The following is a 57671-nucleotide window of genomic DNA, read 5'->3' on the forward strand; positions in this document are numbered from 1 at the left end:
CGAAAAGGATCGCAGCAGAAGAGGCAAAGAAGCAGGCCGAACAGGAAAAAGCGTCCTTAAAAAATGCGAAGTTAGAAAAAGCGTCTTTAAAAAATGCGTCGGGGCATCCGGAAGGGTAGCATTGCGCGCACGACCGGCATCTTAAGCCGATCCAGATTCAAGGTTTCGTGCATCATCAAAACCTTTTCGCCTTCTAGCTCGCTCTCTAAAGCAGAACGCGCATAAAAAGGTGCATCCTCAAGCGTTTTAATCACGCGGGCAGGATCAGGCCCATCCGACCAAGCTTCGCGGTCAATCCCCCAAAAGGTTTTGTCTAAGTGCTTCTGCGGGGTCGGCGCTGTTTCCGAAACGCTGCCGTCATGGCTAACTTTCAAAAACGTCGCACGCCGTGGTCCAGATCGATTGGTGACATCATAGAAGAGCCGTAAGTCGTTCCCGCGATGCGCGCGCCCCCAATGCCAATCTTGAAAGGCCCGCTCCAAAGGCTCTTGCCCGGAATTGGTATCGAAATAGCCGTCACCCGACCAAGACAGACTTGGGCTATCGAAAGAAAGCTCTACCCGTGACCGGGGTGCTAAGGGTCGCCACTTGTGTCGACCATTCAAGTCGAGATCAAAACTAGCCCCTGTTTCTACCTCGGGGATCAGGCGGATGCGGCCTTTCAGACGAGAGGGAATCGGCACGCAGACTTCAAAGATATCCGCCACTAATTCACTTCCCGTATAATGCAGAGAACTCGGCCCAACCGCAAAATGGTGCGCACTGCGATCTAATTGATCTGCCCGCCGTTCGGTCATGGCCCATCGTCCACCCGCCCCGTCTAACCGGTAGAGGGCCACATTGATCGCGCAATGGTCGAACGGATTCTTCCAGCCAGACCAAGCATAATAAGGGGAAAACACGCTGCCGATGAAGGCAATCAGGGTTATCCCATACTTGCCATCGTCGCTTACCGCATCCAGATACCACCAAATATAGCCCCCATCGCCACCCACCGGGGCGGTGAAATTTGGACCTTTGAGGCTCTGATCGGAAGAAAGCTGCACCATTGAGACGTCAGTTCCATGCAAAACCGTTAAAAAGTCAATTGACCTAGACGCTAACATGTGTCCAAATCGTATGACAGATTGAGGTTGGAGAGCGAGATATGTCGCATACAGCACGGATTGAGCGGGCATTGGAAGCCGCTGTAGCCATGGCGCAAGCGGATGATGCAGCGCCCGGATTGGCTGCTGCTCTGCGGTATGCGGTCTTCCCGGGCGGGGCGCGGGTGCGCCCGCAACTCTGTTTAGCTGTCTCTGCCGCATGCGGTGGGGCCAATCCGGACTTGGCCGATGCGGCGGCTGCTTCGATTGAGCTTTTGCATTGCGCTTCTTTGGTTCACGACGACTTGCCGTGCTTCGACGATGCAGATCTGCGACGTGGTAAGCCAACGGTACATGCAAAGTTTGGTGTGCCTTTGGCGCTTCTAACCGGTGACGCCCTAATCGTGATGGCGTTTGAAGTATTAGCGCGGGCTGGGGCGCAAGACCCCGCTCGCTTGCCGGGCTTGATTTCCTGCATTGCACGCGGTGTAGGCGCGCCATATGGCATTGTCGCAGGCCAAGCCTGGGAGTGTGAGACTTCTGCCCCAGTGGATGCCTATCATCAGGCCAAAACAGGAGCGCTGTTTGTAGCGGCAACCACTGCAGGCGCTTTGGCTGCGGGCGCTGATCCCACACCTTGGCGTGCCTTGGGCGAAGGTTTGGGGGCGGCCTATCAAGTCGCTGACGATCTGTTGGATGCTTTGGGTGATTGCGAAGAATCCGGCAAGACCAGCGGCCGCGACCACGCGCTACAACGGCCAAGTGCGGTGACCTCACTCGGCGTGCAAGGTGCGGTTGCCCTGTTGGAATCGCATTTGGACCGCGCGGCGCAATCCATTCCAGACTGTGCCGGGGCCAAGGCCTTGCGCGAAACCGTGCGGGTTCAGGCGACGCGCCTTGTGCCAAAGCAACTTGCCCGCAGCGCTGCCTAGACATCCATGATACCGCGTTCCTGGCTGGATGCTTGGACAGCATGGCGCAATCGCTTGGTTTCTAGTCCAAGCTTTCAGCGTTGGGCTGCCGGCTTTTTTCTAACCCGACCGATAGCGCATCACAGCGCAGACCGCTTGTTCGGCCTTGTGGCTGGCTTTGTTTATTCTCAAGTTTTATTGGCCTGCGTACAATTGCGCTTGCCGGAACTTCTGGCAGACGGCCCCAAGACTACGCAAGCTTTGGCAGAAGCGATGGATCTGCCGCTGGAGTCTGCTGCGCGTCTTCTGACAGCGGCCCAATCCCTCGATCTGGTGGAGTTGGCGGGTGCAGATCGGTACGCACTGGGCATGCAGGGCGCAGCCCTTCTCGGCAATGCCGGGCTGGGCGATATGATCCGCCACCATTCGCTCTTCTATGCCGATCTCGCAGACCCAGTTGCACTCTTGAAGCACGGTGGCGGGCAGGGGCAATTGGCTTCCTTCTGGCCTTATGCCGCTTATGATCGGCCCGATCAGACTCAAGCCGAAGCCATCTCGCCCTATTCGGCCTTGATGGGCGCAACCCAGCCGATGATTGCCAGCGACATTCTCGATGCTTATTCGTTGGGCCAACATCGGGTCTTAATGGATGTTGGCGGTGGTGAAGGGGCGTTTGCCTCGGCGGCGGCAAACCATGCACCACACTTAAATGTGCGGGTTTTTGACCTGCCCGCGGTCGCTGACCGGGCCCGCGCAGCGTTTGCGGCTGGTCCTTTGGCGCAGAGGGCGCAAGCGCTAGGCGGTAATTTCCTCGATGGCGTGTTGCCGCCGGGGGCCGATATCATCTCGCTCGTCCGCATTCTGCACGATCATGATGATGCGACGGTGATGAAGCTGTTGCGCGCTGCCCACGCTGCCTTGCCTGCCAATGGCGTCTTGATGATTGCCGAACCTATGTCTGGATTCCCTGATCGCGACCCGATGGCCGAGGCCTATTTCGGCTTCTATTTGATGGCGATGGGCCGTGGCAGAGCCCGCACGCCAGCCGAAATTAGCGCCATGGCACAAGCAGCTGGCTTTAGCCGCATCGTGAACAAACCGACCAGAACACCCATGCTCGTCCGTGTCCTAATCGCCCATCCATAGGCGAATCCAGCCGAAAGCCCCGTTTTTACGGCTTTTTCGCCAAAAAACTTTCCCTCAGTGATCGTAACGATTTCGCGTCAGTTTCAATTGACATCTATAATCGTCCAATTAAGGTGACACTCTGGATGAGTGGGTGCGGATACTGCATTCACGAGGGAAATGTTGGCATGGAAACTTTGGCCGTTGTTCTGGAGGCACCTGAAAAACTCTCGCTGAAAACGCTTGAGCTTAAGGATGCTGGCCGTGACGACGTCATTGTGGATGTCGAGTTCAGCGGCATTAGTACGGGCACAGAACGCTTGTTGTGGAGTGGGCGGATGCCGCCATTTCCGGGCATGGGTTATCCGCTTGTGCCAGGTTATGAATCAGTTGGCCGCGTAGTGGACGCTGGCGAAGACGCAAAAGATCGCATTGGGCAGACGGTCTTCATTCCGGGCTCTACTGGCTTCATCGGCGCCCGCGGCCTGTTCGGGGGCGCAGCGCAACGCCTGATCGCGCCCAGCGCGCGGGTTATTCCTATTCAAGAATCCTTGGCCAGCCGTGGCGTCCTGATCGCTTTGGCGGCAACAGCCCGCCACGCCATTGCCGACGGCGCGCTGCCACCCGAATTGATCATCGGCCATGGCGTCTTGGGCCGACTATTGGCCCGCATCGTTGTGGCTGAGGGCTATCCCGCACCCGTGGTCTGGGAAACCAATCCGGATCGGCGCGATGGCGCTATTGGCTATGGCGTCTGTGACCCTTCTGACGATGACCGTCGCGACTATCGCGTCATTCTCGACGCCAGTGGTGCAGGCACCTTAATCGACAGCTGGATTGGGCGTTTGGCCCGCGGCGGCGAGATTGTTTTGGCGGGCTTTTATGACCAGCCAATCAGCTTTGCTTTCCCGCCCGCTTTCATGCGTGAGGCGCGTATTCGCATCGCTGCAGAATGGACCCCGGCCGACTTGGCCGCGACGCTAGAGCTCATTGATGATGGACGTCTCTCGCTCGACGGACTCATCACCCACGAAACCGAAGCCGAAGGTGCCGCCGGTGCCTACAGGACAGCATTTTCCGATGCTGCTTGTCTCAAAATGATCTTGGACTGGAGAGGTTGCGCATGACCGTTACGCTGTTGGATAGACGTGCTCTGGTAGAAGAGGCCTCGCAAGAGCCTGATCCCGTTCACACCGGGGAAGTTACCAAAGAAACCCAAGTTATCGCAATTTATGGCAAGGGCGGCAGTGGCAAGAGCTTTGCCCTGTCCAACCTCAGCTATATGATGGCGCAACAAGGTAAGCGCGTCCTTCTCATCGGATGCGATCCAAAATCGGACACCACATCGCTTTTGTTTGGCGGCAAGTCCTGCCCCACCATCATCGAAACCTCGGCGAAGAAAAAGCTCGCGGGTGAAGAAGTCCGCATCGAGGATGTCTGCTTTGTCCGCGATGGCGTGTTCGCCATGGAATTGGGCGGCCCCGAAGTTGGGCGCGGCTGTGGCGGTCGCGGCATTATCCATGGGTTTGAGTTGCTCGAGAAGCTCGGCTTCCATGATTGGGGCTTTGACTATGTCCTCCTCGACTTCTTGGGCGACGTGGTGTGTGGCGGCTTTGGCCTGCCGATCGCCCGCGACATGTGTCAGAAAGTGATCGTGGTTGGCTCGAACGACCTGCAGTCGCTCTACGTCGCCAATAACGTCTGCTCGGCGGTGGAGTATTTCCGCAAACTGGGTGGCAATGTCGGCGTAGCCGGCATGCTGATCAATAAGGATGACGGCACGGGTGAAGCGCAAGCCTTTGCTAAGGCCGTCGGCATTCCAGTTCTATCGGCTATTCCAGCTGATGAAGATATTCGCCGGAAATCCGCAAACTATCAGATCATTGGTACACCAGGTGACACATGGGGCCCTCTGTTTGAGGAGCTGGCCTTGAACGTGGCCTCGGCCCCGCCTGTCCGCCCAACACCTCTAACCCAAGATGGCCTGTTAGGCCTGTTTTCACCCGACCAGACTGGTGGCGACTTCGTGCTGCGCCCGGCTACCCAAGCCGACATGCGCGGTGGCGTGTTCGCTGAGAAGCCAACGCTGGAGGTGGTTTATGACACGGTGTAACCAGCGATGACCGACTATCACGCTCCCTTCCAACCGCCGCTGGATGATGTGCCTGCTTCCTCAGAACAAGCAGGGCAAGGATGCCATGCAGGTGCAGAAACTATGGCCGCGGCTGCTAAGGCAGCGGGTAAGTCTGAAATTCTGGATCTGTACGCCGTCGATTATCCAAAAGGTCCGCACGACCAACCACAAAGCATGTGTCCTGCATTCGGGTCCTTGCGCGTTGGTCTTCGCATGCGGCGTACGGCGACGGTCCTGTCGGGTTCGGCCTGTTGCGTCTATGGCCTGACCTTTACTTCGCACTTCTATGGCGCGCGCCGTAGCGTCGGTTATGTGCCATTCAGCTCAGAGACACTGGTCACGGGTAAGCTGTTTGAGGACATTCGCGATGCGGTGTTTGAGCTTGCTGACCCCGCACTCTACGACACCATTGTCGTGACCAATTTGTGCGTCCCGACCGCTTCAGGTGTACCGCTGCAGCTTTTACCAAAAGAGATCAATGGTGTTCGCATCATTGGCATTGATGTGCCAGGCTTTGGTATTCCAACCCACGCAGAGGCCAAGGACGTTCTGGCAGGGGCCATGTTGCGCTATGCCCGAACTGAAGCAGAGGCCGGACCCGTTCAGGCGCCACAAAACCTGTCGAAAGATCGGCCAACTATTACGCTTCTGGGCGAGATGTTCCCGGCAGATCCTGTTGGCATCGGCATGATGCTAGAGCCTTTGGGCTTGGCAGCTGGGCCGGTTGTACCAACGCGTGAGTGGCGAGAGCTTTATGCGGCACTCGATTGCGCGGCTGTTGCGGCGATCCACCCATTCTATACCGCAAGTGTCAGAGAGTTTCAGACGGCAGGTCGCAAGATCGTTGGCTCTGCCCCTGTTGGTCGCGACGGCACAGCTGCTTGGCTCGATGCTATCGGCGAAGCCTGCGGTATCGCGCAGGCCAAAGTCGACTTCGCTAAGAACCGCTTCCTACCAGCGATCAAGGCCGCCTTATTGACGGCCCCAATCAAGGGTCGCCTCACCGTATCGGGCTATGAAGGCTCCGAACTTTTGGTCGCTCGCCTCTTGATCGAGAGCGGGGCTGAAGTTGCCTATGTCGGCACGGCCTGCCCGCGCACACCTTGGTCAGAACCTGATCGGGAATGGCTCGAAAGCAAAGGCGTTCTGGTTCAATATCGCGCTTCGTTGGAGCAAGACATTGCGGCTGTTGACGCTATTCGGCCAGACTTGGCCATCGGCACAACACCTGTGGTGCAGCATGCCAAGCAATTATCGATCCCCGCACTTTACTTCACGAATCTGATTTCCGCTCGGCCTTTGATGGGGCCAGCTGGTGCCGGTTCACTGGCAACGGTCATCAATGCCGCTTTGGCCAATCGCGCTCGGTTTGAGAAGATGACTGCCTTCTTTGACGGCGTTGGCTCTCACGACACAGCAGGTGTCTGGGAAGATACCCCAGTCGAACGCCCAGAGTTCAAAGCCAAATACGCCAAAGCCTTAGCCGCTTCGCGCGCAGCAGAGGAGGCCGTGGGAACATGACCTTAGTGCTCGATCACGACCGTGCCGGTGGCTATTGGGGGGCCGTCTATGCCTTTACCGCCATCAAGGGCCTGCAAGTCATTATCGATGGACCGGTCGGGTGTGAAAACCTGCCCGTGACCTCGGTCTTGCATTACACCGACGCTTTGCCACCGCACGAACTACCCATCGTCGTAACGGGTTTGGGCGAGGAAGAGCTGGGCCAAACCGGCACTGAGGCCGCGATGAAGCGGGCTTGGAAAGCACTCGACCCGCATTTGCCGGCGGTGGTTGTGACGGGTTCCATCGCCGAAATGATCGGTGGCGGCGTGACGCCTGAAGGCACCAATATTCAGCGCTTCCTGCCGCGCACGATCGATGAAGATCAGTGGCAGAGTGCAGACCGTGCGTTGACCTGGCTCTGGACGAATTTTGGTACCAAGAAAGTGCCAAAGCTTAAGCCACGCAAAGAAGGCGCTAAGCCCAAGGTCAATATCATTGGTCCGGCCTATGGCATGTTCAATTTGCCGTCTGACCTCGCCGAGATCCGGCGTTTGATCGAAGGCATCGGTGCCGAAGTCGGTATGGTCTTCCCGCTAGGCTCGCATCTGGCCGATGTGAAGCGACTGGCAGAAGCCGAAGTCAATGTCTGCATGTACCGGGAATTTGGCCGCAATCTTTGTGAAACGCTCGAACGTCCCTACTTGCAGGCCCCGATTGGCCTTGAATCCACGACTTTATTCTTGCGCAAACTCGGCGAAATCACGGGCCTGGATCCAGAGCCATTCATCGCTAAGGAAAAGCACACCACGATCAAGCCAATTTGGGATTTGTGGCGCTCCGTCACGCAAGACTTTTTTGGCACGGCAAGCTTCGCCATCGTGGCAAACGAGACCTATGCCCGTGGCGTTCGCAACTTCCTTGAGACCGATATGGGTCTGCCTTGCACCTTTTCGTTCGGTAGACGCGCAGGCGTCAAGCCAGACAATCAAGCGGTTCTGGAGGCTTTAAAGACCAGTCCGCCCCTGATCTTGTTCGGCAGCGTGAATGAGCGGATGTACATGGCAGAGCTTGGCTCGCGGGCTTGCTTCATTCCAGCCAGCTTCCCCGGCGCCATTATTCGCCGCCACACCGGCACGCCTTTCATGGGCTATTCCGGCGCGACCTATCTGATCCAAGAAGTGTGTAATGCGTTGTTCGACGCTTTGTTCCACATCCTGCCCCTCGCCGGACAAATGGATAAGGTTGAGGCCACGCCAGTGCGGCGTCATGTCGAATTGTCATGGGATGATGATGCCAAGGCTGCCCTCGATGCCATTGTTGATAAGCAACCCGTTCTGGTCCGCATCTCTGCGGCCAAGCGCCTCCGCGATAGCGCAGAACGGGCAGCCCGGCTTGCGGGCGAAACCACCGTTATTCTGGAGCGCGTGAAGCGCACCCAGCAAGAGATGGCGTGAGGTCGGATCATGTATGCATCCATCTCCCCCTCTTCAGAAATTTTCTCCCGGGCTTCAGCTCGTGGGATAATCTTTTTGGCCCGCCTTGCGCGAGCCTTCCAAGCCGCCGCGTCGTTCCGCGACGCGACTGGCCCAGTTGTGGGGGCTCACCACAGCAATAGCCGTTCCAACATATGGAGGGTAATTAATGGCTAATGACTCAAACTCAGGCTCGTTGAGCGGTCTGACCAGCAATGAAGCGAAGGAATTCCATCGTATCTTCATGGGTGGTTTTGCTGCGTTCTTCGCGCTCTCATTTGTCGCCCACATCCTAATCTGGATGTGGCGTCCGTGGTTCTAGGAAGGGAGATAGATCATGTATCGCATTTGGCTTCTATTTGATCCACGTCGCCTGTTGGTGGCACTTATGACTGTTATGGCTACCATGGTTATGCTCATGCATTTCCTGATGCTCAGCACAACACGGTACAACTTCCTTGAAGTTAATGAGCCGCCTGCTGCAGCGGCACCGGCTGCCGACTTGCAGAACTCAGCTTCGTCTCACGGCTGAGCTGTCCAAAAATGCGCTTGCGGGCCTCGCCGTTCGCACGCGTTGGTAGGTGCAGACGACCGACAATCAAGGTCGTCTGCTCCCACTGTCACTTTATGCACGAATTCGCTGACGTGTTGATTTCAGCGAGCAAGGGAGGACGCAAATCATGGCCTTGCTGAGTTTTGAACGCAAATATCGTGTTCGAGGTGGGACGCTGGTTGGCGGCGACCTCTTCGACTTTTGGGTGGGGCCTTTCTACGTAGGGTTCTTCGGGGTGACCGCGATTTTCTTCTCGGCGCTGGGCACCGCTTTGATCCTTTATGGCGCAGCCATAGGCCCGACTTGGAATGTGTGGCTGATCGACATTCGACCGCCCGCTGAGAGTTATGGACTGGGCCTGGCACCGATGAAACAAGGTGGTCTGTGGCAAGTTATTACAATTTGCGCGGTTGGTGCATTTTCCTCTTGGGCATTGCGCGAAGTTGAAATCGCCCGAAAGCTTGGCATGGGGCTTCATGTACCATTTGCCTTTGGCTTTGCGATCCTCGCCTATGTCACCTTGCAGGTTATCCGCCCGGTTCTCATGGGATCCTGGAGCAATGCCTTCCCTTATGGCATCTTCACGCACTTGGATTGGGTTTCAAACACCGGATACAAATATATCAATTTCCACTACAATCCGGTCCACATGGTGGCGGTCACTTTCTTCTTTGTGAATACGTTCGCATTGGCGTTGCATGGCTCCCTCATCCTGTCCGCGACCAACCCTGGTCAAGGCGAGGTGGTTAAAACCCCGGAACATGAAGACACGTTCTTCCGCGATATTCTTGGCTACTCCATCGGTACCCTTGGAATCCACCGTCTTGGCCTGTTTTTGGCAATTTCGGCGGCCTTCTGGAGTGCGGTGTGTATCGTCATCAGCGGTCCTCTCTGGTCACTCGGTTGGCCTGAGTGGTGGGATATGTGGCTTAAACTCCCAATTTGGGGCTAATAGGCAGGAGCACGCAAAATGGCTGGCTATCAAAACATCTTTACACAAGTCCAGGTCCGAGGACCTGCAGAACTTGGCGTTCCTTTGCCAAAGGGCAGTTTGGAGCGCGACGGCGAAGGCTTTATCGGCATCTCGCGCTTGCTAGGCAAGATCGGCAACGCCCAATTGGGACCAATCTATTTGGGTTGGACAGGTACGGCATCGCTGAGCTTTGGTTTACTTGCCTTTTTCATCATCGGCATGAACATGTTCGCCTCGGTGGATTACAACATCGTGGAGTTCATTCGCCAATTGCCATGGCTTTCCTTGAACCCTCCGCCACCGGAACAGGGTTTCAATATTCTGCCACCGCTTGATCAAGGGGGCTGGTTCGTTATTACGGGCTTCTTCTTCACGGTGTCGGTGGTGCTATGGTGGGTTCGCACGTATAATCGTGCCAAGGCGCTCGGTCTGGGCACCCATGTTGCTTGGGCTTTTGCCTCCGCGATTTGGTTGTTCCTCGTGCTGGGCTTCATTCGTCCTATGCTCATGGGCAGCTGGAGTGAAGCGGTACCTTATGGGATCTTCTCCCATTTGGATTGGACCGGGGCTTTCTCCATCACCTATGGCAATCTGTTCTACAATCCGTTCCACTGCCTCTCGATCGTCTTCCTTTATGGGTCGGCTCTCTTGTTCGCGATGCATGGTGCGACCATTCTTGCCGTCAGCCGTTATGGTGGCGAGCGCGAGATTGAGCAGATCACCGATCGCGGTACGGCTTCTGAACGGGCAGCTTTGTTCTGGCGCTGGACCATGGGCTTCAATGCCTCCATGGAATCCATCCACCGCTGGGCCTGGTGGTTCGCTGTTCTGACCACCCTAACTGGTGGCATTGGCATCCTGTTGACCGGGACTGTCGTCAGCGACTGGTATGGCTGGGCTGAAGTCCATCATTACGCCCCACCTCGCTAAGCGAACACGTCTGATTGGGGTCAATGTTTGTGCATTGGCCCCAATTGCCTCTCATCCACAAGCGGGGCTCGCGACAAGGCCCTGACTTTTGGACCCAACCTATTTGGTTGCCCTCGCAAAACTTAAAACGCAACTCTCGCCTTAGAAGGAAGCAGGCCATGCGCGAAACCCCGCTCTTGGATAGAATCCACACCCCGGCAGATATGCGGTTCCTCGAGCGAGAACAGCTGACCCAATTGGCGGGTGAAGTACGCGACACCATGATTGATGCGGTGTCGGTCACTGGTGGTCACCTTGGCGCTGGCTTGGGCGTGGTAGAGCTGACAGTGGCTTTGCACCATGTTTTTGATACACCAAACGATATCTTGATCTGGGATGTGGGACATCAGGCCTATCCCCATAAGATTCTAACCGGTCGTCGCGACCGTATTCGCACACTGCGCCAAGCCAATGGCCTGTCCGGTTTTACCAAGCGCTCTGAAAGTGCTTACGACCCATTTGGCGCGGCCCATGCCGCGACATCCATTTCGGCCGCGCTTGGATTTTGTGTCGCGCGCGATCTGAAGGGTGACAACAACCATGTCATCGCGGTAATTGGCGACGGATCCATGACTGCTGGCATGGCCTATGAGGCGATGAATATTGCCGCGTCTTCCACGAAGCGTCTCATCGTCATTTTGAACGATAATGATATGTCGATCGCGCCGCCCGTTGGCGCGATGAGCAATTACTTTGCGCGCCTTCTCTCTGGCCGATCGTTTCTGTCGCTGCGCAAAGCTGCGAAAAAGATGATTGAAGTCTGGCCTTTGCCGCTGGCGGATGCGGCGCGTAAGGCCGATGAATACGCCCGTGGCATGGTTCAAGGTGGAACCTTCTTTGAAGAGCTGGGCTTCCACTACATTGGCGTCGTTGATGGTCACGATCTGGATACATTGGTGCCGATTTTACGCAATGCCAGCGACATCGACCATAAGCCGGTTTTAATTCATGTCCGTACTCAAAAGGGCAAAGGCTATGCGCCGGCTGAAAGTGCGGCTGATAAGTATCACGGTGTTTCGAAATTCAATGTCATCACCGGCGAACAGCAAAAGGCCCCAGTCGGTCCGCCAACCTATACCAAGGTATTTGGCGATTCCTTGGTGCATGAAGCGCGCAAGGATTCCCGTGTCGTAGCTATCACGGCCGCTATGCCAACTGGGACGGGCCTAGACGTGTTTGAAGCGGCTTTCCCGGATCGCATGTTCGATGTTGGAATTGCAGAACAGCACGCCGTCACCTTTGCTGCTGGCCTCGCTGCCGATGGTATGAAGCCATTTGCCGCAATCTATTCCACCTTTCTCCAGCGCGGCTATGATCAAGTGGTCCATGACGTGGCGATCCAGAAGTTGCCTGTCCGCTTTGCAATCGACCGCGCTGGCCTTGTCGGGGCGGATGGTGCGACCCATGCGGGCTCTTTTGATATCGGCTTTTTAGGTGCGCTCCCTGGCTTTGTGCTCATGGGTGCGGCAGATGAAGTTGAACTCGCGCGCATGGTTGCGACCTGTGCTGCTTATGACGAAGGCCCCAGCGGGGTTCGCTATCCCCGGGGCGAAGCTTTGGGTCTGGATATGCCGGCCGATCCTGCGCCATTGGAAATTGGCAAAGGCCGAATCTTGCGCGAAGGCACGAAGGTTGCGCTTCTATCTTTCGGGGCAAGGCTCGGGGACACGTTACGGGCGGCGGATCGCCTCAGTGCTATGGGACTGTCGACAACGGTGGCAGATGCCCGCTTTGCTAAGCCAATCGACGAAGATTTAGTCCGTCGTTTGGCGCGCGAGCATGAAGTTTTACTAACAATCGAAGAGGGCGCTGTGGGTGGCTTTGGTGCATTCGTGCTCCACTTCTTGGCAAAAGAAGGTGCGCTGGACGCTGGCTTGCGCATTCGCACCTTGACGCTGCCGGACAGGTTCCAAGATCAGGCTAGCCCCAATGCGATGATTGCTGAAGCTGGCCTCGATAGCCTCGGCATCCTTACCGCTGCCCTTTCGGCGCTAGGTCTCGATGAGGCAGAACTTCATGCGGCGTCAGACTTGGTGCGTGCTTAAAACGCACAGCGAATGTCGCCGCCTTTGGCAAATCGCTTGATCTTGATCGAGAATTTTGTCTAAGGCCTCGACGACCTGCTCACCTTTCTATAGAGAGGAAGGCTACAGCATGGGGAACGTGCGTGCCGGATATCTTCCTGTCCTATAACCGAGAGGACCAAGCCAAAGCGCGGCTATTTGCCGATGCTTTCGCGGCTGAGGGCTTTCAGGTTTGGTGGGATACCACGCTCCGCGCCGGCGAAGCGTATGATGAGGTCACGGAGCGAGCGCTGCGAGAGGCCGGTGCCGTCGTCGTTCTGTGGTCCAAGAAGTCAGCAGCATCCCGATGGGTCCGAGCCGAGGCCACGGTCGCGCATCGGCAGAAGACCTTGGTCCCCGCCATGATTGAGGCTTGCGAGCGGCCCATTATGTTTGAGCTGACCCAAACGGCTGAACTTAGCCATTGGGCAGGTGATCGAACCGATCCTCTTTGGCGGGTATTTTTGGCCGATGTACGGCAGCATTTGACCAACCGCTCGCATGAGGTCCAGGGCACCGCCTCTAATCCATCCCGAGAAGAGCCCGGCATCCAGGAAATCTATTTGGCCACGCAGTCCAAGCAGAGCCTTAATCGGCGAACGTTGATTGGGGGCGGCGCTGCTGGAATCAGCCTTTTAGGCACCGGGCTAATCTGGTGGTTGAACCGCAAGGACCAACAAGGAGGCGCGATGGGTTCTCAGGGAGCTGAAGACAATCGCGTCGCGGTCTTACCGTTCCTCAATCTTAGTGGGGACCCCAAACAAGACTATTTCGCTGATGGGCTTTCAGCGGAGGTACGTGCTGAACTTGCGCGCAATTCAGCGCTTCAAGTCGCCGCGCAAACCTCATCCGCGACCTTTAGGGAGCGGGCCCAAACCGCCAAGGAAATGGCAGACAAATTGGGCGTCGCCTATCTGCTCGATGGCAATGCCCGCAAGGCCGATTCGCTCGTCCGCGTGAATGCGGAATTGATCGATGGCAAAACGGGCTTTAGCCTTTGGACGCAGACGTTTGAGCGCCCGATTGACAATGTGTTTGCTGTGCAAAGCGAAATTGCCGCATCTGTTACAACAGCCTTGGTTGATCGCGTCGCGCGGCAGGCTTCCGAAAAAGCACCACCAACAAAGGCATCAGGAAGCAGCCCTGGTGGCACACAAAATGTAGCCGCGTTTGAGCACAAGCTAAAAGGGCGCGCCTTATTCGAATCAGCACTTGGTGGCCAAACCGATCTGGACGCCTTGTCTGAGTTTGACGCGGCCCTCGCCTTAGATCCGAACTACGCTGCCGCCCATGCTTGGCGATCGCGCACGCTCTCGGTCCTTTATGGCCAATCAGTCTCCCCAAATGCTGCTGAAAAAATGCGCTTGGATGCGATTGCAGCCGGCAGGAAGGCCGTCGCCCTCGCGCCCGACTTTGCTGATGGCTATTCCGCGCTCGGGTTTAGCCTGTTCAATGTGGGTCTTGACGTTAAAGCGGCGAAACCCATTTTCGAACAATCGATAAACTATGGCCGCGGCGATGGTGACGTCCTGACGGGCTTTGCCGTTTTCTGCGCCCGAACTGGCAGAGCTGACGAAGCCGCTTCAACCATTGCCCGCGCGACGACATTAGACCCGCTCAATCCGACAGTTTATCGCTCAGCTGGCACAATAGCGCTTTTGGCACGGCGTTATGGTGAGGCTTTGCCACTCTTTGAGCGCGCCTTGAGCATGAACCCAAAAATGAGTGTTGCGCACAGTTTTCGGGGGACTGCGCTCATGCTTCTGGATCGACAGGCTGAAGCGCGTACGGCGTTCGAGGCGGAGCCTAATCGGGTTTTCGCCTTGCCGGGCCTTGCCATCCTAGATCATCTGGCGGGCAAGAAGGCCGAGGCGCAAGCCCATCTTGAAAAGCTTGTTCGCGAGGCGGGGGATTCAGGTCTCTATCAGCAGGCGCAAGTCTTCGCGATGTGGGGCGAATTGGATCGAGCCGTCGCGCAGCTTGAACGCGCCTATCAAGTTAAGGACGCGGGTTTAGCGAACCTGTTTACGGACCCATTGTTGGACAAGCTCAAACTCAATGCGGCCTATCAGCGCTTGGTGAGCAATATTGGCTTTGTTTAAGGGTACGAACGGCGCTCGGCCGGTAAGCGCTTGGCAGATCGGATCCAATCAATATGCATGGCAACGCGCGTATAGACGCCTGGAAAGCCTCGAAATCCACACCCTCTGCCCCAACTGACAATCCCAACTTGTATCGGCGTGCCTTGGGCATTGACGATAGTCATGGGTCCGCCGCTATCGGCCTGACAGGCATCTTGGCTCTCTTCCCCGGGTCGATCATTCAGCATTTGCCGGTCTGGCTCGCGTGCGCAAAGAACAGTCGAATTGATACGGTCTGGGGTCTCCAATTTCTCTGCGCAGCTTTCAGTTGGCATCCGTTGTAATTGAACCTTTTGGAGTATGGGAGAGAAGCTATCCTTATCGCGATAGGTGGTGAGGCCCCAACCGGTGACGGTAAACAAGTGATTGGGTGTTAAGGATGGCCCAGATGCAACATCGCCGTGCAAGGCGATGGCCTCGATGCCATAGCGGCCTAGATCCCATTTCAAGAGTCGCTCATCAACAAAGTGCAATAAGGTGATATCATTGAGCTTTAACGTTGAATTATATCCCGAATGCCGAATGGCTTGATCGATCCGAAAGCTTACGCCTTCATCCTTGCTCAAATCGCGTACACCAAGTCGCACGCGGTACTCGCTTACAGGGAAATTCGCATTTTCGAAGCAATGCGCCGCGGTCAAGACCCAATTATTGCCGATATAAGAACCACCACATAGGACATGGTCCTTCCAGTCTTGGTTTGGATTTCTTCCGGCTTTTAGGTCATAGGCCCGGAAGATTTGAACCTGCCACGGAGCTTCGCCCGGGCCGACATTCTGGCCGCCGATGATGGTCTCTTGGCAAGGTTGCAGGCCCGCTTGGCCCGCCTGGCAAGGCAGTAACCCCTGCCCCACACCTTCTGGAACTGCTTCGGCATCAAGGTCGGCCCCGCCCAAAGCGCCCGCACCCGGCTCGGGCGCTGTCTGCGCGGTGGCGGTTAGAGGGACGGCCACCAGCAAGAGAGACCAAAGCGCGCTAGTTAATAAATTTTTGCCCCAACCAAGGCGCTTCAGATCCGCTGCATACATGGTCATGGAACCTGCTCCAAACGCGCTGACTTACCCGAGTTGGGCAACCCAAGCCGACCATCATATTTGCCTAATTTGGAGCGACTGCAACCAAAATCAGACCCTTGGGTAAAAATAATCGGGCAGTTTGGCGAAAATGACGCTCCCGACCATCCAAAGTCGCCATTTTCCTGATTGCAAAACCCTTGCGGGTCAGCTTAAGCTCGAGGTCCAAATTGTTTGGGAGGGTCTGAAATGTTGAAACTGAAACTCATCGCACTTGCTGCCGTCGCGGGCATCGCAGTTGCAGGCTGCAGCCAGCCGAAACCTGCTGAACCTGCAGCAGATGCGGCCGCCACCAATGAAGTTGCGCCAGCTGCTGATGCGGCTTCAGATGCTGCTATGAATGCGACCGATGCTGCCGCTGCCATGCCAGAAGAGAGCATGAATGCCGTCGACGCAGCTGCACCAGCAGAAATGCCGCCTGCTGAAGAAGATCGTGCAAACCCAGATCGTCGTGCACCGGAAGCACCGAAATAGGGCTTAATTTTCTTCTCTATCGTGAGCGGGCGGGTGCCGTTGCAGCCATGCAGGTACCCGCCTTAGCTTTGCTTGATTCACTGGGCGATACGCCAAACCTTTAGCGCATGACGGTCACGTCCCCGGGGGCCGCCATTGCCCGACGGATCCAGCTTAAATGCCGAGAAACGCGTGTGTAGACGCCGGGATTTCCGGGAACAGCACAGCCAATTCCCCAACTTACAATGCCAACTTGAACCGCAACGGTGCGACGGGAATCGTAATGGTAGACCGCTGCATTGAGAGGGCCGCCACTGTCGCCTTGGCAGGCGTCAATCCCCGGCCCGATAGCACAAATCACGCTCGCATCGATCCGCTCTGGTGCCTTCAGCGCTTGGGCACAAAACTCATTTGGCATGCGGTTGAGTCTAAAGCCTAAAAGATTCTTTGAATTACGACCGTCAGGTCCGGTAGAAGTCACACCCCATCCCATGGTTATCAATCGATGGTCTGGTGTAAGCCGAGGGCCTTCGCCCAGGTCCCCGTGGAGGAAGATGGGCTCTATGCCCAGTTCCGTCAGCGATTTGCGGTCGGTGCGCTCATCGACATAATGCAACAGGGCGATGTCGTTTAGTTTTGTCGTGGTGCTATAGTCTTGATGGACAATCGCGCGGTCAATCCTGAAGGCAACCCCTTCTGACTTTGATAGGTCGCCAACCCCTAAGCGAACAGTCAAGCCATAGCGGCGTATATCCTCCCGATTGACACAGTGCGCCGCCGTCAGGATCCAATTTGGTGCAATCAAAGACCCACCACAAACGTGATTAAGCTCCCATAATGGAAACTTCCGACGATCTGCGGCTGAATACTCCGAGGCCGGAACATTTCTTGAGATTTGCGCCTGCCAACGGGCTTCATTCGGGTCAAGAAGGAAGCCGCCAATGCCTTTGTGAATGCAAAATTTTTGACTGCCGTCGAGATTCATAACGCAGCCGTCAAAAATCTGGAGCCGCTCAAACGGTTCCACTTCATAGTCCTGATCCGCGCCACCCAGAATAGTCTCCGGCAGCATAGGAGGTGCATCGGGTGCCATGTCGTGGGCGGCTGAAGATGACCCGATACCCAGCATCGCCAAGAATGCGATAACTGCCAGATGCCCAGAAATACCGGCAGCTTGAAAAAGCATGTCAAAAACTCACGATGCAAAATCTGAGGATCGACTATCGAGGTAAATGGGGGAAAATCAAGATGTGAAAGACCCGAAAAGCCCCCTACTAAGGCCTCGACGAGATCATGCGGCTCCTGTAACGCTGGGACTTCGAATTTTAAGGCACGTTGGAAATCGGCGGGACGAGAATGAGGATTTCAAATGAGAGGCATAGCCACCTCACAGGCTCTAGAGCCCCCGAAATTCACGATTCGACTTGGCTGGGGATAGCTCGTGTCCATGGCTAAGCCCATATTGTTTTCAGTCCCCGCCGCTCCCGCAATCCGTTTGTGCTTGGGCGTGACGGGCCATCGTGAAGCTAACCCCGCCTTCTCGGTCAACCGGGCCGCGATCGAAGAGGCCTTGAGCCAAGTATTCGATATGTTTGATATGGCGGTTGCCCAAGAGCGCCTAACCCAGCCGCACAAGACAGTCGCGCCAACTCGCATGCACTCCCTCTTGGTCGATGGGCTCGATCAAATCGCTGCGCGCCAAGCCAAGAACCGGGATTGGGAATTGGTCGCGCCTTTGCCTTTTGGGCGCAAGCTGAATACCGCGATTAATGCCCATCCGGCAAATGCCGATGAAGCCCACTTTTTGTTAACGGGGACTGGAACCTGCTCCCCCCCAACCAAAGCACGGGCGGCTGTGATTGATGAGTTAGTTGATTCCGCTCGTCTGTTTGAGCTCGCAGACCGGGATGCGCTGATAGAGCGCCTCTATCTTGCCAAGCTGACCGCCCCAAAAGATGTCAATGCTGCCCAGGCCTATTCCTTTGCAGCTTCTGAACGTGTCGCCTTGGCTGCCCAAGTCATGATCGAGCAATCAGATCTCGTGGTCGGTGTTTGGGACGGGGCGAGTACTAGCTTTGTCGGTGGTACCGGCCATACCATCGCGCTCGCCCTGTCGATGGGCACACCGGTGCTTTGGATTGATGCGCGCAACCCTCGAAGCTGGCGCATTTTGAGTGTGCCGGAGCATTTGGCCGTTCTGCCTCATCTGGCGGGGGAACCAACGCAACCTCTTGCTGATTTGCGCACACTGGTTGAATCGGTTCTGCGCCCCACACCCGGCAAAGCCAAGGCCCAGAAGGTTGACCATGAGGAGGGATTAAAGGCGCTCGATACCGAAAAGTGGCGACCAAAGAGTCAGTTTTGGTGGCATGGTTATCGTCGGGTGGAGGCGCTTTTTGGTTCAGAGGGCATGGCTGATCGTTTCCGAAACCTCGGCGTCTCCTATGAAAGTCCAGAGGCGATTCTGACAGGTAGTGGGCGAGTGCAGATTGAGGCTGCCCGCAACTTGTTGAAGCAAGATCCGGGGTTTGTGGAGAAGATTTCTGCAGACATCCACAAACGCCTCGCTTGGGCGGATGGCATCTCGTCGCATTTATCTGACGCCTATCGCGGCGGCATGGTCCTCAACTTCTTGTTCGGTGCCTTTGCTGTGGTTGGCGGCATAGCTTATTTGCCGATTGCCTCGAGTGAGCAGAAGTGGATTTTCGCCGGGTTTGAACTTGTCTTGCTCGCCGGAATTCTGGCCATCACTTGGATTGGACAGAAGCGCCGTTGGCACCGTCGTTGGTTTGAGACACGGCGCGTAGCTGAGTATTTGCGACACGCGACGATCTTGCTGACACTCGGTGTGGCGCGCCCGGCTGGACGTTGGCCACGGGGCACACAGACGTCTTGGCCCGAATGGTATGTCCGCCATGGTTTGCGAGATGTGGGCCTTCCGCGCGTGACAATCACCTCATCCTACTTGCGCACCGCGCTTTCTGATCTCGTCCTTCGCCACGTCGCCGCACAAAGCGCCTATCATCGGCAAAAGGCCAAGCGCTTGCATAAGACACATCATCGCTTAGACCAATTGTCCGAAACGCTATTTACCCTCGCGGTCGTCTCGGTGTCACTCTATCTTGGGCTCAAGCTCGCAGGGACAACGCATTTGATCTCTAAAGAAGTGGCGAGCCATTTTTCAAAGCTCTTTACCTTTCTAGGAGTCTTTCTGCCAACCTTTGGCGGTGCGATCGCATCAATCCGCTATTTCGGTGATTTTGAGCGCTTCTCGGCAATCTCCGAAGTCACCGCGGAAAAGCTTGATGTGATTGCCGAGCGAGGCGCGATTTTGCTTGCGGGGCCCGATCAACTGATCTCCTATGCGAACGTAGCGGAATTAGTGCATGCTACTGATGACGTGGTTGTGAGCGAGATTGAAAATTGGCAGTCGGTCTTTGGCGGCAAGAATATCACAGTACCAGTTTAATTGCTTGTTGGTTGTGACTGATTTCAAGTGCATTATTTTTTATTGCATGCAGAATTTTGAATACATATCAATGCTTGATATGCACTCTATTTGATTGGATCTTATCGACCAATTTTACCTGATTTTTATTATTTAGCCCTAAACGTTATACCTGAGGAGAAAAGCAACTCGCTTAGTAGATGCCATCTCTCTCGCGCATGTCAGAAGGAAAAGTCCGTTGAAAAAGTTTCTGCAAAAGTTTCGTAAGGGCGAATCTGGTGCGACGGCCATTGAATATGGTCTGATCGCAGCGTTGATCGCTGTTGTGCTCATCACCTCCTTGGGTCGCCTTGGGAACAATATGAGCAACCGTTTCAATACGGTTGGAACGTCGATCGGCAGCCGTTAAATCCGGCTCGAGCAATCAGCGATCAAAAAAAACGGGGCCAAGTGGCCCCGTTTTCGTTTGCGTTGATGATAATTGGCCAGCAAGGCTTTAGAACTCATACTCCAAGCTAAGCGTAAATGCCCGGCCGCGCGGGTCTGCAACGCGTGGATCCCACGAGCTCCCGCTACCCAAGTCTGAATCGTAATTCAGGGTGAATGGTGGATCTTCATTCAGCAGGTTCTTGATCCCGCCAGTGATCACCATGTTCTTGATCCCGCGGTAGGTGACCGTGGTGTTATAAGTGGTGTAGCTCTTGACCCGTTGCTGGTAATTCGCGGGGACAACCACGCCCGATGCGATGCCCAGATAATTGGCATTATCCAGATAGCTTGGGCGATAGGATTGCGACAGAGTTGCGGCCCAATCACCACGACTTAGCGTCACAAAGGCATTGTGCCGCCAAGACAAGGTCAAGTCTTGGAAGCGGGTCCACTTATCAACTTCATTTGCGCCATAAGCCGCCGATGGTAACAACTTGGATTGACGGTTGATGATGTGAGTACCATCGAGCGCCGCACTCCATTTCGTACCCATGATCTCGCCGCTGTTCCGAAGGCTGATTTCCATGCCCTCCATCAAGCTCCCACCGGCATTCAAGATCCGGCGGTCGATGGTGATGATGCGGCCTGAGACGGGATCACGGACGAACTTGCTTTCGAAGTCGGTATAGTTCTGTTGCAACTGGGTGCGGGTTAGAGAGGCGATCGTGCCAGTCCGTTCAATCCGCCACCAGTCAACCGTGGCCGAGGCATTTTTCGCAAACTTCAAGACGAAGCCCAACGATAGGTTCTCTGCCTCTTCAGGGCCGAGGCCAAGGTTCCCGCCCGTTAATTCGCGCACAGGGCCAAGGTCGAGAATATTGCCGCAGCCGGGCAAGGTTGAGACGACCAAAGTTGCGCAGGTCTTTGGATCGACCACAGCCGAGCCCAAAGCCAAGTCAACCGCTGTAACGCCGTTGTAGATTTGGTTGAACGATGGCACGCGGAAGCCCGTGCTATAAGAACCGCGGAATGTCAGCATGTCCAATGGCGAATATCTGAACGAGTATTTTGGATTGGTTGTACGGCCAAACCCGTCATATTCGTCGACGCGACCAGCAATGGTGAATTCCAAATTGTCCAAAACGGGGAAGACCATTTCGGCAAAGACGGCTTTCACATCACGGCTGACATTGCTCAACGCATTGGCATCATCAAAGGGCGCGCCCAAGATGTTGGCCCGCTCCGCAGCAACCCGGCGGTCACCATTGAATGCATATTCCTCAGTCCGGAAATCGACGCCAATCGCCGCATAAGCCTTGCCGCCTGGCAACTCAAACAGAGGACCGGACATTGAGCCATCAAATTGGGTGACGGTGAACTTGCCACCAAACAAGGTGACACCGCGCGCCGAAGCCGTTTCAAGTGCAGTCAAAGCGGCGGCCGTTTGTTGTTGGCCGGGCAACAAGAAGGGATTGAGGACGCCAGAGTTAAAGACGTTCACGATGCCGTTGTTCTTTTGGACACCATTCACCGAGAACGCATTGCGGTAATAATAGCCGCTGCCCAAGGTCGATTCCGCTTCACTGGTGGCTTGGGACGCGCCCACGCGATAGTTCCAATCGCCGAAGGGCAATGGACCATCAGCACCTACAAAGTAGCGACTGGTTTTGGTGTTGGTGCTGACTTCGCGACGTCCGCACTCAATACAACGCCAGCGCATGGCGATTGGCAGGTTCAGCGCCCGACGAGCAGCCAGTGCCGTATCGGTTGGGAAAGCCGCGACCAAAGCATTTGCAATCCGGTCATAAACCGCGTCATTGACACCTGGAATGCGGAAATAAGCGAAGTTCAAAGAGGTTGAGTCAGGGCCGCCAATGGCTGTCGCATTGGGGGTCAACTGAATATGGGAAAAGCGGTTGTCGGCGGTCGCATCAGAAGCGGTGAATTCGCCAACGATCTCATGCTTGCCGACGCGATAAACAGCGCGCACGAGGCCGTTCAAGGTTTCTTGCTGCTGCTGGATACTAGCTTGTTCGCCTGAGTCCCACGAACAGGCTAAGCTGGCTGTGACGGAGTTCGTAGGCGAGAACCAGATTTGCTCGGCATAATCGTCCATATCTTTGATGGCAGAGCAACCAAGTCCGCCTGGCAAGGCCAAGGGGTTCACCCCGTTGGTGTAGCGAAGCGTCGTGGAGCCAGGAACCAGTGGCGCTGTCGCAGTCGTTCCCCACAACGTGCCATTCGGTGTGAAGGGTGAGGTGGCTGACGTTGTCAGCGGGAAGATGGTCCCGAACGGTGTGCCACGCGTATCGGGCGATAGACCACGATTGATCTGGAAGGTGTCGATAAAATCACGCTCGCTCGCCAGCAGTTCATCGTTCTTACGATAGCTTACCGTGGCCATGATGTTGAAGTTCTGGGTCGAAATATCGCCATAGCCGCCCATCAAGGAGGCTTGATAGATATTGCCGCCGCCCTCTTCGGTCACGTCCGTGAAGACGCGGGCGTTCAGGCCTTGATAGTCTGTTCGGGTGATAAAGTTCATCACGCCGCCGATTGCATCTGTACCATAGATGGCCGACGCGCCGTCTTTCAGCACATCAACGCGCTGCATGGCGGCAATTGGCAATTGGTTGATATCAACCGCGCCACCATTGATCCCGTGGGCCGCAACGCGGCGGCCGTTCAGCAAGATCAAAGTCCCGGCAGAGCCTTGACCACGCAAGTTGGCGAAAGACCCACCCCGTGCACCGCGGTTTTCCGTGACGTCCGCGTTAGACGCGAGGTTGTCGATCCCCGCGACGTTCGCCGTCAAATAGGCGACCAATTGCTCTGGGCTGGAAATGCCTTCGCGTTTCAGGTCTTCTCGGCTGACGATTTGCAGCGGCAGTGCGCTGTTCTCAACCTGACGACGAATGCTGGACCCCGTAACGATAATTGTTTCGACTGGTTTGGCTTCCGGCGCCGGCGTAGTTGCCGCAGTCTGTGCGAAAGCGGGCCCTGCCAAGCAGGTAATCAAACCTACCTGTGCCCAATTGCGAAGTTTCATGGCGTATTCTCCTAAAGCTCAACGCGAAAACATCAAAACGTAAGGGAATCGCGGCCATGACTGGTGTGCCAATAGTGCCGATGCCCCCATCAGAAAGGATATACTAATCTCGTGTTGCGCAGCCGCGCAAGCGCTTGGGGGACCGCGACGGAGCTATTCCGGTGCGCAATCGGCCAATCTTCAGTGATGTGGTGCTAAGCGATGCAAAATTCTTAAGCATGAGTGCTAAAATGACACACATCTCGCGCCTCAATTCTGGGCACCTATCCAGTTAAAGTCCTTGGGCCTTCTAGATCGACGCGCCGATAAAATGCCCGATCCCTGCGGTCAGAGCCATGGCTAAGGCTCCCCAGAACGTCACGCGTAGAACTGCTGGTAAAGGCTTTGCCCCGCCGGTTGTGGCCCCAAGTCCGCCCAGCAGCCCTAGGAACACCAGCGCACCAATTGATACGGTTGGAATGATCATTGACGATGGAACCAGAATGACGGTCGCCAAAGGCAGGGCAGCCCCGACGCTGAAGGTGGCAGCTGAGGTCAAGGCAGCCTGAATCGGCTTGGCTGTGGTGTGTTCGCTAATGCCCAATTCATCGCGTGTATGAGCGGCCAAAGCATCATGGGCTGTCATTTGGACGGCGACTTGTTGGGCAAGCTCTTTTTCCAGGCCGCGGGCCACATAAATCGCAGTCAGTTCTGCAAGTTCATGGTCGGGCGTATCAATCAGCTCCTGCCGCTCTTTAGAGATATCGGCGGCTTCGCTATCGGCTTGCGAGCTGACGGAGACATATTCGCCCGCCGCCATGGACATGGCACCCGCCACTAACCCTGCAGCGCCAGTCAGCAGGATCGAGTCCCGCGTTGCAGCAGCCGCTGCTACACCTACGATCAAGCTGGCGGTGGAGACAATGCCGTCATTTGCCCCCAGAACTGCCGCCCGCAGCCAGCTTATACGCGCAATAGCGTGGCGCTCGGTATGTCCATGGTAACGTGCCATTGGGCTCTCATCCTCGATCAAGAAATTGTGAATGGTCTGTTTGCGCTAATTTTTAGGTGCCGTCGAGCAATCGCCACCGTGAGAGGCGCGACAAAAAGTCCCAAGGAAGGCGCAAAAATTCTTCGGGGTTCATTCTCAACGCAAAGCCGCCTAAAACGATGCTGCAAAACAATAAGGGCGGCACAGCATGATACCCATTCATTTAGACCCGGCGCAGACTCGGATCGGCTTGGTTGGGCGGGGCACACTGACCGTTCGTCGATTGGCTTGGTTCCAAGGCTTAGGTACGACGCCCCTGATCTATTCGGATCGGCCTGAGCCAGAGCTTGTCGCGGCAGCCGGTTCAGACCTAATCGCGCGGCTGCCCAACGCCGATGATTTGGCTGCCTTGCAACTCATGTGGGTAGCGGACCTAGAGCCCGCTGAGGCAGAGCTGCTCGGCGCTGCCGCTCGCGCTGCGAAAGTCCTCCTCAATACCGAAGATGTGCTGCCGTTATGCGACTTTCATACCCCGGCAATCGTCCGTCGAGGGCGGTTGGTATTGAGTGCCGGAACCGGTGGGGGCAGCCCCGCTGCGGCTTCTTATGTGCGCGAGCGCCTGACCGCAGCCTTTCCAGAGGCTTGGGCAGAGATGCTGGAAACCCTAACCGCCGAGCGACTGGAGCAAAAGAGAGCCGGGGCCAGCATGGCTGAGATGCGGCAAGCGGCCTTCGAAAAGCTGGTCGCTACTTTCGGGCCGCCGGATCCGTCCGCGTCTAATCAAGGCAGGACTTCAAAGGCTTCGACGATCCCGCCATTGGGGGACTGGACCCAAGCTGTTTTCACCCGCCCGTAAGGGGCAAGGCGGCTAGGCTGACCTATTGTGCTTACCTCAATGCCTTTCGCGCGCACCTTGCTAACCCAAGCGTCTAAATTGGCCACTGGCAGCCTAAGGGCCACGATGCCACGATTTGTGAAGTTGGCGCGCGGGGCGTGGTCAACGCCTTCCAAACCGACAAAGCGCATGAGTTCAACCCGGCCATCTTCGCTCTGGCTCTCCCACAAAATCCCTGACCGACGCGGGATTTGGATGGAAAGATTGACGGGGAGGCCGAAATTGGTGGCCACCGGTATGGTGTCTTCATAATTGCCGATGAACCACGCGCCAAAGCCCAAGCCCTCTTGAAAAAAGGCGCGCTCGGCTTCGAAATCCTTGACCATGGTCATAACATTAAACACGCGGCTGATACCCTTAATGGTTTCCCAGCCCTCCAGCTTCGGTACCAAGCGCTCGTAGATTGACACATTGACGCCGTCTGGCCCGCGGATCACGACATTGCGCAATTGAACGCCGCCAAAGCTGAATTCTTGCGGGCTGCTATAGGCCGTCCAACCGCGTGCGATGGCCTTCTTGTAAACAGTGGTGGCATCTCGCGAACGGGTCATCAAAGAGAACCAGCCACCGGGGTCCCAAGCCTGTGCGGCTGGACGGATCGGCTCTGAAGCGATGCCTTTTAAGGTCACAAGGCGAATCCAGCCTTTGGAGTCGCCCTCATTCACCAAAAGAACCTCCGTGCCTGTAACAGTGGGCGCGAGATTCCAGGATTTGAGGATGGTGGGGTCGATGCGGCCGCGTGAGGCCACTTTCCAACTGGCATCCTCAGTAAAAAACGCCACCCACGGCGCTGGGTCGGCCACATGGACCACCGCTTCTTGCCAGCCCTTGCCGATTTCAGGCTGAACTGGCTTGGCCGTGACGGAAACTGGGGCAACCCAAAAGGTTACAAACGACAAGAGAGCAAAGATGATCGTACGCATGCGACCACTCTAGCGAGGCTTTTTGTGAAGTCGAGGGTGGATTTTGCCGTGATTGGTGCGCAGATTAGAGCGGCCGATTGATCAATAAAGTCGCCCGCGCCAGTGCGACGAAGTGCGACACCCCTTTCGGGGCGGCGAGATAGACGTCCTCCCACTCCGGATGGAACTTGTTTTTGAAGCGCCGTACACCTTGAAAATTATACAGTTTCTCGCCGTGCTCATACATTAGCTTGGCCAAATTGGTGACAAAAGGCGAACTGCTGCAGGGTTCCACCCCCGCCAGTGGCGAGGTATTCAAGTCAAACGCTTGATAGCCCTGCGCTTTGGCCCACAAGAACAGCTCAGCGAACAGATAGTCCATCACGCCGTTCGGCGCATCTTCGCCATAACGCATCAGATCAACGCCGATACGTGACTTGTCAGCGGTAGGCCATAGGCAGGCAAAAGCAGCGATGTGGCCATCGGCGGCCCGAACGGTCGCGAGGGGCAGACGGTCGATATAATGCACATCAAACCGACCGAGCCCAAAGCCTTTTTCGCCGCCAGCTTGGTGCACCAGCCATTGGTCAGAGATGGTCTGCAAGCGGGCCAGATTGGCGCGTACGGCACCAGGCCCTTCAATGCGAACGCTAAACTGGTTTTTGATATGGCGATTGCGATGGGTGCGAATGACTTGGCGCTGTTTGCCATCAAGTGAAAATGTCGTGAGGTCCAAAATGGCGCGTTCGCCCGTCTTGACTTTTTGTAAGTCCAACGCCTCAGCGATACCTTCAAAGCTGGGCCCAACGCCATAAAATGCAGGCTTTGCGCCGCGTTTGCGGGCAATGGTGATAAAGCGCTGTGCGAGGCCGATTGCTTCCTCAGCTTGCCCTACCGGTGCACCGAAGGCCAGCCACGTGCGCCCCTTGGGCGCATAGCTCAAAAAGCTGCGACCCGAGGGCGAAAACAATAGGCGCTTGTCACCAAGAAGCGCAGCATTGGATTGGGGATCACAATAAGTTGCGCGTGACAGGATCAGATCGGCGCGCGCTAAATCGCCTTCATGCACCTCCAACTTTGGTTTGTTCAAACCAAATCGGCGGGGAAGCAATCTTGGAGTGGCAAGTTCAGCTGTCATACTCATCCTAGTAGGTGTCGCAGAATGTGATTAATCAAAGACTGACACGAAACCCGAAAGACGCATCTGGCGTAAAAGATCCTGAGACCTATATCTAGGAAAGCTCTGGAGCGACTTACTATGCTATTTTCCAAACAGAAGAAATTACAATTCCCAGCGGCTCACGAAGCTTTGAAGGGACGGTCCACGCCGATAGATGTGCCTGCACGTCACTTTGTCAATGGTCGCCCCCTGAAAGGGCCGTGGCCCGAGAACCTCAAGACCATTACTCTTGGACTGGGTTGTTTCTGGGGGGCGGAGCGTAAGTTCTGGCAAACCCCCGGCGTTTACTCATCCGCAGTCGGCTATAGTGCTGGTCTAACACCTAATCCTACTTATGAAGAAGTCTGCACGGGCATGACGGGTCACAATGAAGTGGTCCTAGTGGTTTATGATCCCGGCGAGATCGCATTGGAAGGCTTGTTGAAGGTCTTCTTCGAGAATCACGATCCAACGCAGGGCATGCGGCAAGGTGGCGATATTGGCACCCAATATCGTTCTGGCATTTATGTGAACAATACGCAGGAGTTGCAGGTTGCCGAAGCTGTGCGCGCCCAGTATGCAACCGCCTTGGCGAAGTCGGGCTATGGGCCGATTACCACCGAAGTGATGCTGGCACCGGAATTCTATTATGCTGAGGACTATCACCAACAATATCTGGCCAAAAATCCTGGCGGCTATTGCGGCATTGGTGGAACCGGTGTGGCTTGCTCCATCGGCACAGGTGTTGAAGTCTAAGAGGAAAACAGCGCCGTGACCGATACAGACGTAATTGTAGTCGGTGCCGGCGTGGTTGGCCTTGCAGTCGGCCGTGCTTTGGCTAGCCGGGGTCAAAGCGTTATTGTGTTAGAGAAGAATAGCCGCTTCGGTGAAGAAACCTCCTCGCGCAATTCCGAGGTCATTCATGCAGGCATGTACTACCCGACTGGATCTCTAAAGGCGCGACTATGTGTTGCCGGTAAGCATGCCATGTATGCCTTTTGCGCGGAGCGGGGGATATCCGCACGCGCGCTCGGCAAGCTAATCGTTGCGCCTTCAGCTTCCGATGTTGCCGCCTTGCAGGTTATCCATGATCGCGGTCATGCCAATGATATCCCAGACTTGGAGATTATCGGCCCAGACCGGATCAAACAGATGGAGCCCGAGATTGTGGCGCAAGCAGCCATCTGGTCGCCCTCCAGCGGTATTGTCGATAGCCATTCCTACATGCTGGCGCTTTTGGGCGTGATTGAAGATCTTGGCGGTGCGCTAGCGCGCAATGCACCTTTCTTAGGTGCCACTCCAATTGCAGGTGGTTTTGAAGTCCGCGTTGGCGGCGAAGAGCCGATGACGCTGACCACGCGCCAGCTCATTTTGTCGGCAGGCCTTTGGTCCACACAAGCCGGCCGTGCGGTTGAGGGCCTTGATCCCGCCTTGGTACCCGAAACCAGGTTCGCGAAGGGCAATTACTTCACCTATGGCGGAAAGGCCCCCTTCACGCATTTGATCTATCCGATGCCATCTGCCGGTGGGCTTGGCATTCACGTAACGCCGGATATGAGTGGCCACGCCCGCTTCGGCCCAGATGTTCAGCCGGTCGACACCTTGGACTATCGTGTGGATGAAAGCCGGAAGGCGATGTTCGCGGAATCGATCCGCGCCTATTGGCCTGGTTTAGACGAAAGCCTGATGCAAGCCGACTATGCGGGCATCCGGCCTAAAGTCGGCAATGCGCTGACCCAGTTTGAGGATTTCCGCATCCTCGACCAGTCCAGCCACGGCTTGGAAGGTTTGGTTTGCTTGTTTGGGATCGACTCCCCCGGCCTAACCTCTTCCTTCGCGATTGGTGAAGAGGTCGCCAGTCGTTTGGCTTAGAGCGAGCAAAGTGGGAGAGCTGGCTTTGCCCTCCCGCTTGCTTGTTTGGATTAAAGGCCGAGGGCTTCTTTCACGGCTTGGTGCATGATTTGACCGCCGCGAACATTGAGGCCCAAAGCAAAACCTGGATCTTCCGCCAAAGCTTGGTCGACGCCCTTATTGGCCAGTGCCAGCATATAGGGAGCGGTCACGCCATTGAGGGCATAGGTCGAGGTCAAAGGTGCAGCACCTGGCATGTTGGCCACGCAATAATGCACCACGCCATCGACAACATAGGTCGGTTCAGCATGTGTCGTGGCGTGCGATGTCTCAAAGCACCCGCCTTGGTCAATCGAAATATCGACCAGGACAGAGCCGTCCTTCATACGCGACAGCATGTCTTTGGTCACAAGCTTTGGTGCCGAAGCGCCGGGGATCAACACTGCGCCAATCACCAGATCGGCTTCGATACAGGCTTCTTCAACGGCATCCGGGGTCGACATCAGGGTCGTGACCATGCCGCCAAATTGGCGGTCAATCGCAACCAGTGCGGCCTTCGAGCGGTCAAAAACCGTAACATCGGCGCGCATACCATGAGCGATCTCGCACGCGTTGAGGCCAGCGACGCCGCCGCCCAGAATGACGACTTTGGCAGGTGCAACGCCTGGCACGCCGCCCATTAACTTGCCTAGGCCACCTTGAGGCTTGAGAAGGCAATGTGCGCCAACCTGGGTCGCCATCCGGCCCGCCACTTCTGACATTGGGGCCAGAAGCGGAAGTCCACCATCGCGGCCCACAACGGTTTCATAGGCAATCGCAGTGCAACCAGACGCCATCAGCGCCTTGGCTTGTTCTGGATCTGGGGCCAAGTGGAGGTAGGTAAACAGGATATGGTGCGGTTTCAGGCGCGCGCATTCGATCGGCTGAGGCTCTTTCACCTTCACAATCATGGTCGCGGCTTCAAACACGGCATCCGCGTCTGGCAGAATTTTGGCGCCCACTTTTTCATAGGCTTCATTGGAAACGCCAATGCCAGCGCCAGCATTGGACTCAACGAACACCTCATGACCAGCGGCAACCAGCTGTGCGACGGTGCCCGGCGTTGCGCCGACGCGGTTTTCTTGAGGCTTAATTTCCTTAGGCACGCCAATTTTCATGTCTGTCTCCTGTGATGGATAACCTTAGCACGCTTTGAACGGCGGTTCCGCGCAAACTTGCCCTAGCCGTTCAGATTTAGTAGTGGAAAGCTCGATAAAAAGGATGTTTCGCAATGGAATCCGCTACGCTTGATGATAAGGACCGCGCTTTGCTTCGCTTGCTACAACGCGATGGCCGCGCAAGCATCGCTACTTTGGCCGATAAAATCGCTTTGTCGGAAAGCGCCTGCCGTCGGCGCCTCGATGTCTTGGAGAAGTCCGGTGTGCTGGAGGGCTATCGGGCGGAGCTGAATGCGGCGCGATTGGGCTTTAGTCTGACGGTGTTTGTCTCCATCGCTTTGGGTGCGCAAACCGACCGCGATCTGGCAGCGTTTGAAAGTGCAGTGCGGGCGGCACCCGAGGTGTTGGAATGTTGGTTGATGACCGGGGATTCGGATTATCTGCTCCGCGTCGCGGCCCGCGATGTGGCCGATCTTGAACGTATTCACCGTGAAGTACTGACACGGCTACCCAGTGTGGTTAGGGTCAATACGGCCATCGCGATGCGTGCAGTGTCGCCTTTACGAGGACTACCAATTCGATGAAGCCGATCACCCGATATCTCGCTTTGTTTGCCTTCGTAGCGCTTTCGGCCTGCGCGAGTGGTGCCCCACTCTCGTCGGGCAAGCCCTTTGATTTGACGCCTCCAAAAAACGTGGTGGCTGATGGCATTTCTTATAGCCAGAGGGCATGGCCCGGCGCTGTGCCGATGCAGGTCGCGATCATAGAGATCGATTTGAAAACCTCTGGCCTCTCGTTTGCCGTTTCAGGTGGCAGCGCATCGGACACATCTGAATATCGCTCGAAGACGACATCGACCTATCTGCGGGAGTCCGGTGCAGTGGTCGCGATCAATGGCGGTTATTTTGGCCCTGTGGTTGCTACAGAAGGTGTGGGTCAAGACGCGCAAGGTTTTGCAAGGTCTAATGGCCGCGTGGTTTCGCCTGCCTCCTCGCCCGAAAAAGCTGGTGTCGCGAAGGCGGTCGTTTGTTTTGACCGCAAACAGGTACAGATTTTGGCGGCTTTGGCTTGCCCTGAACGCTTTGCCAATGGCCTAGCAGCCGGGCCGCTATTGGTTCAGGCGGGTGCTCTCAAGGTTGATCCGAAGAATTTAACCCGCCATCCCCGCTCGGCCCTTGGCATAAACGCGACAGGTGACCGCCTATGGCTCGTAACCATTGACGGTCGTCAAACAGGCTATAGCGAAGGGGCTAGCTTTGCCGAAACGGCCTTGATTCTGCAGGCCTTAGGGGCGGCTGATGCGATCAATCTCGATGGTGGTGGGTCAACGGCGCTCGTATATCGAGATCCTGTTCGTGGTCCGCGTGTCCTGAATCGCCCCATTCAAGGGGGTATTCCGGGCACGGAGAGACCTGTCGCCACCCATATTGGCGTGTTCCTAAAATCTAGAACAAAGGGCTAAAGGGCCTTTTAGTGACCAGCCTTCAGACCGCGCTGGGTCACCAGATAGGTCGCGAATGTGCCCAACCAATGTCCGCCTTCATAATGTTCGCCCGTCACAGCGGGCAACGCAATGTCACGGTGGGCTTTAGCTGCCGCCAATAGGGCAAGCCTGCGTTTGTCATGCGCGGGCAGGCCAGCGGCCATGCCCTCCAGCATCCAAGCACGTGACAGGTTGAGGCCATCAGTATGGGCCAGTTTGCCATCGGTTCGATCCGTCACAATGCCAACAGGCAACCAGTCTGCGCTGGCGGTCTTGGGGATTGTGGGCAAAGCAATACTCAACCATTTGGCATAGGCCTGTGGTGCCAAAACGCGGCGCATCAGATCTGCTTCGCCCAAACAAGCCGAAACGAAATCCTCACCCCCGGGCTCAAACCGCAAGGGGCAGTCTCGGTCCTTGCCGAAGTAAGTCATGGCGCGCTCATCGATGAGCGCCAGAAAGGCCTTGTCTTGCACCTCGACCGCCCAGTCGCGGGCAAGGCCCAAAGCGAAGGCGGTCTGAGAATGCTCTCCCACGCGCATCGGAGTTCGAAGCTTTGGCAGCCAGCTTTTGAGTTGGCCTGCAGCCCGCTGTTCTAGCGGCGCAAAATCAGCGGCCCAATTCGCGACGCTTGGGTCTTGCTTGGCCCATTGTCGCAACTCAGCGCCCAATTGCAGCATCCAAGCTAAGCCATAAGGGCGCTCAAACCCCGCTCGACCGGGGGCATTCATATAAGCAAGTTCGGCTTCCAAATTCGCTTTGGTCAGGCTTTTGGCTAAGGCTTGGCGGGCAGCAGGTGTATAAGATGCCTGCGGATACAGTCTTGCAAGCCGCGCCAGCAACCAATGTCCGTGTACCGAAGAATGGTGGTCGAAGCAGCCGTAAAAGGCTGGCGTCAACTGGCTGGGCGTCCGCGCATCTTCGGCGGAATTCAGCACATGGGCGATTTTGTTCGGGTATTCGGTATGGATGCACGACAGAGCGAGGTTGGCGAACCGGCCTGTCGCCTCTTCAAAGCCCGAGGCTTCAGCATTGGGTGAGGTCATGGTGGCAAAGCACACGGCGAAGATAGAAAAAAGAGAAACGCGCATCCGCTTTGTGTGCAACAGCCCGTCAGGGTAGGCAAGGCTTTATTTTTCAGGCGCACTCATGACGGGGAGGGTCTTTGCCACTTGGAAATTCTCGGCTCTCTCATCGGGGTGCAGCGGCACCATGCCTCTGCCGCGTAGATAACCGCGCAGCCCCGCCGCATGGTCGGACAGAAGTTCCATCGCGAACTCCTGCAGCCCCGGCACGACGCCAACATTGGCTTTTTTCACATAGAAATAGAGCGACCGGGAGGCGGCATATTTTCCGTCAATGATGGCTTCCGCAGATGGCTCTACCCCATTCAAGGGCGCTGCCTGTAAGCGGTCCATATTTTCTTCAAACGACGAGAAGCCGAAAACGCCAAATTGTTCGGGTGAGCGCGACAGAGCCTGAACGATCAAGCTGTCGTTTTCCCCGGAATCCTTCCAAGCGCCATCCTCGCGAAGGGTCAGCGCCTTTTTCTGGAATTCCTTGTCGTCTTTTTCCTTCAGCGCCTTCATTTCAGGCACTTCTTGGGCACCCTTGGCCATAACGAGTTCAGCAAAGGCGTCGCGCGTGCCAGAAGTTGGCGGGGGACCCATCACGTCGATCTTGATGGCAGGCAAATTGGGATTGATTTCGTTCCACTTCGTATATGGATTAGGAACGAAGGCCTTTTTCGAAGGGTCGTAAATCTCTTTGGCTAAGGCCTGATAGACTTCTTGCTTGGTCAAAGTTACGGGCGTGGCTGACTTTGAGTTGGCAATGACAATTCCATCATAGCCAATCTTGATCTCGACGATCTCGGTAACGCCATTCTTCTGGCAGGTCTCAAACTCCCCCTTTTTGATCCGTCGCGAGGCGTTTGAGATATCGGGGAAGCCCGGGCCTAAGCCGCGACAAAAGATTGCAAAGCCACCGCCTGTGCCTGTTGATTCCACACGTGGTGTTTTGAAACGGCCGCGCGCCGAAAATTGCTCTGCAGCCGCCGCTGAAAATGGAAACAAAGTTGAAGAGCCCACCACAGCAACGCGGTCACGCCCGCCATTTTGATTGCAGCCTGACAAAACAAGTGTGCTTAACGCAAGAACAGTCAGGCTGAGGTGCTTGAAGCTCATATCAACAATCCAAAATAAGCGACCGCGCTAAAGGCGCGCTTTGAGGTTTCACGGTGCGTTAGTCTGCCGATATGACATCCACGCTTCAGTATTGTGACAAAATGACGACAAAGGCGCATTGCTGCGACTAGATCATCTTTTTCAGGGCATAGACAAAGTCCAAGGCTTCGCGTGGCGTTAGTTGATCGGGGTCTAAATCTAGTAGGGCTTGTTCCAGAGCAGTGGGTGTCGTTGAAATTTCTGGAGCAGGGCTTGTCGCCGCAAACAGCGGCAGGTCGTCCAGTGCGCCTGCACCCCCATTATTCTGGGTTTTCTCCAGTTTGTTCAAAACCGATTTCGCGCGCGCAACTGCACTGGGAGGCAGACCTGCGAGTTTGGCCACTTGTACGCCATAAGATCGGTCCGCAGCCCCATCGACCACTTCATGCAAAAAGACGAGATCGCCCTTCCATTCCTTGGCGCGCAAGCTGGCATTGCCGCAAGCCGGCAACCGCTCTGCTAAAGCGGTAAGTTCATGATAGTGCGTGGCAAATAGGGCGCGGCATTGATTGGAGTCGTGTAAGTGCTCTGCTACCGCCCAAGCAATTGCCAGTCCGTCATAGGTCGACGTGCCTCGCCCGATCTCATCGAGAATGACAAAAGCCCGAGGCCCAGCACGGTTCAAGATTGTCGCGGTCTCGACCATCTCCACCATAAAGGTCGACCGACCCTTTGATAAATCGTCAGATGCCCCAACGCGGGAGAAGATTCGGTCCACCAGCCCTAAGTGCAAGTATTCTGCTGGCACGAAACTGCCTGCTTGAGCCAGAATGGCCAATAGGGCGTTTTGCCGCAAATAGGTGGATTTACCGGCCATATTCGGCCCGGTAATCAAAGTTAGGCGTGGTGCAGCAGAGCCGCTGCCATCTAGCTGACAAGCGTTAGAGGTAAAGACTTCGCCTGATTTTCGAAGCGCTGCTTCGACAACCGGGTGACGACCGCCGCGCACCTCAAACCCTAGGCCGTCATCCAAAAGGGGTCGCGTCGCGTCCACCTCAACCGCCCATTCGGCAAGTCCAGCGGCCACGTCCAAAGTCGCGAGTGCGTCGCCGACCGCACGTAGCGCAGCGCTCTGGCCAACCACTCCAGCTAAGGCCTCGCTCCAAAGCTCAAGCTCACGCGCGAGTGCCCGTTCTGAAGCCCGCGCAATTTGGCCATCCAGCTCCATTAAGCGCTGATTGGTGAAGCGGATCGCGCTGGCTGTGGTCTGTCGGTGAATGAAAAGCGCGTTGAGCGGTGGGCTCATCAAGGCTTCCGCCTGCTTAGGCGTGGCCTCGATAAAGAAACCCAAAACTGCATTGTTGCGGATTTTAAGTGGAAGGCCCGCTTGTTCGGAGACTTCCGCTTGGAGATTGGCCACCACTTGCCGAGCATTGGTCGAAAGCAGACGGATTTCATCCAACACGGGATCAAATCCGGTCGCGACAAAGCCGCCATCACGGGTGAGAAGGCCTGGCTCTGGAATGATCATCGCAATCAATCGATGTGCCAATGCGGCCAAGGCGGGTTGATGGATCAGGCTGAGGTGGCTTTGCGCGGAGGCCAGCTCTGCGGGTAAGTCAAGCGGTAGGCGCGCGCTGATCTGGTCGCCTTCAATCAAGGCAATGGCTAACGCCCGCAAATCGCGCGGCCCTCCGCGGCCCAATTCCAGACGCGAAAGCGCGCGGCTCACATCAGGGATTTGGCCCAAGGTGTCGCGCACTTCGCGCCGCTGCTCGCTGGTGCCTATCAGATACTCAATGGCGTTGAGGCGATCCTTGATGACAGCAAGATCCAGCAAGGGTCGGCCAATCCGTTCGGCTAGCATTCGCCCGCCTGCTGCGGTGCGGGTGCGATCTATTGCGGCGAGCAGGGAACCTTCCCGACCACCCCGCTGCGAGCGTTCAAGCTCCAAACTCACCCGCGTCGTGGCATCAATTGCCATAAAGCCCGAGGTTTCAACCCGTTTGGGTGGCATCAGACGTGGGGCGAGGCCTGCTTGGGTCAGGCTGATATAGTCATAGACTAGCCCCAAGGCCGTCAGTTCTGCTTTTCCGAAGCTGCCAAACCCGTCCAGCGTCTGCACACCAAAGCCAAGCTCTAAGGTGCGCGCTGCAGACTTTGCATCCGCTGTTTTGCCAGGACGCGGCGTGACAGAGCCCGAGACAGCGGCAATAGCCTTGGTGCCTGCTTTATCAAAATCGCTATCAACAATTACCAATTCGCCAATCGACAAAGCGGAAGCTTCGTCGATCAGGCGCTGAATCGGTGCTTCCATCACAGCAAATTCACCCGTGGAAACATCTGCCCAAGCCAAGGCTGCTTCCAGCCCCCTTGCAGCGAAGGCCAGAGCGGCCAACCGATTGGCATGACGCGGGTCTAGCAGGGCGTCTTCGGTGATGGTGCCTGGCGTGATAATGCGGACGACATCCCGGCGCACGACGGATTTAGAGCCGCGCTTACGCGCCTCAGCGGCATCTTCGGTTTGGTCGCAAATCGCAATTTTGAAGCCTTTTTTGACCAATTTCGCAATGTAGGCGTCCGCAGCATGGGCTGGAACACCTGCCATCGCGATGTCTTCCCCTTGATGCTGGCCCCGTTTAGTCAGCGCAATATCAAGGGCACCGGCGGCTGTTTTGGCGTCTTCAAAGAAGAGCTCATAGAAATCACCCATGCGGAAGAAGAGCAAAGCATCGCGATGCTGTTCCTTGGCGGCCAGATATTGCGCCATTACGGGTGTGGTGCCTGGGGCTGTCATTAGACGGGTTTAGCTGCGGATTCTTCTGCTGGCAAAGTGTCAAACGCGGTTTTAAAAGTAGACATGCGTTGATCGAACGCTCGGCCCGGTCTAGCAAGGGTGAAATAGAACAGCGTAGGACGAAAAATATCTGATGAGCAGCGAGCGCAAGACTTTCACAGACCAAGAAGCCCTCGATTTTCACAGCCTGCCTACACCGGGGAAGATATCGGTTGTTGCCTCTAAACCGATGGCGACTCAGCGGGATTTGTCGCTTGCTTATTCTCCAGGCGTTGCGGTTCCTGTTCTTGCTATCTCAAAAGACCCGGACACCGCCTACGATTATACGTCCAAAGGTAATTTGGTCGCAGTGATTTCAAATGGTACGGCCATTTTGGGCCTCGGCAATTTGGGTGCATTGGCCTCTAAGCCTGTGATGGAAGGCAAGTCAGTCCTTTTCAAGCGCTTTGCAGACATCGATTCAATCGACATAGAATTGGATTCGATGGATTCCGAAGAAATCATCAGTACCGTTCGCAACATCTCCTGCACCTTTGGCGGTATCAATCTCGAAGATATTAAAAGCCCAGAATGCTTTATTATTGAAAGCCGACTGAAAGAATTGTGCGACATTCCGGTTTTCCATGATGATCAACATGGAACCGCCATCATCGCCGCAGCGGGCCTGATCAATGCCTGCGAAATCACCGGCCGTGATTTCAAAGATCTCAAAGTTGTCGTGTCCGGTGCCGGTGCGGCTGGCTTATCGTGTATTTCGTTGATCAAGACTTTGGGTGTCCCGCACCAGAATGTTATCGTCTGTGACCGCGACGGTGTGGTCTATCGTGGTCGTGAAAAGGGCATGGACCAATTCAAGTCCGCCCATGCGGTCGACACCCCGCTTCGGACGTTGGAAGAAGCGATGAAGGGTGCGGATTGCTTCTTGGGTCTTTCGGCCAAGGGTGCGGTAAGCCAAGCTATGGTTGCCAGTATGGCTCCAAACCCCATCATCTTCGCAATGGCCAATCCGGACCCGGAAATTCGCCCAGAAGAAATTTTGGAAGTGCGGACCGATGCGATTATCGCCACCGGCCGCTCGGACTATGCCAACCAAGTCAACAATGTTCTCGGCTTCCCCTATATTTTCCGAGGGGCGTTGGATGTTCGCGCGCGGACGATTAACGAGGAAATGAAACTTGCCGCCGCGCGTGCCTTGGCAGAACTTGCGCGCGAAGACGTGCCCGACGAAGTGATGGCGGCCTATCACGGCCGCCAATTGAAGTTTGGCCCCGGCTATATCATTCCAACACCATTCGACCCGCGTTTGATTGCCGCCATTCCGCCAGCCGTGGCGCAAGCCGCTATGGATACGGGTGTAGCCCGTAAGCCAATTGATGACATGGGTGCTTATCGGGATCGATTGGCCCAACGGCTCGACCCAACTGCCTCTCTTCTCCAAAGCTTGCAGGAATCGGTACGCGCCAATCCGAAAACCATTGTGTTTGCGGAAGGTGAAGATCCGGCGGTTATCCGCGCCGCTTATCAATTTGAGCAGTTGGAAATGGGTAAGGCCATTCTGATTGGTCGCGAAGAGCAGGTTCGCCGCAACAAGTCGTTGGTAGGTGTGCCCGAGGATTCGGGCCTACAGATTTTCAATGCGCGTCTATCTGACAGGAATGTCGATTATACGGACTATCTCTATCGCCGCTTGCAACGTCGCGGTTATTTGCTGCGCGACTGCCAGCGCATGATTAATCAGGATCGCAACGTGTTTGCCGCGACAATGGTGGCCATGGGCGATGCTGATGGCATGGTGACCGGTACAACCCGCACCACAGATCAAGCATTGAATGAAGTGATGTTGGCGATTGACGCGGCGGCTAAGAGCAAGCCGATCGGCCTTTCCGTCCTGATTTCCAAAGGCCGGACCATTTTTGTCGCCGACACCAATGTTACTGAAATGCCGAATGCTGAGGATCTGGCCCGCATCGCCATTCAGGCAGCAGGCGCTGCCAAGCGTCTCGGTTTTGTGCCCCGAGTTGCCTTTGTGGCTTACTCCACCTTTGGTCGTCCTATGGGCGAACGATCAGAGAAGTGCCGTGAAGCGACAGCGATCCTCGACCGTATGGAAGAGATTGATTTTGAATATGAAGGCGAAATGTCAGTTGGGGTTGCCCTCAGCGCAGATTCGCACAGGCTTTACCCATTCTCGCGATTGTCTGGACCAGCCAATGTGTTGGTGATGCCTGCCATCCACTCTGCACGCATTTCAACGGATCTTGTCGAGTTTTTGGGTGGGGCAACCGTATTGGGGCCGATGATGGTCGGCTTGCGTCATCCGGTTCAGATATGTTCGCTCTCCGCCCCAGTTTCCGAGATCGTGACTTTGGCCACCTTGGCCGCCTATGACGTCAATGCCGGAAGCCCAAACAAGCGGTAAAGCGTCAAATTACCAAGGCTGAGAATAGGATTGGCGGGGCGCAAGCCCCGTCTCAAACTCGCTCAAAATATCGCGGAATTCTTCCGAAGTCGGCAAGTTTGCGGCTCCGCCATTGAAGCGATAGCTCCAGAATGAAGAGATATGCGAAATCATGCCCATCGAATGGCCGAGGTCTAGGAAGAAAATAGGGGCCTCTAACAAAAACCTGCGGAAGGCTGCCGTATTGCCACGATGCACAAGATCGGCGAACGCATCGTCATAGAGCGCCAGAACTTGGCTGCAACTGCGGGCGGCTTCTCTAATCCGTTTGCGAATGGATGTTTTGAGCACACGGATTTCCTCGCGTGTTGCGACATCATTGCGGCCTGACGGCTTGATCTGATCCATCTCCTGCGTCACGCGGATCAGGCTTTGGATCATTTCCGAGAATTGCCATTTGTAGTAGATAAAGCCCTTCCAACTGAAGATGCCTTGGGTGAACTGATCGCCGTGCAAGCCCAACGTCTCTCGCAATGGGTCGAGGCGCGCATCGGCATTTGCAGACAACAGCGCGTCGGCCAGCTTGCCAACCATGCCAGCGCTGCCGCTACCGCTCGTGGTTCGAAAAGCCATACGGATGAGTGGGGCCATCTCAGCGCTGGTAAAGCTTTGCATCCGACTGGTGTCTGCGGGCGATATCGAGAAGTAGCATTCCGCAGGTTGGTGATGGTTCCGACGCAATTGTTCCCGCACCAAGAACGGGTCCAGAGAAGGCAAATCGTTCAACATGCCTAAGACCAAAAAGTCTCTCTCAAGTTCCAGTTCACGGTAGCCAACAAGATCGCAAATCGCTTGCCGGAAACCTTTTTGGTTCACAAAAATAGACCGCCCGCCTAATTCTAGATCGTCAAAATCAAGCGGGAAGATTATCTTCGTGGCGACGGCGGTGGAATTTGGGATAAGATAGGCCTCATCTCGCCGCAGCCGGTGCTTGACTAGGATTGAACGGTTTAACAGGTCATCCGTAAAAAGCGGTGCCTTTTTGCGCATTGGATCGTCAGGGTACCGTTTCGCGACCATATTCAGATTGAGCACCCGACTGGTCGAAGCCGAAGTCGCGAGAGCAGCTAAGTTACGTATCCCTGACATGGGCTGGCCTATTCAAAATGCGCGCGTCGGCGAAAACTCAAATATTCTCACTAGTAACAGTGGGTGAAAGATCGGCTAAACAATTCGATAAAATTTTGCGAGAACAGGCATTCTGTGGCGGATTGAGAGAATTTCTGCAGTTGGAAACAGGCAAAAAATCAATGTTTTGGTTAATGTTCAGGTCAAAAAGGCATTGTATCAGGTAATTGCCAGGTGTCGCTCAAAGCCCTTAATTGTGTTGGAGTGGATCCTCGCTTGCGTCTTCTTGCCTATTGCCTAAGCCGCGCACCTGACTGTTGTGGGCCAGTGTTATTGCCAGCTCCTACAGGAACAGGCACACCAGAGCCCGCATAATTGCTATTGATGACCAATCGGGAATTGCCGGACAAGTTAACATTTTGTGCGATTACGACACTCCACCTTGAATCCTCGGCTACCATGCCCGCGGTGTCGATATTGAGATTGGCATTCGATAGATAGATAGCCCCCAGTAGTTTGTTTACATTCGGGGATGAGATGACCATGTCGGATTGATTGGAAAAGTCGGCAGCAATTAGAAACCCAGCCCATGCGCCAGTGGTCCGCCCGGTCAGGTCCAACATTGCCTCATCCTCGGCGATTAAGGACCCGCGTTCAAACAACAAGGCGACATCTTCGCCCCGCAACGACCCCTCATCCTTAATCTCGAGGCCATCGCAGAAGAAGTGGTCGCCTCGACCTAAAGTCAACTTCGCCTGGTCTGCAACACTGACACGTTGTGTATGTACGCCAGCGGGAAGCGTCACATTTGAGGTGCCTGCATAAGTCACCTCATCCTCGCCTTGCTCCTTCTGACATTCGCTCTTTGCTATGATCTGGCGGCCTTGAAACGGGTTTTGAATTATCATTGCGCCTGTATTCACGGATGGTGAGAACCCTGTGCCGAAGGCGCGGACACGGGCCGAGATTGCGCCGGCTGTCACGCGCCCCAATTCTGTCGATCGGATTGTTCCATTTGCATGGACAAGACAATTGCTCGCCTGGATCTGACCGCTGCCACTCACCCAAATTGAAGATTGCTTGCTTCGGTCACGGAGTCCTAATACACATAGCGGCTGTTGGTTTAGCGCATCGGCCGTGGCACTGACACGAATTGTAAATCCGCCGGGCGGAACCAAATTGCCAAAGAATGAGTCACGATTGGCTGTGCCATTTACTTGTACAGTGTTGTTGACGCTTTGAGTGGCGGTAAATCTAATTCTCATTCGGGGAGCTAGGTCGACGACCTGTTGACTGGCAAAACTCACCGCATAGTTGGTAACACTCGCCGAGGCCACTGAAAGCGACGCCTGGCGCGCACCGGCCAAAGCCGCGGCGTCCACCGCTGACTGCATGCGCCCCCGTTCAGCTGTCAGAGCAGCCATTTCAACCGTGATGGCTACAATCATCGCAAGCGGCATAGCTGCCAAGCCTGTGATGACAGCCAACTGACCTCGCTGGCTTTTGTGTGAAATCCATGAGTGGTGAGTCAAACCCGATTGGCCCTTGATGAGCGTGCGAGAACTCACAAGTGCACAACGTGAATGTATTACCCTATGGTAATTAGATTGCCGATCAATTAATTTTTTTGTTTAAACTCGAAAGCTTATCGAAGCGCCACGTGATTGGAGCAGGCTTCCAAGCATCCAAATGATCGAATTCTGGCGTTCCCTTGTCTCTAAAATCAAGGGAGTTAAGAGGAAGCCGACAGCTTATTGTCTCAGTCGGGTTCCATTGGAATTAAGTTTCTTGTCGCCCACTCCGATTGGAACGGGGACGCCAGAGCCGGTGTAATCCGTGTTGATTACTAACCGGGCTTTCTTATCCAGAATAATGTCCTTAGCGACTACCACGCTCCATTTCGAGTCTTCAGCGACGGCACCGGCAGCATTGATCAGAAGTTCAGCGTTTGGCAAATAGATCGTGCCCAACAATCTGTCGACGAGACTGGAGGAAATCTCCATTTGCTCTTCATTGTCGCGCGATGTGACAATCACGAATCCTGACCAAGTACCTGTCGCTCGGCCCGTCAATGAAATCTTTGAGCTTTCGGTTGCGCGGAATGTCTGATTATCATGGAAAATCATCACCACATCAGTTCCCTGCAGAGTGCCGTTGCCTTTAACGGTGACAGCGTTGCAGAAATAATGATCTCCTGGTCCAAGCGTCACTGTCGCATTCCCGCTTACGATAAGCTCTTCTTGGTGAATCCCCGAATTAAGTGTGAACACGGTGCCCCCTGTGACTGTTCTCGGGGCGGGTGGGGTTGACAAGCAAACGCCATTGCGTCTGATAGCCCTGCCCTTGAACGGATCTGTGACCTTCAAGGCACCATTATTTGCGGCTGGCGAATAGCCAGTTCCTTTTGCGGTTCGGGAGGCCTGAATCGTGCCCGCAGACACTGTGGCGCTGTTCTGAGTGGTCATTGAGCCATTGGAATGCACCAAACAATTCGTTGCTTGCACACTGCTGGTCATTTGTGCGACCAATCCAGACGGTTCGTCCTCGTCGTCTTCGTTCTCCGGCAGAGCGAGCACACAAAGAGGCTGCTGATTGAGCGCTTCGGCAATTGCGCTAACGCGGATGGTAAACCCGCCCGGTGGAACCATATTGCCGAAGAAGGACCCTCGCACGCCGACGCCGGAAACTTGAAATCCGCCATTTGCGTTCTGACTGGCAGTGAAGTTCATCGCGACGCGCGGCGAAAGGTCTGAAACTTGGTTTAATGCGAATGTCTCTGCAAAGCCATTTGCGTCCCGGGCATTACTGCCAGCAACGGCCATTTCGCGAGCACCTGCAAGGGCCGCGGCGTCTACAGCGGCTTGCATGCGGGCCTTTTCACTGGAGAGAGACACCATCTCTATCGTGATCACTACGATCATCGCCAAAGGTACGGCAATTAAGCCGGTTATCACGACGAGATTGCCGCGTTCGCCGCGTCGCTTAGTTTTCTGTCCGGTCGAAAACAACACAGCTACCTATTACCCTTGTTCAGTAAGGGATAGATAAGCAGAAACTGGTGTATCAAACGTTTATAAAGTCACTAAAGACGACAAAAATCGCTGTTTTTGACCATAAAACACCTATTTTTGATAGCTCAATTTAACGACAACTCTTGAAATGGGTAATTTGCTTCTCATGCAGGTATCCTGCGCCCAATCTCGTCCTGAACCCCTATCTTCAAGACTGGGACGCAATTTCTGGAGAAGGTGACAATGCGATAGTTTTTCGCATGTGTGGTGATGGGAACGAATGTGACAAACGGTCATCTTCATCCTTAAACTGGAACTGTGCCGAGCATATGGCATAGGCCTGTCTCAAAGATATCAACTTGACAATGCAATCTTCCGATTCTCACTGGTGGCGCGGCGCGACCCTTTATCAAATCTACCCTCGGAGTTTCGCTGACTCCAATGGCGACGGGATTGGAGATTTGCGGGGCGTGACCTCAAGGCTCGACTATGTCGCAGAGCTTGGTGTGGACGGCATTTGGTTGTCCCCCTTCTTTGCTTCGCCTCAGCGCGATTTTGGCTATGACGTCAGCGACCATTGTTCCATTGATCCTATGTTTGGCACGATGTCAGACTTTGACGCGTTGATCGCCCGGTCGCATGAGCTGGGGCTCAAAGTCATTATCGATCAAGTTTGGTCTCACACGGCTTTGGAGCATGCGTGGTTCCAAGAAAGCCGTCAAAGCCGCACAAACCCGAAGGCGGACTGGTTTGTCTGGGCCGATCCCTTGCCAGATGGGTCGTGTCCGACCAATTGGCAAAGCTGGATGGGCGGCGGAACTTGGACATGGGAGCCTCGGCGCGGGCAATATTATCTGCACAACTTCCTGCCGCAGATGCCAGACCTCAATTTTCATTGCCCCGAGGTTCAAGAGGCAATCTTGGCTATCGGACGGTTCTGGCTAGACCGCGGTGTCGATGGCTTCCGACTCGATACCGTCAATTACTATTTCCACGACCAAGCGCTTCGGAATAATCCGCCAAAGCCAGGTGACAGTCCGGCGACAATGCAGCGGCATATCTACAACGTTTGTCAGCCAGAAAACCTTACTTTCTTGAGGCGGATCAGGGAGCTGCTTGACCTTTATCCAGGCAGCTTTGTTGTCGGAGAAATCGGTTCTGACGACAATTTAACCCGCATGATCGAATACACGGCTGGCACAGATCATCTGCATACAGCCTATTCGTTTCAATTATTGAGTGACCGGGCCGACCCTCAACATTTTCACGAGGCGATGCAACCTTGGACAACAGGGAAGGGGGCCTCCGCTTGGCCATCTTGGGCGCTCAGCAATCATGACTGCGCCCGCGTTGCGAGCAGATGGAAGCTTGACGCCCCAACAAGCCAAATCGCCAAGTTTGCGCTGGCGTTATTGGTAGCATTGCGCGGCACGATTTTCCTTTATCAAGGCGAAGAATTGGGCCTTACCCAAGCAGACTTGGCCTATGAAGACCTGCGCGATCCGTTGGGCGTTGCGAACTGGCCCGCGAATAAGGGTCGCGACGGGTGCCGTACGATCCAACCCTGGTCTCACGATCATACATTTCAGGGCTTTTCAACCGTCAAACCTTGGCTGCCGATTATAGAAGCGCACCGGGATCACAGCGTTGACCTACAAGCCCAAGATCCTGCATCGGTTTTGGCTTTTGCGCGGCACGCGATCTCTTTGCGCCAGTCGAACCCGGCCATGCGTCTTGGCGACTATAGCGTGCTCTATGAGGATGAATCCTGCCTGATATTCTCCCGCAAATTTGGGGCTGCTTCTTGCCTCGCGGGCTTCAATTTCTCGCCAAAAGCCAAAACGATTCCTGGTTTGGTCGACAGCCGTTTGAAGCCTGATCTGGCAGTAGGCAAGGTTCAGGTCGATGGCGATGACATCACGCTGGGGCCCGTTTCTGCCTTTCTGATTTCTAAAAACCCACTTTAAAACCAAGGATGCCAATCATGAGTCTTGTTCTTGATCCTGATCTCGATCGCCCCTTTGACCTCAAGCCAGAGCACCTACGCCAGTTTGACAGGGACGGCTTTATTCATCTGAAGTCCGTTCTCCCGCCAGATATTCTGGCTGATTACGGCCGCGAAATCACGCGACTTACGATTGCCCTCTCGACCCAGACCAAGCCCCTAGAGGAGCGCACCACCTATGACCGCGCTTTTCTGCAAGTCATGAATCTGTGGGAGCAAAGTGAGCGTGTAAAATCCTTCGTCATGGGTAAAACTTTAGGCCGGATCGCCGCCGCTTTGATGGCTGTACGCGGCGTGCGTCTTTATCATGACCAGTCACTCTATAAAGAGCCGGGCGGTGGCATCACCCCAGCCCATGCAGACCAATATTATTGGCCGCTTGCAACTGATCGTACCGTAACGGCTTGGATCCCTTTGCAACACGTCCCGACCGAGATGGGGCCGCTCAGCTTCTATGCGGGTAGCCAGCATGAAGCCTTTGGTCGGGACCTCGGTATCTCCGATGAAAGTGAGGCGGCGATTACAGCAATGATGGAGTCGCGCCGATTTCCGTTCGTCCAAAATCCGTTTGATCTAGGTGATGTCAGCTTCCATTTGGGCTGGACCTTTCATAAGGCTGGCCCGAACGTCTCCACTAAGCCTCGCAGCGTGATGACTGTCATCTACATGGATGTCGATATGGTCCTGCAACAACCGACTAATGACATACAAGCAGGGGATTGGGCGCAATGGTGCCCAGGTGCCCGCGTCGGAGAAATCATTCAAACGCCAAAGAACCCTGTCATTTTCGAGCATGCCGTATGAGCATAGGGGCTGCTACCCGCACTGGTCTTGCCGCCATTACGGATGGCCAGGGCGGCTTTGTCCTTGACAGGATATCAGTCCGCGCGCCCATCGGCGATGAAGTGCGCGTTGCTTTGGGCGCAGCAGGGGTTTGCCACACAGACTATGCCTCATTGTCTTGGGACGGGCCATTGGTTGCCGGACACGAGGGGGCAGGATGGGTTGAGGCCGTTGGCCCCGATGTCTGCGACTTGCCAATCGGCACCCCGGTTTTGCTCAACTGGGCAATTCCCTGCGGTCATTGCAAGCCATGTGAAACTGGCCATGCCAATATCTGTGAGCGCTCGCACGGCATTGATCCTGAGAATCTCGGCTCGAGCCGGGCGGCCCTAAATCATACCATTTGGCAAGGCCAATCGATCGAGCGCGCCTTTAACCTTGGCACGTTCTCTGAGTTTACTCTGGTAAGACGCTCTGCTGTGACGCCGCTTCTACCCGAGATCCCGGTGGCGCAAGCGTGCATCCTTGGCTGTGGCGTGATGACGGGCGTTGGGTCGGTCTTGAACATTGCGCAGCCTGCTCCAAGCGATACGCTGGCGATTGTTGGCTGCGGTGGCGTTGGCTTGTCGGTCGTGCAGGGTGCAAGGCTGGCCGGCGTTTCCAAAATAATTGCAATTGATTTGCGGCAGGATAGTCTGGACCGTGCCCAAAAAATGGGTGCCACAGATCTAATCCTAGTTAGTCCTTCGGACCCCAATCACGATCAACTAGCCGCACAAATCAAAGACTTGACGGGCGGACGCGGAGTCGATTTTGCGTTCGAAGCAACAGGTGTGGCTGCGTTGGCCTTTCTGCCTTTGCGGCTGGTTCGCAATGGTGGGATGGCTGTCCAAGTCAGTGGTGCGCATGGACCGGTTGAAGTGCCCATGCCCTGGTTCTGGTGGGATAAGCGATATGTGACGCCTCTCTATGGCGGGTGCGACCCAGACCGAGATTTCCCACGCTTGATGCGATGGGCCGTGGAGGGCACCCTTGATTTGCCGTCCATGATCTCAAAAACCTACCGCCTAGACACTTTGAATACGGCAATCGACGACATGTTGGCGGGGCGTACCGCTAAAGGCGTCATCATCTTTGAAAATGGTAGGGCCAATGTTTAGGACCTTTGAACGAGCTAACCTAACCGTTGATCCTAGTGGGCTGTCCCACATTACGGTGAAGAGCAAAGCCTTGGGTCGGCGGGCGGATGTGACGGCTTTTGTGCCAGACGATGTGGCAGCAGGTGTCACGCTGCCAATCGTCACACTGTTACACGGTGTCTATGGCTCGCATTGGGCCTGGGCGTTTAAGGGTGAGGCTCACCTAACGGCACGCAAATTGATTGAGCAAAAGCTGATCCCGCCCATGGTGCTGTTGATGCCGTCAGATGGTCTTTGGGGGGATGGCTCTGGGTATGTTCCGCATACAGATGCGAATTACGAGAGTTGGATTGTCGAAGAAGTTCCAGCAATCGCGTTTCAATTGACCGAAGCGTGCAGCCCAGCCTCAGCGCGCTATCTGACAGGCTTGTCTATGGGTGGCTTTGCCGCCCTTCGTCTCGGCTCAAAATTCGCATCGAACTTCACAGCGATCAGCGCTCATTCCTCTGCAACCCACAAGAACCAACTTGCCAAAATCATTGAAGAGACCACTGACGGCTGGAGTTCTGATCCTTGCGATCAAGATGTTTTTTCTGCCTTAGAAGGGGCCAAGGGTCCCCTTCCACGTATTCGCTTTGACTGTGGCACCGAGGATCAACTTTTGTCGGCAAATCGGGCGCTACACCAAGCTATGGAAAGGGCCGGGATCGCGCACACCTATGAAGAGCTGCCCGGCGGGCATGATTGGGATTATTGGAAGTCCAATCTACATCGGTCTTTGAAGTTCTTCGCCCAATGACAGACGGGAGCAGGATGAAGATGAAGGCGGTGAAACTTCTTACCTATTGGCTCTTCAGTTTGGCTTGCTTCGCACTGGCCACGTCGTCCCATGCGCGAGAGAAGCAGCCGATTAGCTTTGTTGATCCATTCATTGGTACCGATGGAACTGGGCATGTTTTCCCCGGCGCTGTGGTTCCCTTTGGTATGGTCGCACCGGGTCCAGACATGGAAGATCGTGGCTGGAGTTATTCAAGCGGCTATCAATATCAGGCGCGCTCTATTTTGGGCTTTTCCAACACCCACATCAGCGGGGCGGGCATTGGCGAATTGGGCGACGTATTACTGCAGCCCTCAGCCGGCACGAAATGGACGCCTGCGACCACAAATTTCCGCAGCAGTTTCGATAAAGCAACCGAGCAAGCCAGCCCCGGCTATTATGCTGTGACGTTGAAAGATCACAATGTTCATGTTGAGCTGACAGCGGGGCAACGCGTTGCCATTCAACGCTATCGCTTTGGTCGAGCAGGCAAAGTTCAAGTCCTGCTGGATCTTCAACATGGCATTTTGTTTGGCGATGGTCCACGGGTTCTGAAATCGGATGTTCAAACTGACGCGGCGAGCGGCAAGATCAGTGGCACGATCTGGTCAAAAAACTGGGTAGAACGACAGGCGTCATTCGTCGTTCGATTTGATCGACCCATAAAGCACATCACAACCCTGCCAAGCCGTCCGGGCGATCAAGCTCCACGCTTTATTCTGGAGTTTGATCTAGGGCGGGCCAAACAGTTGGAGGCCCGCATCGCGCTCTCAACAGTCGATGTTGCTGGTGCCAAAGCCAATATGGCGGCTTTTGGTCAGCCAAGCTTTGAGGCAGTGGTGCAGTCTGCTCGTTCAAGCTGGAACACCCTATTACGACGTATCGACATTGACGCCAGTCCTAGAGAAAAGCGGATTTTCTATTCCGCCTTTTATCGTACCATGATCCATCCAAGTGACATAGCAGACGTAGATGGACGCGTGCGTGGCCCGACCGGAACGGTAATCCGTTCCAAGACAGGGCAGTATTACAGTACCTTATCGCTTTGGGACACGTTTCGTGGGGTCCATCCGCTCTTCACCTTGATCGTACCCGAGCGCGTGGATGGCATGGTTCAAACGCTGTTGGATCATCATCGAGCGCAGGGCTATCTGCCGCTTTGGACAGCTTGGGGGCAGGAGACATGGACCATGATTGGCAATCCCGCGCTGCCGGTCATTGCCGATGCGGTGGTCAAAGGCTTCAATGGGTTTGATCGCGAGGAGGCTTTAGCCGCCATGATTTCCTCGTCGACGAATCCGCGCCCAAACGCTCCCGTCTGGGCCCAGCAGGATTGGTCCGCTTATGAGAAGTATGGCTATCTTCCCTACGACCTGGGCGAAGGTGAAGCGGTCTCGAAGACTTTGGAATATGGCATTGGCGATAATGCTGTGGCACGCGTGGCGAAGCTCTTAGGCAAGCATGATGTCGCACAGCGATTTGAAGCTCGTGCGCGTGGATATCAGAAGCTTTTTGATCCCCAGACCAAAACCATGCGGGCTCGCAATCAGGCTGGTGGCTGGCGAACGCCATTTGATCCGTTGGTGCCCACATCACCCATGAATAACCCCGGCGACTATACGGAGGCCAATGCATGGCAATATACCGCTACACCGGCCTTGCACGATGTGGAGGGCTTTCGCACGCTTGTTGGGGGGGCAAGCGGACTAAGGGTTTGGCTTGATACCTTTTTTTCACTTCCGTCGCTGGGGGATAACAAACATCTGGGGCAAGAGGCGCTGATAGGTCAGTATGCGCACGGCAATGAACCCAGCCATCATATTGCTTGGCTCTATGCCTTTAGTGACACGCCAGAACGAGGCTATGACAGGGTCGCGCAGATCGCTCAGGCCTTCTATTCAGATCGACCTGACGGTATCATCGGCAATGATGATTGCGGGCAGATGAGCGCTTGGTATGTCTTTGCTACGCTGGGATTCTACCCCGTTGAGCCAGCAAGTGGCCGATTTACTTTGGGCCGCCCTCTCGTTTCCAATGCTACCCTTCACTTGGCGAATGGAAAAGTGCTGCAGATTGATCAGTCGCGGGCGGCAGATGTGGTGCTTCGGGGGCAAGCCCTCATCGGGCCAATGGTCGACTATCATAGCCTGATGGCAGGCGGTAAATTGTCCTTTCCCCTTCGCGGTTCTCAACCTCCAACCGCCAATTGAGTCAGCGCCGCAGCCAAGGCGAGCACCAAAAGAACGGTCACACGGGGCCCGATATAAAGGCTGACCATCCGTTTGGTTGGAAAAGAAAAAGTCACAGGTGTTCCTAGAATCTTCTCTGGATGGGCAGCAATAAAGGCTGGATCAGCGGCCAAGCGCATCATGTCGCGCCGACTACGGTAGCGCATTAAGCCAAAGAGAGTCCAACCTGGGTCGGGGGATGTATTCCAAGCGTCAACATAACCGCCGACCTTGCGCCCAACCATGCCCGGATGTCCGCCACGTCCCAGCAGCACCGGCATGAAGCGTTGAGAGTAACGCTTCAATAGCTCAAAGCCCCGCACCATCTCACCGGTTTTCGGGTCCTCAACCTCGCCCATTTCAGCCTTGACCAGATTGAGCATGAGGAACTCGCCGCCATCGTCTTGCTCCAGAAAAGCCTTCAGAACGGCTCGGCTATTGCCCGTTTCTTCTAAGCGATCACCGACGGCGTCGAGAAAAGCTTCGATTTCGTGAGTCTTAACAGGGCCTTGCCAATTGTCGTACCAGAGCCGAAACAGCAGATACAATACGAGGGCCGTGCCCCAAATAATCCAGGGTGACATGCGGACTCCTATTGTTTGGGGGCTGGCGGGGGTGAACGATCGGAGGAACTTGGGCGGCTGGAGCTGGTTTGGTTTTCAAGACCAGGGACAACGGCCCGTAAGCTCGATTGGCACGCTTGCGAGGTCTTGGATACATTGGCTTTAAGGCAGGCACGAATGCCAAGGCGGTCGCGAGCGGCAGCTTCGCGCGGGCAAAGGCGCATAACATCCGCCATGCAGGCTTTGCGCACTTCATCGCGCTGCTTTGCGCTTGGCGCGGCCGCTGCCGGACTTGTGGTCCCCAAAATCAGGACGGCCGTCGCGATGCTGAATCCGATCATTTTGCTCCCCCCAGATGCATTAATTGACACTTATCATGTCAATATAGCGTCCACAAGCAGGGTGGCTGGTGGTTTGGCTTGCCATTTTGGCGTTTTAAGGCAAGAGATTAGTGATGGCTTCTGCAACAATCCTAACTTTACCTTTCGCGTCCGACCTCCCTGGCGATGGCCGTCGTGCACGCAGTCAAACCAGTCGCGACAAAATTGTCGCCGCGGTCCTTCATTTGATTGAGGGTGGCGACTTGTCCCCCAGCGCTGCGCGCGTCGCGGAAGTGGCTGGAGTTGGGTTGCGGTCGGTCTTCCGTCACTTCGACGACATGGATACGCTCTATCAAGAGGTGAGTGAGCGGGTGTCGGCAGAGGTGATGCCGCTACTTCATGAGCCTGTGACAGGCGCGACCTGGAAAGAGCGACTGTTGCAGATTGTTGGTCGGCGCACCGCGATTTTTGAGCGCATCCATCCTTTCCGGCTTTCAGCTAGCTATAAGCGCTTTCGTTCGGCCTTTCTGACGGAAGAATATCGGCGAACCTTGCAACTGGAAGCCAGCACAGTGGAAGCCTTGCTGCCCGCGACAATTCTGGCTGACGCATTGTCTACCCGCAGCATCAAGGTGATCTTGAGTTTCCAGAACTGGCACGCTTTGCGCTTTGAACAAGATTTGGCAATAGAAGAAGCGCGCGAAGTTGTGACCCGCCTTTTGGGTGACATTTTATCTAAGTTGCCGGATTAAAGTCTAAAGGTCCTAAAGGCCGAGATCACCCCAACGGGCCAAATAGATCTTGAACCAGGGCGCATAAAGTTGCGGGTTTGCCACAGCATCTTTCTTCAGCTCACGCACATCGAGCCAACGCACGTCCGCCACTTCTTCGGGTGCAAGGTTAAATGCCAAGTTTTGAGTGGCGACATCGGCACGATAGACCTGAACACGCTCATGCTCGATCAGATTATTTGAGACTTCCGCATAGTATTCAACGACACGAGCGGGCGTCAGGTCGAGGGTTAAGCCAAGTTCCTCATACAGTCGGCGGCGAGCGCTATCTTCTGGCGCTTCGTTCCAATGCGGATGGGTACAGCAGGTATTAGCCCATAGGCCCCCGCAATGATATTTGCTCGCTGCGCGCCTTTGAATCAAAAGATTTGGACCGCAGAACACAAAGATAGAGACAGCGAGATGCAGAATTCCATCTTCATGCGCTTTGAGTTTCTCAATCGGAAACAAAAGTCCATCCTTACCAATTGCCGGGATGATTGGTTGGGACGTTTGGGACCTAGATTTCTTCGACAAGAGCGGCTCAACCGGGGTCGCTACGAGATGATTCACTTTGTCGACTCCCATGCAGTTGGACTTAGATCCTGATCTTTAGCCGGATTGGCTTCTAACTTTTGCGCACCCTTACTTGGCGAGGCCCACCTCCAAAGTGCGGCATCCTGAACGGGCAAGACCATAAAGAAGTGCTCCAATAGAGCTAAGGCGGCCAACGTGAATAGCAATACAAAGCCTGTTGCCATCGCAGAACCCTCGACGGCGCGATCTGCTTGAGTCATCAACCAAGCGCACAGAATGAGCGAGCCAATTACTGAAACCGGCATCAGCGCGTTCATCGGTCGCTTGGGCAGATAGGATTTGAGATGTTCCAAATGAGCTGGGAAAAATTCATCAGTCAGGTTAGGGACGCCCAGAAAGATGTTGAGCTTGGCACTGATCCGCATGGCGAATAAAATACCGAACGTCCAAGCGGCCACGGGATTTGGCTGGCCCCAGGTCAGACCGATCAGCGCTAGAAGCGTCAAAAATATCGCAATCTCATGGTGAATGACCGTCAGGGTCGCAAATTTGAATCGTGTCCAGCCTTTGGCCTCAGCGGGGCAAGCCGCAGGCCGTGGCCCAGTAATCTTGCCCATCAAGAAGCTTGCTTCATGCCAGCCCCAGATACACAATGCGCAACCAGCCGCGAAATATGCTGCTGAGGTCGTGTTCTCGTCTGCCGTCATGATTACGCCGCCTGTTGCCAGCGCTAGAACCAAAGCGAACAGGCTGAGCGCTGTGCCGTAGCTTTTTGGTGGCAAGCGCACGAGCAACAAGATTATGCCCGTGCTGAACCACCAGGCAAATACCGTCGATACAATAGGCGCAGCGAGGTTGGCGAGATCCATCAGAGATCTCGCTTATAACGAGTGCTATTGCAGCAGCCGACCATCATCGCGCCTCAGGCGTTGCCAAGAAGCGAGCGAACGCGCCCTCATTGGTTGGGCCAAAGGCACGCAAATCAATCTCTTTGCCGGTTGTGGGATCAGACATCGTCAAGCGCTTGTTCGGGTAAAGCGAGAGGTTGAACGGCACCTCTGCACCAATCTTGCGGGCCTTACGATCCCGCACAAAGCCCCGCATCACGGCACGGATGAATGCGTCTTCGCCAGGAACAATTGTATCGAGCGTAGCTCCAGTTTCGGCATTGCGCACAATGACTGAGCCGTCTGCCTCGTCGATAAAGCGTAGTTTCAAAACGGTGCTGGGAATAGGCGCCGAGACAATAGAATCCACAGGTGGATTGAGATTCTGATAGCGCCCCACGGCTGCAGCGATCAACGAAAAGGCGATCAAGCTGCCCGCAGCAAATAAGGCCCCTTTTGGAAATGGCTCATGGTCAATTGCACTCATGGTAATGTTCCTTCAGTTGGACTTTAGACGCTAGAGGTTTGCTAAGGCTCGCCCAACGCAGGCAGGGCGAGCCATCAGCAGATTAGGCAAGGGCAGGTTCTGCCCCAACGTTCCCACCGTTTGAGGCTGTCGAAGCTTCCTCGACACGTGGGGTGGTGGCATGGGTCTGCTCATGCGTGAGGCGCAGCCCTTCGGCCAACACGGCAGCTGCCTTCGTGGCATCGCGCAGGCAACGAAGTGATGGTTGTGGCTGAGAAATGAAGCCGGGACGCGCATGTGGCCACAACAAAATGATCGAGATTTTGTTGGGCTTCACCAAATGTACGGCAATATCGCCACTTCCGTCGGCCATCTGATTGACTGCAGCGCTTTCAATGATCTTGTAAGGGATATTGATTGCTTTGGTCATGGCTGCGCCAAACCGCATTACCAAGCGACGGTTGGTCAAAGTATAGACTGTGGTGCGGCTGTTCAAATAAGCTAGGCCTACCAAGATACCCAGACCAACAATGCCAATCGGGGCGACCCAAGCCGCAGCCAAAAACGCTGTTCCAAAGCCTTGGCCATTTGCTGTGCTGTCAATGACCCGCCAGGCCATCAGTAACACGAAATAGGCTGCAACCCAGTCAACCCGGAAAACACGCCGGGCCATAAGTGTCCAGTCGGGCTCTCCCTGCCAGAGGATGGTTTCGCCTGGTGGTAAGTCGCCGGGCAGACCGCGAATAGGCTCAAAGTCGTGTTCGCCGCTCATATCAATGGTTCCGAGCGGGCGGGCGTGGAATAGAGATAGCCAGCACCAAAGTAGCCAGTGATCTTTTCTTCTTCCAGCAAGGTTACTTGATCTGGATTTGCCAGAGTTGGCGCACCTGCAACTTGGTTCCCTAGGACAGCATCGAGGCGAACCCGCTTGAGGTTCTTCTGGACGACGCACATGGTCATCGGAACGAGCACATGTTTAGCAGCCCCACCTTCTGGGGTGACATCAACTTCGAGATAGCGGACTAGGAATTCGGCCCGATCTACCCAAATGTCGTTAATCACCCCAGCAGATGAACCGTCGAGACCCACCAAAGCAAAGCCGCGCAGGTCTGGATCCTTCTTGTCGATCGAATAATCTGTCGCGAGCCGAAGCGGTGCAAGGCGCGTTGTGCCATGATTAGTCATGTCTGGCTTATCCGCGCGCATGGCATAAGCGCCGGGACCAATGCCGGCTGATAAGGGATTGCCATCGGGCTCAATTGGCGAACCAGCCCAAGGGGCCGTGCGCTTAAATTGAGTCGCATGAGTGTCGCGCGAGTCGTCTGGCTTCACCAACTTGCTGCCGTTAGGCAGATTGAAGGTCTTTGGCGTAGATGGAAACAAACCGCCTGGGGTCGATTCCAAAGCGCCAGTAACATCATGTTCCAGTGGGAAACCTTCGCGCCGGCCTTCGCGCAATAGGTAAAGTACCAACAGGAGGAAAAAGCCAAAGAAGAGATAGAGAACTATCTCTGTGACATCCACGGTCCCCGCGAAATATTGGTTATACATGTCACTTCTCCATCGTAGTTAGAGGGTTGGGAATTCCGAGAGCCCAAAGCGGCGCTCCCGTGTTTTGTTGAGTTCTTGTGCTTCACGAATTTTTGATGGGCCCGGCGCGTGCTTGGCGAGCGGACCGATCGCCACGAGAGCTGCAAACAGCAGTCCGATTTCCAAATGATAGACAATGCCATAGCTTGTAGCTTGGCCACTGAAGGCTGGTCCCAAGGCCCCAGAAACAGACAATTGGGCACCAAAATCGCGAATGCCGCCGCCAAGCGCGATGCCAAGGCCCGCGGCTGTCGCCTGCACACCGCCCCACGCCCCGAGGGCAAGGCCGGACTGCTGGCCGTCACCAGCTAAAGCCATGGCAGCGGTTAGCGTGCCAATTGAAAACAGGCCGCCACCCAGGCCGATCCCCATCACGCCTAAGCAGAAGAGGGGGGTCAAGGAGATTGCCCCGGCGAAAATGACACAGGCAAAAGCTACAATGCCTATAAGTGCGCCATAACCTGCGAGCCGATGCGCTTCGCCTTCTCGGCTGAGTTGTTGGGAGGCAAACGCAAATCCGGTCAAAGTCCCTGCAGCCCAAAGCGCGGTCAAGGCAGTTGTAGAACCGACATTCATCCCCAGAACTTCAGCGCCATAGGGCTCTAATAGGACATCTTGCATCGCAAAAGCACCGGCACCGAGGCCTGTGGAAACCAAGAGGCGCACCGTACGCCCTTGCTGCATGAGCAAGTTCCATTGTTCTTTAAAGACGGGCCGCTCGCGGTCTGGCGCTGTTAGGGTTGGATTGCGAGCTTCCTGCTTCCACACCGCGACTGTATTGAAAACCAACGAGACAACCGCAGCACCTTGGATGACTTGGATCAAGCGCATGGCGTTGAAGTCCACCAACAAACCGCCCAAAACCAAGGATGAAATCAACATGCCAACTAAGAGCATGACATAAAGAAGTGCGACGACGCGTGGCCGAGTCTCGTCTGTCGCGAGGTCAGTCGCCAAGGCCAGGCCAGCGGTTTGTGTGGTGTGCATTCCAGCGCCGACAAGCAAGAAAGCCAGTGCCGCTCCGATGTGTCCAAAGATGATCGGCCCACGCCCATCGCCTGACAGGATCAGCAGTGCGAACGGCATGATCGCTAGACCACCGTATTGCGCGATCGTGCCCATAAAAATGTAAGGCGCACGACGCCAGCCCAAATAGGACTTATGCGTGTCGGACTTATAGCCGATCAGCGCGCGCAAGGGCGCAAACAAAAGCGGCAGCGACACCATTAAAGCGACCAAAGTGCCACTCACACCCAGCTCAACAATCATAACTCGATTGAGCGTCCCGGTTAACAAGACGGCGGCCATACCAGTGGAGATTTGGAACAAGGATAAGCGCAAAAGCCGACTAATCGGCAGATCCTTACTAGCTGAGTCCGCAAAGGGCAGCATACTTACAATCAGCTGTCGCCACGCATCCGCAATTTTTTGGGCCTGAGGTGTCATGATTGCTGCCCTGCCCAATTGGTGCCTGGGGCCGTCATTGAAGGTGACATTTGCCCGCTCTGCGAACCCGCCTCATTTTTCTTGCCTTCAAGGCGGGCAACGCGCAGTTTCCATAGGAATTGCGCGGCATTGACTAGATAGGTCCCATAGGCGGCGACCGCGATGTAGACTTGTTGCTCCGGCGTCCACCAACCCTTCAGGAGGGCAACGACATAAAGTGTCTGAAGTGCGAGGACCAACATCGAAAAGACGTCTTCCCAGAAAAAGGCCTCAACAAAGAGCCATTCATCGAAGACAACTTTTTCCCAAATCGACCCCGTAATCATGATGGTATAGAGCAAGAACGTCTTGATCAGGATGGACGCTGTGGCGACCTCATACCCCTTTCCAGTGGTGAGATAATAAGCAACCAAGCTTAAGCTGATTAGGAAAACCAGAAATTGTAGCGGTGCTAAAATAGCTTGAACCAAAGTCCAAGGCGTCGCATCGCGCCGCGCCCTTTGTTCGGGCGTGTACAAGGGTTTTCTTGGCGATTTAGACCGTTCTGCGGCCACCGTTGATGCTGAACTGACGGGTAGGTTGGACAAAACACAGTCAACACCAGCTTGATCTGCGCTGAAAATCTCCACTGAATGAAACCCTTTGTGCCTCGCACCATGCTCTATCGCAGGCGCAGCTTCGCACTCGCAAAATGAATGCGAAGCTGTTGATTTTAATAAGGTATGCAAGGATTGCATTCGTGATTTCCGGTGACGTCCGGCGAAAAATGCCCACGCCATCCCGCAGTTTCGCACGCCCCCCTTGATTGTCAAGTTATTTGGAC

At 55.3% G+C, this 57671-nt stretch carries 50 protein-coding genes; 27 read left to right on the forward strand and 23 right to left on the reverse strand.

Going from position 1 to position 57671, the window contains the following annotated elements; translation table 11 throughout:
• Window positions 1-86: 86 nt before the first annotated feature.
• Window positions 87-1049: a hydratase gene (locus tag ACOVRA_RS14750; RefSeq protein WP_421720961.1), complete on the reverse strand. Its 963-nt coding sequence runs from the start codon at window positions 1047-1049 to the stop codon at window positions 87-89.
• 98 nt (window positions 1050-1147) lie between these two features.
• Here ACOVRA_RS14750 and ACOVRA_RS14755 point away from each other — a divergent pair, with 98 nt between their 5' ends.
• The 12 genes from ACOVRA_RS14755 to ACOVRA_RS14810 all read left to right on the forward strand — a co-directional run bounded on the left by ACOVRA_RS14755 (window position 1148) and on the right by ACOVRA_RS14810 (window position 14890).
• Window positions 1148-2017 carry a polyprenyl synthetase family protein gene (locus ACOVRA_RS14755; RefSeq protein WP_421720962.1) on the forward strand — a complete coding sequence of 290 codons (870 nt, stop codon included), beginning with the start codon at window positions 1148-1150 and terminating at the stop codon, window positions 2015-2017.
• A 6-nt stretch (window positions 2018-2023) separates the two neighbouring features.
• Entirely contained in the window at window positions 2024-3142 is a 1119-nt protein-coding gene (locus ACOVRA_RS14760; protein WP_421720963.1) for a methyltransferase, read from the forward strand.
• Window positions 3143-3309: 167 nt separating this feature from the next.
• A complete protein-coding gene (gene bchC, locus ACOVRA_RS14765; protein ID WP_421720964.1) occupies window positions 3310-4248 on the forward strand; it encodes a chlorophyll synthesis pathway protein BchC in 939 nt (312 codons plus the stop codon).
• A complete protein-coding gene (locus ACOVRA_RS14770) occupies window positions 4245-5234 on the forward strand; it encodes a chlorophyllide a reductase iron protein subunit X (protein WP_290802370.1) in 990 nt (329 codons plus the stop codon). Before bchC ends, ACOVRA_RS14770 begins: the two co-directional genes overlap by 4 nt.
• A gap of 6 nt (window positions 5235-5240) precedes the next feature.
• Window positions 5241-6776 (forward strand): chlorophyllide a reductase subunit Y, encoded by a 1536-nt coding sequence (gene bchY / locus ACOVRA_RS14775; RefSeq protein ID WP_421720965.1) that lies wholly within the window; start codon window positions 5241-5243, stop codon window positions 6774-6776.
• A complete protein-coding gene (gene bchZ, locus ACOVRA_RS14780) occupies window positions 6773-8212 on the forward strand; it encodes a chlorophyllide a reductase subunit Z (RefSeq protein ID WP_421720966.1) in 1440 nt (479 codons plus the stop codon). Before bchY ends, bchZ begins: the two co-directional genes overlap by 4 nt.
• Before the next feature lie 187 nt (window positions 8213-8399).
• Window positions 8400-8552 (forward strand): light-harvesting antenna LH1, beta subunit, encoded by a 153-nt coding sequence (gene pufB / locus ACOVRA_RS14785; protein WP_290802361.1) that lies wholly within the window; start codon window positions 8400-8402, stop codon window positions 8550-8552.
• 15 nt (window positions 8553-8567) lie between these two features.
• Window positions 8568-8762, forward strand: coding sequence for a light-harvesting antenna LH1, alpha subunit (gene pufA / locus ACOVRA_RS14790; RefSeq protein WP_290802358.1), 195 nt, complete (start codon window positions 8568-8570; stop codon window positions 8760-8762).
• 148 nt (window positions 8763-8910) lie between these two features.
• Window positions 8911-9735: a photosynthetic reaction center subunit L gene (gene pufL, locus ACOVRA_RS14795; protein WP_290802355.1), complete on the forward strand. Its 825-nt coding sequence runs from the start codon at window positions 8911-8913 to the stop codon at window positions 9733-9735.
• An 18-nt stretch (window positions 9736-9753) separates the two neighbouring features.
• Window positions 9754-10686, forward strand: a complete 933-nt coding sequence (pufM, locus tag ACOVRA_RS14800) for a photosynthetic reaction center subunit M (RefSeq protein WP_421720967.1) — start codon at window positions 9754-9756, stop codon at window positions 10684-10686.
• Between the two features lie 158 nt (window positions 10687-10844).
• A complete protein-coding gene (gene dxs / locus ACOVRA_RS14805) occupies window positions 10845-12770 on the forward strand; it encodes a 1-deoxy-D-xylulose-5-phosphate synthase (RefSeq protein ID WP_290802349.1) in 1926 nt (641 codons plus the stop codon).
• 122 nt (window positions 12771-12892) lie between these two features.
• Window positions 12893-14890 (forward strand): TIR domain-containing protein, encoded by a 1998-nt coding sequence (locus ACOVRA_RS14810; RefSeq protein ID WP_421720968.1) that lies wholly within the window; start codon window positions 12893-12895, stop codon window positions 14888-14890.
• On the opposite strand, the gene ACOVRA_RS14815 is transcribed toward ACOVRA_RS14810, so the two are convergent.
• Window positions 14887-15963, reverse strand: coding sequence for a serine protease (locus ACOVRA_RS14815; protein WP_421720969.1), 1077 nt, complete (start codon window positions 15961-15963; stop codon window positions 14887-14889). The genes ACOVRA_RS14810 and ACOVRA_RS14815 overlap by 4 nt on opposite strands.
• Window positions 15964-16191: 228 nt before the next feature.
• Here ACOVRA_RS14815 and ACOVRA_RS14820 point away from each other — a divergent pair, with 228 nt between their 5' ends.
• The gene (locus ACOVRA_RS14820; RefSeq protein WP_421720970.1) at window positions 16192-16476 is read left to right on the forward strand and encodes a hypothetical protein; all 285 of its coding nucleotides are present in this window, start codon (window positions 16192-16194) and stop codon (window positions 16474-16476) included.
• Between the two features lie 100 nt (window positions 16477-16576).
• Here ACOVRA_RS14820 and ACOVRA_RS14825 read toward each other — a convergent pair whose 3' ends face one another.
• Window positions 16577-17641 (reverse strand): serine protease, encoded by a 1065-nt coding sequence (locus ACOVRA_RS14825; protein ID WP_421720971.1) that lies wholly within the window; start codon window positions 17639-17641, stop codon window positions 16577-16579.
• Window positions 17642-17902: 261 nt separating this feature from the next.
• On the opposite strand from ACOVRA_RS14825, the gene ACOVRA_RS14830 reads away from it, so the two are divergent.
• Window positions 17903-19924, forward strand: coding sequence for a hypothetical protein (locus ACOVRA_RS14830; RefSeq protein ID WP_421720972.1), 2022 nt, complete (start codon window positions 17903-17905; stop codon window positions 19922-19924).
• A gap of 217 nt (window positions 19925-20141) precedes the next feature.
• Complete coding sequence (locus ACOVRA_RS14835) at window positions 20142-20312, forward strand: Flp family type IVb pilin (RefSeq protein ID WP_421720973.1); 171 nt, start codon at window positions 20142-20144, stop codon at window positions 20310-20312.
• An 87-nt stretch (window positions 20313-20399) separates the two neighbouring features.
• Here the strand turns inward: ACOVRA_RS14835 and ACOVRA_RS14840 are convergent, their stop codons facing one another.
• Together ACOVRA_RS14840 and ACOVRA_RS14845 are read right to left on the reverse strand one after the other, a co-directional pair.
• Window positions 20400-23381: a TonB-dependent receptor plug domain-containing protein gene (locus tag ACOVRA_RS14840; RefSeq protein ID WP_421720974.1), complete on the reverse strand. Its 2982-nt coding sequence runs from the start codon at window positions 23379-23381 to the stop codon at window positions 20400-20402.
• A gap of 289 nt (window positions 23382-23670) precedes the next feature.
• Window positions 23671-24372, reverse strand: a complete 702-nt coding sequence (locus tag ACOVRA_RS14845) for a VIT1/CCC1 transporter family protein (protein ID WP_421720975.1) — start codon at window positions 24370-24372, stop codon at window positions 23671-23673.
• 187 nt (window positions 24373-24559) lie between these two features.
• On the opposite strand from ACOVRA_RS14845, the gene ACOVRA_RS14850 reads away from it, so the two are divergent.
• Complete coding sequence (locus tag ACOVRA_RS14850) at window positions 24560-25207, forward strand: precorrin-2 dehydrogenase/sirohydrochlorin ferrochelatase family protein (RefSeq protein WP_421720976.1); 648 nt, start codon at window positions 24560-24562, stop codon at window positions 25205-25207.
• On the opposite strand, the gene ACOVRA_RS14855 is transcribed toward ACOVRA_RS14850, so the two are convergent.
• Both ACOVRA_RS14855 and ACOVRA_RS14860 read right to left on the reverse strand, forming a co-directional pair.
• On the reverse strand, window positions 25132-26169 hold the full coding sequence (locus ACOVRA_RS14855; protein ID WP_421720977.1) for a VOC family protein: 1038 nt from the start codon (window positions 26167-26169) through the stop codon (window positions 25132-25134). The genes ACOVRA_RS14850 and ACOVRA_RS14855 overlap by 76 nt on opposite strands.
• 64 nt (window positions 26170-26233) lie before the next feature.
• The gene (locus ACOVRA_RS14860) at window positions 26234-27286 is read right to left on the reverse strand and encodes a phosphatidylglycerol lysyltransferase domain-containing protein (protein ID WP_421720978.1); all 1053 of its coding nucleotides are present in this window, start codon (window positions 27284-27286) and stop codon (window positions 26234-26236) included.
• A 120-nt stretch (window positions 27287-27406) separates the two neighbouring features.
• Here ACOVRA_RS14860 and msrA point away from each other — a divergent pair, with 120 nt between their 5' ends.
• Window positions 27407-28063 (forward strand): peptide-methionine (S)-S-oxide reductase MsrA, encoded by a 657-nt coding sequence (msrA, locus tag ACOVRA_RS14865; protein WP_421720979.1) that lies wholly within the window; start codon window positions 27407-27409, stop codon window positions 28061-28063.
• Between the two features lie 15 nt (window positions 28064-28078).
• Window positions 28079-29179, forward strand: coding sequence for an NAD(P)/FAD-dependent oxidoreductase (locus tag ACOVRA_RS14870; RefSeq protein ID WP_421720980.1), 1101 nt, complete (start codon window positions 28079-28081; stop codon window positions 29177-29179).
• Window positions 29180-29229: 50 nt separating this feature from the next.
• Here ACOVRA_RS14870 and ald read toward each other — a convergent pair whose 3' ends face one another.
• Entirely contained in the window at window positions 29230-30315 is a 1086-nt protein-coding gene (gene ald, locus ACOVRA_RS14875; protein WP_290803108.1) for an alanine dehydrogenase, read from the reverse strand.
• A 113-nt stretch (window positions 30316-30428) separates the two neighbouring features.
• On the opposite strand from ald, the gene ACOVRA_RS14880 reads away from it, so the two are divergent.
• Both ACOVRA_RS14880 and ACOVRA_RS14885 read left to right on the forward strand, forming a co-directional pair.
• Window positions 30429-30899 carry an Lrp/AsnC family transcriptional regulator gene (locus ACOVRA_RS14880; RefSeq protein ID WP_290803106.1) on the forward strand — a complete coding sequence of 157 codons (471 nt, stop codon included), beginning with the start codon at window positions 30429-30431 and terminating at the stop codon, window positions 30897-30899.
• Window positions 30896-31777, forward strand: a complete 882-nt coding sequence (locus ACOVRA_RS14885; RefSeq protein WP_421720981.1) for a phosphodiester glycosidase family protein — start codon at window positions 30896-30898, stop codon at window positions 31775-31777. The genes ACOVRA_RS14880 and ACOVRA_RS14885 overlap by 4 nt, the downstream gene beginning before the upstream one ends.
• A gap of 8 nt (window positions 31778-31785) precedes the next feature.
• On the opposite strand, the gene ACOVRA_RS14890 is transcribed toward ACOVRA_RS14885, so the two are convergent.
• The 3 genes from ACOVRA_RS14890 to mutS form a co-directional block, all read right to left on the reverse strand.
• A complete protein-coding gene (locus tag ACOVRA_RS14890; protein WP_421720982.1) occupies window positions 31786-32844 on the reverse strand; it encodes a DUF2891 domain-containing protein in 1059 nt (352 codons plus the stop codon).
• Between the two features lie 84 nt (window positions 32845-32928).
• Window positions 32929-33984, reverse strand: coding sequence for a substrate-binding domain-containing protein (locus ACOVRA_RS14895; RefSeq protein WP_421720983.1), 1056 nt, complete (start codon window positions 33982-33984; stop codon window positions 32929-32931).
• A 127-nt stretch (window positions 33985-34111) separates the two neighbouring features.
• Complete coding sequence (gene mutS / locus ACOVRA_RS14900) at window positions 34112-36760, reverse strand: DNA mismatch repair protein MutS (RefSeq protein WP_421720984.1); 2649 nt, start codon at window positions 36758-36760, stop codon at window positions 34112-34114.
• A 133-nt stretch (window positions 36761-36893) separates the two neighbouring features.
• Here mutS and ACOVRA_RS14905 point away from each other — a divergent pair, with 133 nt between their 5' ends.
• Complete coding sequence (locus ACOVRA_RS14905) at window positions 36894-39179, forward strand: NADP-dependent malic enzyme (RefSeq protein WP_421720985.1); 2286 nt, start codon at window positions 36894-36896, stop codon at window positions 39177-39179.
• A 9-nt stretch (window positions 39180-39188) separates the two neighbouring features.
• On the opposite strand, the gene ACOVRA_RS14910 is transcribed toward ACOVRA_RS14905, so the two are convergent.
• The 3 genes from ACOVRA_RS14910 to ACOVRA_RS14920 form a co-directional block, all read right to left on the reverse strand.
• The gene (locus ACOVRA_RS14910) at window positions 39189-40307 is read right to left on the reverse strand and encodes a hypothetical protein (protein WP_421720986.1); all 1119 of its coding nucleotides are present in this window, start codon (window positions 40305-40307) and stop codon (window positions 39189-39191) included.
• Window positions 40308-40576: 269 nt separating this feature from the next.
• On the reverse strand, window positions 40577-41773 hold the full coding sequence (locus ACOVRA_RS14915) for a pilus assembly protein TadG-related protein (protein WP_421720987.1): 1197 nt from the start codon (window positions 41771-41773) through the stop codon (window positions 40577-40579).
• A 264-nt stretch (window positions 41774-42037) separates the two neighbouring features.
• Window positions 42038-43297 carry a pilus assembly protein TadG-related protein gene (locus ACOVRA_RS14920; RefSeq protein WP_421720988.1) on the reverse strand — a complete coding sequence of 420 codons (1260 nt, stop codon included), beginning with the start codon at window positions 43295-43297 and terminating at the stop codon, window positions 42038-42040.
• Window positions 43298-43662: 365 nt separating this feature from the next.
• Here ACOVRA_RS14920 and ACOVRA_RS14925 point away from each other — a divergent pair, with 365 nt between their 5' ends.
• Genes ACOVRA_RS14925 through ACOVRA_RS14945 form a run of 5 tightly spaced genes read left to right on the forward strand, consistent with a single transcriptional unit; the run spans window position 43663 to window position 50251 of the window.
• Window positions 43663-45264 (forward strand): alpha-amylase family glycosyl hydrolase, encoded by a 1602-nt coding sequence (locus ACOVRA_RS14925; RefSeq protein ID WP_421720989.1) that lies wholly within the window; start codon window positions 43663-43665, stop codon window positions 45262-45264.
• Window positions 45265-45281: 17 nt separating this feature from the next.
• The gene (locus ACOVRA_RS14930) at window positions 45282-46106 is read left to right on the forward strand and encodes a phytanoyl-CoA dioxygenase family protein (protein WP_421720990.1); all 825 of its coding nucleotides are present in this window, start codon (window positions 45282-45284) and stop codon (window positions 46104-46106) included.
• Window positions 46103-47245 (forward strand): zinc-binding dehydrogenase, encoded by a 1143-nt coding sequence (locus ACOVRA_RS14935; protein WP_421720991.1) that lies wholly within the window; start codon window positions 46103-46105, stop codon window positions 47243-47245. Before ACOVRA_RS14930 ends, ACOVRA_RS14935 begins: the two co-directional genes overlap by 4 nt.
• Entirely contained in the window at window positions 47238-48023 is a 786-nt protein-coding gene (locus ACOVRA_RS14940) for an alpha/beta hydrolase (RefSeq protein ID WP_290802058.1), read from the forward strand. Before ACOVRA_RS14935 ends, ACOVRA_RS14940 begins: the two co-directional genes overlap by 8 nt.
• A gap of 20 nt (window positions 48024-48043) precedes the next feature.
• Window positions 48044-50251 carry a GH92 family glycosyl hydrolase gene (locus ACOVRA_RS14945; RefSeq protein ID WP_421721078.1) on the forward strand — a complete coding sequence of 736 codons (2208 nt, stop codon included), beginning with the start codon at window positions 48044-48046 and terminating at the stop codon, window positions 50249-50251.
• Here ACOVRA_RS14945 and ACOVRA_RS14950 read toward each other — a convergent pair.
• Window positions 50230-50853, reverse strand: coding sequence for a hypothetical protein (locus ACOVRA_RS14950; protein WP_421720992.1), 624 nt, complete (start codon window positions 50851-50853; stop codon window positions 50230-50232). The two genes, ACOVRA_RS14945 and ACOVRA_RS14950, sit on opposite strands and share 22 nt — an antisense overlap.
• A gap of 8 nt (window positions 50854-50861) precedes the next feature.
• On the reverse strand, window positions 50862-51173 hold the full coding sequence (locus tag ACOVRA_RS14955) for a hypothetical protein (protein WP_421720993.1): 312 nt from the start codon (window positions 51171-51173) through the stop codon (window positions 50862-50864).
• Between the two features lie 113 nt (window positions 51174-51286).
• Between ACOVRA_RS14955 and ACOVRA_RS14960 the strand changes: the two genes are divergently transcribed.
• Window positions 51287-51904 carry a TetR/AcrR family transcriptional regulator gene (locus ACOVRA_RS14960; protein ID WP_290802051.1) on the forward strand — a complete coding sequence of 206 codons (618 nt, stop codon included), beginning with the start codon at window positions 51287-51289 and terminating at the stop codon, window positions 51902-51904.
• Window positions 51905-51916: 12 nt separating this feature from the next.
• Here the strand turns inward: ACOVRA_RS14960 and ACOVRA_RS14965 are convergent, their stop codons facing one another.
• From ACOVRA_RS14965 to bchF, 7 genes are all read right to left on the reverse strand, one after another.
• Window positions 51917-52495, reverse strand: a complete 579-nt coding sequence (locus tag ACOVRA_RS14965) for an isopentenyl-diphosphate Delta-isomerase (protein WP_290802048.1) — start codon at window positions 52493-52495, stop codon at window positions 51917-51919.
• Entirely contained in the window at window positions 52492-53328 is an 837-nt protein-coding gene (gene puhE, locus ACOVRA_RS14970; protein WP_421720994.1) for a putative photosynthetic complex assembly protein PuhE, read from the reverse strand. The genes ACOVRA_RS14965 and puhE overlap by 4 nt, the downstream gene beginning before the upstream one ends.
• Window positions 53329-53371: 43 nt before the next feature.
• On the reverse strand, window positions 53372-53833 hold the full coding sequence (gene puhC / locus ACOVRA_RS14975) for a photosynthetic complex assembly protein PuhC (protein WP_421720995.1): 462 nt from the start codon (window positions 53831-53833) through the stop codon (window positions 53372-53374).
• 82 nt (window positions 53834-53915) lie between these two features.
• Complete coding sequence (gene puhB, locus ACOVRA_RS14980; protein WP_290802042.1) at window positions 53916-54584, reverse strand: photosynthetic complex putative assembly protein PuhB; 669 nt, start codon at window positions 54582-54584, stop codon at window positions 53916-53918.
• Window positions 54581-55363, reverse strand: coding sequence for a photosynthetic reaction center subunit H (puhA, locus tag ACOVRA_RS14985; protein WP_421720996.1), 783 nt, complete (start codon window positions 55361-55363; stop codon window positions 54581-54583). Before puhA ends, puhB begins: the two co-directional genes overlap by 4 nt.
• A gap of 18 nt (window positions 55364-55381) precedes the next feature.
• Window positions 55382-56848, reverse strand: a complete 1467-nt coding sequence (locus ACOVRA_RS14990) for a BCD family MFS transporter (RefSeq protein ID WP_421720997.1) — start codon at window positions 56846-56848, stop codon at window positions 55382-55384.
• Window positions 56845-57366, reverse strand: a complete 522-nt coding sequence (bchF, locus tag ACOVRA_RS14995) for a 2-vinyl bacteriochlorophyllide hydratase (protein WP_421720998.1) — start codon at window positions 57364-57366, stop codon at window positions 56845-56847. The genes ACOVRA_RS14990 and bchF overlap by 4 nt, the downstream gene beginning before the upstream one ends.
• Between the last annotated feature and the right edge of the window lie 305 nt (window positions 57367-57671).

It is taken from the genome of Aquidulcibacter sp. (assembly GCF_049239865.1).
Classification (GTDB): Bacteria; Pseudomonadota; Alphaproteobacteria; order Caulobacterales; family Aquidulcibacteraceae; genus Aquidulcibacter.

Coding starts and splice junctions, on each gene's coding strand:
- ACOVRA_RS14945 (WP_421721078.1), top strand. CDS start 48,044: ATGAAGGCGGTGAAACTTCTTACCTATTGGCTCTTCAGTTTGGCTTGC.
- pufL (WP_290802355.1), top strand. CDS start 8,911: ATGGCCTTGCTGAGTTTTGAACGCAAATATCGTGTTCGAGGTGGGACG.
- ACOVRA_RS14990 (WP_421720997.1), bottom strand. CDS start 56,848: ATGACACCTCAGGCCCAAAAAATTGCGGATGCGTGGCGACAGCTGATT.
- ACOVRA_RS14850 (WP_421720976.1), top strand. CDS start 24,560: ATGATACCCATTCATTTAGACCCGGCGCAGACTCGGATCGGCTTGGTT.
- ald (WP_290803108.1), bottom strand. CDS start 30,315: ATGAAAATTGGCGTGCCTAAGGAAATTAAGCCTCAAGAAAACCGCGTC.
- ACOVRA_RS14925 (WP_421720989.1), top strand. CDS start 43,663: ATGCAATCTTCCGATTCTCACTGGTGGCGCGGCGCGACCCTTTATCAA.
- ACOVRA_RS14940 (WP_290802058.1), top strand. CDS start 47,238: ATGTTTAGGACCTTTGAACGAGCTAACCTAACCGTTGATCCTAGTGGG.
- bchY (WP_421720965.1), top strand. CDS start 5,241: ATGACCGACTATCACGCTCCCTTCCAACCGCCGCTGGATGATGTGCCT.
- ACOVRA_RS14840 (WP_421720974.1), bottom strand. CDS start 23,381: ATGAAACTTCGCAATTGGGCACAGGTAGGTTTGATTACCTGCTTGGCA.
- ACOVRA_RS14930 (WP_421720990.1), top strand. CDS start 45,282: ATGAGTCTTGTTCTTGATCCTGATCTCGATCGCCCCTTTGACCTCAAG.
- pufM (WP_421720967.1), top strand. CDS start 9,754: ATGGCTGGCTATCAAAACATCTTTACACAAGTCCAGGTCCGAGGACCT.
- ACOVRA_RS14895 (WP_421720983.1), bottom strand. CDS start 33,984: ATGAGCTTCAAGCACCTCAGCCTGACTGTTCTTGCGTTAAGCACACTT.
- ACOVRA_RS14770 (WP_290802370.1), top strand. CDS start 4,245: ATGACCGTTACGCTGTTGGATAGACGTGCTCTGGTAGAAGAGGCCTCG.
- msrA (WP_421720979.1), top strand. CDS start 27,407: ATGCTATTTTCCAAACAGAAGAAATTACAATTCCCAGCGGCTCACGAA.
- ACOVRA_RS14755 (WP_421720962.1), top strand. CDS start 1,148: ATGTCGCATACAGCACGGATTGAGCGGGCATTGGAAGCCGCTGTAGCC.
- puhE (WP_421720994.1), bottom strand. CDS start 53,328: ATGGATCTCGCCAACCTCGCTGCGCCTATTGTATCGACGGTATTTGCC.
- puhB (WP_290802042.1), bottom strand. CDS start 54,584: ATGAGCGGCGAACACGACTTTGAGCCTATTCGCGGTCTGCCCGGCGAC.
- ACOVRA_RS14910 (WP_421720986.1), bottom strand. CDS start 40,307: ATGTCAGGGATACGTAACTTAGCTGCTCTCGCGACTTCGGCTTCGACC.
- ACOVRA_RS14880 (WP_290803106.1), top strand. CDS start 30,429: ATGGAATCCGCTACGCTTGATGATAAGGACCGCGCTTTGCTTCGCTTG.
- ACOVRA_RS14825 (WP_421720971.1), bottom strand. CDS start 17,641: ATGCTTTTTCAAGCTGCCGGTATTTCTGGGCATCTGGCAGTTATCGCA.
- ACOVRA_RS14935 (WP_421720991.1), top strand. CDS start 46,103: ATGAGCATAGGGGCTGCTACCCGCACTGGTCTTGCCGCCATTACGGAT.
- ACOVRA_RS14750 (WP_421720961.1), bottom strand. CDS start 1,049: ATGGTGCAGCTTTCTTCCGATCAGAGCCTCAAAGGTCCAAATTTCACC.
- ACOVRA_RS14950 (WP_421720992.1), bottom strand. CDS start 50,853: ATGTCACCCTGGATTATTTGGGGCACGGCCCTCGTATTGTATCTGCTG.
- puhC (WP_421720995.1), bottom strand. CDS start 53,833: ATGAGTGCAATTGACCATGAGCCATTTCCAAAAGGGGCCTTATTTGCT.
- pufB (WP_290802361.1), top strand. CDS start 8,400: ATGGCTAATGACTCAAACTCAGGCTCGTTGAGCGGTCTGACCAGCAAT.
- ACOVRA_RS14820 (WP_421720970.1), top strand. CDS start 16,192: ATGTTGAAACTGAAACTCATCGCACTTGCTGCCGTCGCGGGCATCGCA.
- ACOVRA_RS14830 (WP_421720972.1), top strand. CDS start 17,903: ATGGCTAAGCCCATATTGTTTTCAGTCCCCGCCGCTCCCGCAATCCGT.
- ACOVRA_RS14955 (WP_421720993.1), bottom strand. CDS start 51,173: ATGATCGGATTCAGCATCGCGACGGCCGTCCTGATTTTGGGGACCACA.
- ACOVRA_RS14860 (WP_421720978.1), bottom strand. CDS start 27,286: ATGACAGCTGAACTTGCCACTCCAAGATTGCTTCCCCGCCGATTTGGT.
- ACOVRA_RS14815 (WP_421720969.1), bottom strand. CDS start 15,963: ATGACCATGTATGCAGCGGATCTGAAGCGCCTTGGTTGGGGCAAAAAT.
- ACOVRA_RS14960 (WP_290802051.1), top strand. CDS start 51,287: ATGGCTTCTGCAACAATCCTAACTTTACCTTTCGCGTCCGACCTCCCT.
- bchZ (WP_421720966.1), top strand. CDS start 6,773: ATGACCTTAGTGCTCGATCACGACCGTGCCGGTGGCTATTGGGGGGCC.
- ACOVRA_RS14855 (WP_421720977.1), bottom strand. CDS start 26,169: ATGCGTACGATCATCTTTGCTCTCTTGTCGTTTGTAACCTTTTGGGTT.
- puhA (WP_421720996.1), bottom strand. CDS start 55,363: ATGTATAACCAATATTTCGCGGGGACCGTGGATGTCACAGAGATAGTT.
- ACOVRA_RS14845 (WP_421720975.1), bottom strand. CDS start 24,372: ATGGCACGTTACCATGGACATACCGAGCGCCACGCTATTGCGCGTATA.
- ACOVRA_RS14905 (WP_421720985.1), top strand. CDS start 36,894: ATGAGCAGCGAGCGCAAGACTTTCACAGACCAAGAAGCCCTCGATTTT.
- ACOVRA_RS14890 (WP_421720982.1), bottom strand. CDS start 32,844: ATGACCTCACCCAATGCTGAAGCCTCGGGCTTTGAAGAGGCGACAGGC.
- ACOVRA_RS14885 (WP_421720981.1), top strand. CDS start 30,896: ATGAAGCCGATCACCCGATATCTCGCTTTGTTTGCCTTCGTAGCGCTT.
- dxs (WP_290802349.1), top strand. CDS start 10,845: ATGCGCGAAACCCCGCTCTTGGATAGAATCCACACCCCGGCAGATATG.
- bchC (WP_421720964.1), top strand. CDS start 3,310: ATGGAAACTTTGGCCGTTGTTCTGGAGGCACCTGAAAAACTCTCGCTG.
- pufA (WP_290802358.1), top strand. CDS start 8,568: ATGTATCGCATTTGGCTTCTATTTGATCCACGTCGCCTGTTGGTGGCA.
- mutS (WP_421720984.1), bottom strand. CDS start 36,760: ATGACAGCCCCAGGCACCACACCCGTAATGGCGCAATATCTGGCCGCC.
- ACOVRA_RS14760 (WP_421720963.1), top strand. CDS start 2,024: ATGATACCGCGTTCCTGGCTGGATGCTTGGACAGCATGGCGCAATCGC.